The sequence below is a fragment of the Sphingomonas sp. PL-96 genome (genome assembly GCF_020707215.1).
Classification (GTDB): Bacteria; Pseudomonadota; Alphaproteobacteria; order Sphingomonadales; family Sphingomonadaceae; genus Sphingomonas.
Map to the genome: position 1 here is coordinate 1 of NZ_JAJFET010000015.1, position 41,756 is coordinate 41,756.

A 41,756-nucleotide genomic window follows, 5' to 3' on the forward strand; every position below is an offset into this window, starting at 1 on the left:
CCGGCAGCAACGCCGGGCCGAAGCTCTGCTCCATGATCGCGCGCACCATCGCATGGCTGGGATCGTTGCCGTCGAACTTGGAGCAGATCAGCCGGACGAAGCTGTAGTCGACGTCGATCCCCGCTTCGTCGAGCTGCGCCAGCACCTGATCCATCATCGACAGGAACTGGACCGTGGAGCAGAAATCCGGTGTGGTGGCGGCAAGCGGGACCAGCAGCGCATTCGCCGCCTGCATCACAGCCAGGCTGATCGTCCCCAGCGCCGGCGGGGGATCGAGGATCACTACGTCATAGTCGCGTGCCAGGTCCGCCAGACCCTTCTTGAGTTTGCGGAACCGGGCGGCGAGCACCGAACCGCCATCGCTGCCGGCCGCCGCCAACTCATATTCCACGTCGAACAGTTCCAGGTTCGACGGGATCAGGTCGACGTTCGGCCAAGGGGTGGGCTTTACCGCATAGCCGAGATCCGCCTGGGTCGGGTCGATCGAGAGATAGGGATAGAGCGTCTCCGCGCGCGTGATGTTGAAGTGCGGATTAAAGCCGAACAGCGTGGTGGTGGTTGCCTGGCTGTCGCAGTCGACCACCAGCACGCGATATCCCTGCACTGCGAAGTAGTGCGCCAGATGCGTTGTGACGGTCGACTTGCCCACCCCACCCTTGAAGTTCTGCACCGCGATCACCGCAGGCACGTCGAGCGGGGCACGGCGGGGCGAGGCGCCCAGCACCTCGCGCATGTGCAGCAGCGCCTCGACCGTGTAGCCTAGCCGACGGCCGTTCTCGGCAGCGGGCGGAGGCGGCAGGCGACCGTCTTCCTCGGCCATGCGGATGCGGTTGGTGGAGCAGCCGAGCAGTTGCGCCGCTTCCGCGATGCCGAAGCGGACGCTCAGACCCTTGCGGCTTTCGGGCAGAAACGCCTTGCGCCGCAACCGCTCGATCATCCGCTCGCCGGCATCGGCCAGATCTCCGATCTGGCTCACCACTGCATTCATCCGACGCCCCGCCTTCACCGTTGAAGCTTGTTCCACGTCGGGATGCCACGAAGGGTTCAAACCGGCAACTCCATCGACCAAATTCATGCAACAGCTGCAAGGGCGGGCTCGCTTGCATGGCATGCCCGCGAAAGTTATCTGAGTAATTCCTCTCAGGTGATCTTCCATGCAGACTATCGCTTCCGCGCTTCAGGTGGACCCGCGCGACGATGTTGCCACGGCGCTTCGCGACCTAGCCGCGGGCGAGACTGTCCTGCTCGGCACGGGCGCGGTCCCGCTGTGCGAAGCGGTGGCCAAAGGGCACAAGCTCGCCGTTCGGCCGATCAAGGCGGGGGCGGAGGTGGTGAAGTTCGGATGGCCGATTGGTCGGGCGACCACCGACATCGCTGCCGGGGCGCACGTCCATACGCACAACGTGCGGACCCTGCTCGAGGAGGCGCAGCACTACGCCTATGCGCCAGCGAAGTCGCCCGCGCAGGTGCATGCGGCACCGTACAGCTTTGCCGGCTATCGCCGCGCCAACGGCTCGGTCGGGACGCGCAACGAGATTTGGGTCCTGTGCACGGTCGGCTGCGTTGGCGCGACGGCCCGGCGCCTGGCTGAGCGCGCGGCACAGCGTTTCGCCGGCCGCGTCGACGGCATCCACGCCTTTCCGCATCCCTATGGTTGCTCGCAACTGGGAGACGACCTCGACCATACGCGCACGATGCTCGCCAGCCTGGCCCAGCATCCCAATGCCGGAGGCGTCCTGCTGATCGGGCTGGGGTGCGAGAACAACCAGATGGACGCGCTGCTCGCCTCCGCACCGGGCATCGACCGCAATCGCCTGCGTGCTTTCACCACCCAGATGGTCAGTGACGAGGTTGAGACGGGCCTTGCGATGATCGAGGAACTGGTCGCGATCGCCGAACAGGACGTGCGCGAGCCGGTGCCATTGTCGGAACTGGTGCTGGGGCTCAAGTGCGGCGGGTCGGACGGGTTTTCGGGCGTGTCGGCCAATCCACTCGTCGGGCGGGTCGCCGATGCCGTGGCGAACGCTGGCGGTACCCCGGTTCTGACCGAGATTCCCGAGATCTTTGGCGCAGAACGCATCCTGATGGCACGCGCGAAGGACGCGGCGGTGTTCGGCGAGATCTGCCAGCTGGTGGAGGACTTCAAGGGCTATTTTATCGCCCATGGGCAGCCGGTCTATGAGAATCCGTCGCCTGGCAACAAGGCCGGCGGGATCACCACGCTGGATGAAAAGTCGCTGGGCGCGGTGCAGAAGGCAGGACGTGCGCCAGTGGTGGACGTGCTGCGCTATGGCGAGCGCGTCCGGCAGAAGGGGCTGGTGCTGCTGGAGGCGCCGGGCAACGATGCGGTGTCCTCGACGGCGCTGACGGCAGCCGGGGCGACCGTGATCCTGTTCACGACAGGGCGGGGCACGCCGATGGGGTTCCCCGCGCCCACGCTCAAGATCGCGTCCAACACCGAGCTTGCCGAGCGCAAGCCCGGGTGGATCGACTTCGACGCCGGGCCGCTGCTGCAAGGGGAGGCGCCGGACGTGGTGACCGAGCGGCTGCTCGAGCTGGTGATCGCGACCGCTTCGGGAGCCGAGACCCGCGCCGAGCGCAATGGCGAGCGCGAGATTGCCTTGTGGAAGCAGGGGGTCACAGTGTGAGCGACGACGGCCGCCAGGCGCCTGGCGCGCCGCGTACCGGCGGGCGCAAGCTGTACCAGGCGATCATCGACGCGCTTCAGGCGGACATCGCCGGGGGCCGCTTCACCGCCGGAGGCCGCTTGCCAACAGAGCGCGAGCTGGTTGAACGGTTCGCCGTCAGCCGGCTGACCGTGCGCGAGGCGGTGATCGGCATGGAGATCCTGGGCCTCGTCGAGGCGCGGCGCGGCTCCGGCGTCTATGTCATGGCCAATGCCGCCGAGCGGCTCCAGCCCTCCGATCTCGACATCGGCGCGTTCGAGCTGATCGAGGCCCGGCGTCTGGTAGAGGGCGAATGCGCGGCACTGGCGGCGATCACCCGCAATGACGAGGATGTGGCGGCGCTGCGCGACATTCTGGAGCGGATGATTGCCGAAAATGCGATCGACAGCCCGGACGAGTTCGCCGACCGCGACTTCCACCGCCAGATCGCACGGGCGACCGCCAACGACGCAATGGTGCTGACGGTCGAGACGCTGTGGGACGTGCGGCATCGCTCGCCGCTGTGCGTGGCGGTGCTCGACCGGGCGCGGCGGGCAGGGGAGAAGCCGCGGATCGAGGACCACCGCGCGATCCTGGAGGCGATTGCGGCGGGCGATCCGGAGGCGGCGCGCGCGGCGATGCGCCGACACCTGGGGCGGGTGATCGAGCATCTGCTGGAGGCAACGCAAGACGATGCGCTGGAGCGGATGCGGGCGGAAGCGGCGCAGCTGCGCGATCGCGCGAACCGCTTCCCGGCGGCCAGCTGAAAGCGGCGCCTCCTACAACCGCGCCAGCGTAGCGCGCGCGCCTTCCGCCTCGAGGCGGTGGAGCCAGGCCGCGAGCATCTGCGCAAGCCCGGTGTCCTGCGCGAGCGCGGGCGGAAAGATCGCGTCGATCGCGAGCAGCGCTGCGACCTTGTGCTCGGCGGTGTCGGCGTTCTGCACGGCGGCCGCGGTGCGGGCGGCGAGCGGGTCGTCGACCGCAAAGACATCGCCGTGGTCGTTCATGCCCGCCTGCCAGCGCATCCAGGCGGCGACCGCGAGCTTGAGCGCGGGGCAACGCGCGCCGATCGCGCGCCGGGCGGCGATGGTTGCGAGCAGCCGCTGCGGGAGCTTCTGCGACCCATCCATCGCGATCTGCCGGGTGCGGTGCTGGAGCGCCGGGTTCGCGAAGCGGATCATCAGCTGGGCGCGATAAGCGGCAACGTCCAGGCCGGGAGGCGGGGACAGCGTCGCCTGCGCCTCGTCCCACAGCCGCTCGACGAAGCGGCGGCCTTCGGGCAGCGCCACCACCTCGTGCACGAAGTCGATGCCGGCCAGCCCCCCCAGATAGGCGATACCGGAGTGGGCGCCGTTGAGCAGCCGCAGCTTGGCCTCTTCCCAGGGCGCGACATCGTCGGTCAGCTGCACGCCGAGCGCGGCGAAGTCGGGGCGGGGGCCGGCGAAGCGGTCCTCGATCACCCATTGGGTAAAGGGCTCGGTCTTGACCATCGCCTGGTCCTCGACGCCCAGGGTCGCAGCGAGATCGGCAACGTCGGCATCGGTGGTGGCAGGGACGATGCGATCGACCATGGTCTGGGGAAAGGCGCCCTCTGCCTCGATCCAGGCGGCGAGGTCGGGGTCGTGCGCGGCCGCCATGCGCTGCACCGCCTGGGCGAGCCGCGCGCCATTGTGGGGCAGGTTGTCGCAGCTGATCGCGGTGAAGGGGGCAAGGCCGGCGGCACGGCGACGGGCGAGGGCGGCGACCAGGAAGCCCGGGGCGGTGCGCGGCGCGTCGAGGCTGGCGAGATCGGCGGCGACGTCGGCATCCGCCTCGATCAGCTGGCCGGTGGCGGGATCGAGCTTATAGCCTTTTTCGGTGATGGTGAGCGTGACGAGATGGGTGTCGGGGCTGGCGAGCGCAGCAACGACCGCGCCCGGATTCTCGGGCGCGACCAGCACGGTCTGCACCGCGCCCATCACCTGCAGGCGACGGCGGTCGCCCTCGCGCTCGACCAGCGTATAGAGCCCGTCCTGCGGCACCAGCTGGTTGCGGACGCTTGCCGAGCGCAGCGACACGCCGATGATGCCCCAGCGCAGGTCGCCGGCGGCCAGCGCCGCCTCGAACACCGCCGCCTGGTGCGCGCGGTGGAAGGCGCCGATGCCGAGATGGACGACCCCCGGCTTGACCGCGCTGCGATCATAGGCCGGGCGCGCAACCTTGGACGGCAGCGCGGCGAGCGTTGCGTTCGACAGGCGTGCGCTCACAGCTTGTATGCCTGTTTCACCAGGTCATAGGTCAGCGCCTTCGCGACCTCGTGCGCCTCCTCCTCGGGCAGCTGGTGCTCGGCGACGAGGCGGGCGAGGAAGGCGCAGTCCATCCGCCGTGCGACGTCGTGGCGGGCGGGGATCGACAGAAAGGCCCGAGTGTCGTCATTGAAGCCGACGGTGTTGTAGAAGCCGGCGGTCTCGGTCACGCGCTCGCGGAAGCGGCGCATGCCTTCGGGACTGTCGTTGAACCACCAGGGCGGGCCGAGCCGCAGCGCCGGATAATGGCCCGCGAGCGGGGCCAGTTCGCGCGCATAGCTGTCCTCGTCCAGGGTGAAGAGGATGATGGTGAGGCGCGGGTCGGAGCCATAGCGGCTGAGCAGGGGATGGAGCGCACCGACGAAGTCGGTCGCCATCGGAATGTCGGCGCCCTTGTCGCGGCCGAACTGGCGCATGACGGTGGCGTTGTGATTGCGGTGAACGCCGGGGTGGATCTGCAGCGTCATGCCATCCTCGATGCTCATCCGCGCCATTTCGGTGAGCATCTGGGCGCGGAACAGCTCGGCCTCCGCCGGCGTGCAGCTGCCGGAGCGGACGCGCGCGTAGAGGCGTTCGGCCTCCGCCTCCGACAGGTCGGCGGTAGCGGCGCTGGGATGGCCATGGTCAGTCGCGGTGGCGCCGCCGACCTCGCGGAAATAGGCGCGGCGGTTTGCGTGCGCGCGCAGATAGCCCTTCCAGGTCGACACGTCCTCGCGCGCCAACTCGCCCAGGCGCTCGACATTGTGCTGGAAGCCTTCGAACTCGGGATCGAGCGCAGCGTCGGGACGGTAGGTGGTGAGGACCTTGCCCCGCCACCCGCTCGCGCGGATCGCGCGATGGTGGTCGAGCGGGTCGAGCGGCCCTTCGGTGGTGGCGATCGCCTCGATGTTGAAGCGCTCGAACAGGGCGCGCGGGCGAAAGCTTTCCTGCTTCAGCGCGGCATCGATGGTGTCGTAATAGCTGTCGGCGTTGTCGGCCGACAGCAATTCGTCGAGCCCGAAGATCTCGGCAAACACCCAGTCGAGCCACATGCGCGACGGCGTGCCGCGGAACAGGTGGTAGTGGGCGGCGAAGCGGCGCCAGATGGTGCGCGGGTCCGCCTCCGTCGGGCCGCCATCGATCCGCGGCACGCCCAGTTCCTCCAGCGCCACGCCCTGGCTGTAGAGCATGCGAAAGACGTAGTGGTCGGGAACGATCAGCAGGCTGGCGGGATCGCCGAACGCTTCGTTGCGGTCGAACCAGGCCGGGTCGGTATGGCCGTGCGGCGACAGGATCGGCAGGCCGGCGATCCGCTCATGGAGGCGCCGTGCGATTGCCCGGATCGTCGGATCGGCGGGGAAGAGGCGATCGGGGTGCAGCGAAAGCTTCGTCATCAAGGCGCCTCGGCAAGAGCAAGCGTGTCGAGGCGAGGATGGCAAATGGTTCGAGCGGCTGTCCACCGAATTTATCAGATAGCTTTCAGCTCGACGGCGCGGCGACCGAGGCGCGGCGGATCAGGGTGGAGAGGAACAGCGCATGCTCGTCGCCATGGTCGCCCGGGCCGGTGCCGATCAGCTTGAGCGCTGCGGCGCGCGCCATGGTCACGATCGGCCAGCGCACGGTGGTGAGCGGGGGCCAGATATGGGAGGCGATGGTGGTGTCGTCGAAGCCGATGACGGACAGGTCGGCCGGGATCTCCAGCCCGCGCTGCCGCGCGACATGGATGGCGCCGGCGGCCATCTCGTCGTTGCAGGAAAAGATCGCGGTCGGGCGCGGCGACAGATCGAGCAGCCGCTCGGTCGCGCGGATGCCGGAGTCGAACGTATAGTCGCCGGGTGCGATCCAGGTGCGGTCGAACGGCAGGCCCGCAGCCGTCATCGCCTCCTCATAGCCCGACTGACGTTCCAGCGCGGAGCGGAAGCCGCGCGGCCCCGCGATGACGCAGATCTGGCGGTGGCCCGCCTCGATCAGGTGCGCGATCGCGTGGCGCACCGTCTCGCGGTCGTTGGATGCGACCATGTGCTGCGGCACGTCGAACGGTGCGGAGCCCATGCGAACATAGCGGCAGCCGATTTCCGCACACAGGCCGGCGAGCTGGTCGTTCTCTGAGATCGGCGGCAGCAGCATGACGCCATAGGGGCGTTGGCGCTCCAGGAAGCGGCGGACCTCCCCCAGCATCTCCGGGTCGCCGCGATCGACCGGGTGGACCAGCAGTTCGAACTCGGTGTCGCGCAGCACTTCCAACAGGCCGTGCTGGACGCCCAGCACCATCTGCGCATTGGGATTGTCGTGGATCAGCGCGATCACGAAGTTACGCCGCAGCGCCAGCGCGCGTGCCTGCGGGTTGGGCGTATAACCGAGCTCGGCGATCACCTGCTCGACGCGTTTGCGCGTATCGCCGTTCAGCAGCTCGCTGTTGTTGATGACCCGGCTGACCGTCTTCTTGGAGACACCGGCCAAGCGCGCGACATCGTTGATGGTGGGCTGGGAAGCCTTGTTCATGCGCCCTGCATAGCGGCCGGAGGGATTGTCGCCAGCGACATTTGCCCGCGAAAACTTACGCAACGCTTAGCCGGCAACACTTTGAACAACTGCTGCGGCGTGGGGAATACGGCGGCGTGGGGAATGGCGGCGCGCGAAAACCGGGCTTGCTCCTGACACCGGTTTCCAATAGCCATGCGAAACGAAACAAACGAGTGGGCGTAAGGGTGGTTTGTCGATGAGCGGGGAAGCAGCAGTCGCGCAGGCCTTTGTGGAGGCACGACGCGCGGGCACACCGCTCAGCAGCTATCCGGGAACGCCGCCGACCTCCCTTGCCGGCGCCTATGCGGTGCAGGATCATGCGATCGGGCTGCGCGGGGGCGTCGTCGCCGGATGGAAGGTGGGCCGGGTCCCCGCGCCTTTTCTGGAGCAACTGGGTGTGCCGCGGCTCGCGGGGCCGATCTTTTCCGACCAGATCCAGATCGCGGGCGACAGCCCGGCAGCACTGCCGGTGATCGATGGCGGCTTCGCGGCTGTCGAGGCGGAGTATCTGTTGCGGATCGGCCGGGCCCCGGTCTCGGGCACAACGCGGCTGTCGTTGGAGGAAGCGCTCGAACTGGTCGATGCGGTGCATGTCGGCTTCGAGATCGCGAGCTCGCCCTATGCCGGGATCAACACCGACGGGCCGCTGGTCACGATCAGCGACTTCGGCAATCACAATGCGCTGGTGATCGGCGCACCGGTTCCCGACTGGTGCAGCCGCGCCTTTGAGGACTGGACGGTCTCGACCGAGGTGGATGGCGATTGCGTCGGCACGGCAAGCGCGCGCACGATGCTGGACGGTCCGTTCGGTGCGGTCGCGTTCCTCGTCGAGAGCCTGGGCGCCCGCGGACGGACGCTGGAGCCGGGACAATGGATCTCGTCCGGCGCGGTGACCGGCGTCCACCAGGTGGCAGTCGGCGCGCGCGTCGCGGCGCGGTTTGGAGAATTGCGGGTGAGTGGCACGATAGAAGCCGCCGCCCGACAGGAGAGCATGTCGGAGACGAAGCATGGAGAACGGACGGGCTGATCCGGTTGGCGGCGCGGTTGCGCGCGCGGGTCGCTATCGTTGGGGGATCGTCGCGCTCCTCTTCACGGCGACGGTGATCAACTACATCGATCGGCAGATGATCGGTGTGCTCAAGCCGACGCTGTCGGCCGACCTCGGTTGGAGCGAAACCGACTTCGCCGACGTCATCTTCTTTTTCCAGCTGGCCTATGCCATCGGCTATCTGGGCTTCGGCCGGATCATGGACGTGATCGGCGCGCGCTTCGGCTATGCCATCGCTTTCGTCATCTGGCAGGTCGCCCACATCGCCCATGGCGGCGCCTATTCGGTGACGCAGTTCGCGCTCGCGCGGTTCGGCCTGGGCCTGGGCGAGTCCGGCAACTTCCCCGCCAGCATCAAGGCGGTGACCGAGTGGTTCCCGGCACGCGAGCGGGCGCTGGCGATCGGTGTCTTCAACGCCGGCGCCAATGTTGGGGCGATCATCACGCCGCTGGTGGTGCCGGTGATCACCGTTGCCTATGGCTGGCGCGCGGCCTTTGTCGTCACGGGCCTGGTGAGCCTGGTGTGGCTGGTCGCGTGGCTGGCCATGTACCGCCGCCCGAGCGAGCATCCCAAGGTCACGCGCGAGGAGCGGGCCTGGATCGAGCAGGATCCGGCCGACCCGGTCGAGCCGATCGCATGGAAGCGGCTGATCCGCGTGCGCGAGACCTGGGCCTATGCGCTGGGTAAGTTCTTCATCGACCCGATCTGGTGGTTCTTCCTGTTCTGGCTGCCGGGCTATCTGGGCCAGCGCTATGACCTGGACCTGTTGAGCTTCGGGCCGCCGCTGGTCGCCGTCTACCTGCTGTCGGACCTGGGCAGCGTGGCGGGGGGCTGGCTGTCGAGCCGGCTGATGAACGCGGGCAAGAGCGTCAACTATGCGCGCAAGATGACGATGTTCATTTGCGCCTGCGCGGTGACGCCGGTGTTCTTTGCCCAGTCGATCGACAATCTGTGGGTGGCGGTGCTCGTGATCGGTCTCGCGACCGCGGCACACCAGGCGTTCTCGGCCAACCTCTATACGCTCCCGTCCGACCTGTTCCCGCGCGCGGCGGTCGGATCGGTGGTCGGAATCGGCGGCACGGTGGGGGCGATCGGCGGCATGCTGATGGCGAAGTATGCGGGCTACGTCCTCGACAGCATCGGCAGCTATGTGCCGCTGTTCGCGGTGGCGGGCTCCGCCTATTTCCTGGCGCTGCTGTGCGTCCACCTGCTGTCGCCCAAGCTCGCGCGCGCCGAGCGGATCTGAACCCTACGCGCGGGCGAGACTGTGCGCCCACCGACAAAGACCGGGGAGAAGGCGATGGGGTTGAGCAGGCGCGACGCGCTGGGGACGGCGTTTGCCGGCGGCGCAGCGGCGATGCTGGGCGGCACGCCCGCGCAGGCTCAAGCGGCGTCCGGCGGCTGTGCGGGGACCCCGCCGACGCAGTGGAAGCGCGGGCTGGACAACCAGCGCATCGGCGACCTGGGCGATGGGCGGTTCCTGAACCCGGTGCTGGCGGGCGACCGTTCGGATCCGGCGATCCTGAAGGACGGCCGCGATTACTACATGACGTTTTCCAGCTTCGACAGCTATCCTGGGCTGACGATCTGGCACAGCCGCGACCTGGTAAACTGGCAGCCGCGCAAGGCGGCGTTGACCCGCAACATCGGCGCCGTCTGGGCGGTGAGCCTGGAAAAGCACCAGGGCCGCTATTTCCTCTACATCCCGGTGAAGGCCGAGCCGAACGACATCCATGTCATCTGGGCCGACCATATCGACGGGCCCTGGTCCGATCCGGTGTCGCTGGGGCTGCACGACCATATCGACCCCTGCCATGCCGTGGCCGAGGACGGATCGCGCTGGCTGTTCCTATCGGGGGGCGACCGCATCCGCCTGGCCGATGACGGCCTGTCGACCGTGGGCGAGGTCGAGCACGTCTATGATCCCTGGCACTATCCGGACGAGTGGGACGTCGAGGGCTTCTCGCCCGAGGGACCCAAGATCGTGCGGCACGGGGGCTGGTATTACCAGATCACTGCCGTCGGCGGCACGGCGGGGCCGCCGACCGGACATATGGTGATCGTAGCACGATCGCGATCGCTGCACGGGCCGTGGGAGAATGATCCCGCCAACCCGGTGGTGCGCACAACCGACGTCGCCGAGCGCTGGTGGTCGCGCGGGCATGCGAGCCTGGTGGAGGCGCCGGACGGGAGCTGGTGGTCGATCTATCACGGCTATGAGAACGGCTTTTGGACGTTGGGCCGCCAGGCGCTGCTCGACCCGATCGAGTGGACCGCCGATGGCTGGTTCCGGATGAAGGGCGGCGACCTGTCGCAGCCGATCGCCAAGCCCGGGGGCGGTACCGCGCTGCCGCACGGACAGGCGCTCTCCGACGACTTCCGCACGCTGCAGATCGGCTCAAAGTGGAACTTCTTCCGCCCGGGGCCAACCGAACCGGCGCGGGCGCGGGTGGAGAATGGCGCGCTGGTGCTGAAGGCGAGCGGCAAGGCGCCGAGTGATTCTTCTCCGCTGATGTTGATCGCGGGCGACCGGGCGTACCAGTTCGAATGCTCGATCGAGATTGCGCCGGGCGGGACGGCGGGGTTGGTGCTGTTTTACGACGACCGACTCTATTGCGGGCTGGGCTTCGACGAGACGCGGTTCGTGACCCACCAATATGGCATCGAGCGCGGGCGGCCGGCGAACCCCTATGGCCGGCGGCTGCGGATGAGGGTCGCGAACAAGGAGCATATCGTCGCCATCCACCTGAGCGGCGACGACGGGCGGACGTGGAAGCGCTTCGACCGCGGCATGGAGGTGTCAGGCTACCATCATAATGTGCGGGGCGGGTTCCTGATGCTGCGACCGGGATTGTATTCGGCCGGCACGGGCGAGGCGCGGTTCCGGGACTTCCGGTATCGGGCGCTGTAGGCGGTCCCCCGCCGGCGGCGGCTCTACGGATGGGCGTGTGGTACCCTGGGCTCCCGCCTGCGCGGGAGCACGGTGGGGGGGCAGGTGAGGTGGCGCCAGTCTCCATAGGCTTCGGTGCGCATGCGGCCGTGGCGGAGCATTGCCTGGTGGAAGCGCACGCGCTCGGCGGGGGCCACGCGGGCGGCGGTGTCGGCAAGGTCCAGCCAGGCCATGGCCTCTGCCGCGCGGGTGGCGGGTTCCCGGGCGATGCGGGGGAGATCGACCTTGAACGGCGCGAAATAGCCGGGCTCGCCCTGCCAGGCGGAGAGCTGGGCGCGCGCCTGGTCGACGCTCCATCCGTCGAGGTGGATGCCGAGGTCGGCGAGGCCGCGGGTGACACGGAACAGCAGCCAGTGGATGTGGCCTAGCTCGCCGAGCGGGTCGTTGCGGTAGACGCCGTCCGCCGCTGCGAGCTGTTCGGCATACATCCCCCAGGCCTCGCCGAAGGAGGGGGCGTACCGCAGGCGCAACGGATGGGGAGGGGCAAGCACCTCCATCGGCATCTGCGCCATATGGCCGGGAAGCAGCTCGTGGTGAACGACGCTGGTCAGGCTCCAGCTGGGGCGGCGGGCGACGTCCTTCAGGTCGACGACATAGGCGCCAGGCTTCCCCGGGGTCGGCAGCTCGCGATAGCCGCCACGGCCGGCGGCGAGCTCGGCGGGCGAGAGGCGGCGGGCGGTGACGTCGAGGCAGAAGGGCGGGACGGACCCCAACAGCACGGGAATGCGCGCGCGGGCGGCGGCGAGCACGCGGTTCATGTCGGCGACGGCCCGGTCTCGGCCGGCGTCGCTGTCGGGATAGTTCCACTGCGGGTCGGCGAAGAGGGCGCGGTAGCGGTTGCCGACCGACCCCTGGGTACGGCCGAGGCTGCGGAACAAGCGGTCGGCGCGGGCGGCGAGGTGGTCGAGTTCGCGCATCAGCCGCTGGCGGGTGTGCGCGGGCGTGACGTTGGTGCCGCTGCGCTGCTGAAGGAGGAGGGCGAAGCGTTGTGCGCCGGTGGCGGCCGTGAGGCGTGCGTCGATTGCGAGGCCGGCGCGGGCGGTCAGCAGGTCGAGGCGCTGGCCCGGGGGAAGCGCCCCGGCGTCGAAGCCGGCGAGGTGCGCGAGGTCGCCGTCCTTCTCGGCCGCGTCCAGCGCCACGCCGAGGTCGTCCTGGCCCCCGAGCGCGCGCGCCGGGGTGGCAAGGACGCCGAGCCCGGCGAGCACGGCGCGCCGCGTCGCCTTCATCGCCGGGCGAGCCCGGCGAGCGGGACCTGGTTGTTCTGGCGCGTCACCTCCGGGGCGTCCGCGGGAAGGGCGAGCCGGACTGAGAGGCTGGCGGGATCGACGCCACCGGGGATGGTGAGCCGCACGGCGGCGGTCTTCGGCGCGAGGTCGGTGGGCGCGGCGAGGGCCGGCACCGCCGCGCGGGCGACTTCGCGGCCGGTGCTGTCGACCAGCGCCACCGTGCCGCCCGCCACCGGTTGCGAGCCGAGGCTGTGGACCGTCACCGACACGCGGCGGCCCTGCATGGTCACGTCATCGCTGCCGATGCCAAGGTCCGGGCGCTGCTCGACCGGGCTGCTCGCCTGGTCGAGGGTGAAGTCGAGCACGGTGGTGGTGCCGGGCGCGAAGGTCACTTCCGTGGAGGCGCTGCGTTCGAGGGTGAGCTGGCGGGTTTCGGCGGGGGTGAGGGTGGTGCCGCCGTCTTGGCTGGTGGCGGCCTTCATCGTCCAGGCCCCGGCGGTCACCATCCACCCCGTCATGGTCGCGCGCTGGGGCTGGCTGGTGGTGTTGTAGGCGATGACGCGGAAGCTGTCCGGCTTTGGGTTCGGGACCAGGATCGCGACCTCAGTCGCGGCCTCGGGCTGGTCGAAGCGCCAGCTGACCGTGTTGCCGGGCCAGGTCTGGTTGCGGCGCAGGGCAATGCCGCCCAGGCGCTCGCGCTGGAGGATCTCGTTGGGTTGGTCGACGCGGTCCGACCACCAATGGCCTTGCGTGTACATATACATGTGCTGCGCCTTGTCGGCGATCGCGTCCGCATGGAGGCGTTCGAGCCAGTTGCGGTCGCCGGTCGCGGCCCAGGCGCCGTAGAGTGCGAAGGGATCGGATGAAGCCTCGGCCCTGGCCGGGGCGGTTTCGAGGAGCTGGCCGCCCATCGGCAGCGCCTGAAAGGCGTTTTCGTTGAACTCGGCGAGCGCGGCGAAGCCTGCCTTTGCGAGACGGGCTTCGATCGGGCGGAGATATTTGGCGTCGCCGGTGAAGCGCCACGCGGCCCAGGCGGATTGGAGCGGCGTGGTGGCGCCGCCGCCGTCCCCGACGCGGGTGGCATCGGTGCGCCAATTGACCTCGTTGGGATAGCTCCAGCTGCCGTCCGGCCCCTGGGTGCCGTGCGCCATCAAGCCGTCTACCACGCCGGTAACGAGGCCGCGGGCGGCCGGGTTGGCATTGAAGAGGCCGAGCAGGATGGGGCCGTGGAGGACGGTGAAGCTGTAGGGCTTCTGCCACTCGAACGCCCCCTCGCGGTAGACCTTACGGGCCCCGTACCAGTTGGACGAAAAGTGGAGGTGCCCCGCTGGGTTGCGGGTGATGATGCCGCCGAGCGCCTTGGTGGTCGCCATGATCCGCTCGACCGTCCGCGGCTCGCCCCAGTTGAGGTAGAGGCGTTCGGCGTCGGCGTTCAGGCCTTCCTCATAGGCGTGGAGCTCGTCGGTGGTGAGGACGCCCAGGCCGTTCTCGATCATGCCGTTCTTGTAGACAGCCTCGTCCAGCGCGCGCAGCGACGCGTTGATCTTGTCGGGGTCTACGCCCATCAGCGCGAGGCCCGGCCATTGCTGGGTCAGGTCCGTGTCGTCGGAGATGCCGCCGCCGAAGTCGCCATAGGGCACCTGGCGCTCGTCGATCCACCAGTTCACGAACTGGCGGGCGAGCTTCAGGTCCTGAAGCTGGCGGAACGCCCAGAGCGGCACGCCGGCGGGCGGCTGTGGCTGAGTGAAGGCCGGCATGTTTTCGGGGCGGTAGTTGATGTCCGCCCAATAGCGGCGCGCCTCCGCATGATCGGGATCGACGCGCAACAGGTCGGAAATGTCGGCGAACAGGCGGCGATAGAGGCCGGCGTTCTTGGAGGCGGTGTGCTCCTCGACCAGGAAGCCCCAATTGTCCTTCACTTGGTTGAAGCGGTCGGCGACATGCTCCTTTGCCGCTTCTGCCCGGTCCTTGAAGACGAGGCGGAGCCTGGCGCCGTTGAGCGCGTCGGCGGTGAAATCGGGGGCTGCGGACGCGATCGTCAGATAGAGGCTGTCGTTGGTGAGGACGCGGTCGCGCAGGTCCAGCCACAGCGTGCGTGCCTCGCCGGGACGGACCGAGACCTGGACGTCGATCATCTGGCGTTCGGGCCAGATCGGATCGTGGACGACGATGCTGAGCGGGATCAGGCCCTTTGCGTCCCCCTTCAGCTTCATCGCCGGCAGGTCGATGGCGATGCCGTCGAGCCCGGCATGGAGGTTCTGCCAGCCATAGTCCCAGGCGCGCGCGAGCGGCTTGTCGGGAAAGGCGTCGCCGAAGTTGGAGGGCACCAGCAGGTGGACGATCGGACGGGCGTCCGGACGGCGGACGGCGGCACCGCTCTCGGCCGAGCTGCCGGCGCCGACTGCGGTCTTGATGCCGCTTGCCGGCATGGCGACAGCGGTGGCCTGCTCGTCGGGCGCATAGCGGCCGGTTACATAGGCGTTGAGCGCGGCGAGGGCGGGAAGCTGCGACGACGCCTTGGCATCGACGACATAATCGAGGCTGAACAGGCCCTTGGGCGCTGCTCCTGCGGCGACATTATAGGCCCAGATCTCCTGGATCGGCTGTTCCTGCATCACATTGGTGAAGCGCAGGCGCCCCCCCGCCTTGGTGGCGAAGCTGTCGCTGGTGCGGACGGCACCGTGGGGGCGTTTGGCGAGGGTCGCATAGTCGCCGCCCTCGGGCGCATAGGCGAGCGTGCCATAGGCGGCGCCGCGGATGGCGACGCGGTTGAAGCGCTCTCCGGCAGGGACGGCCAGGTCATAGCTCTTGCCGCCCTCGACATAGACGTTCCAGTCGGGCAGCTCGAAATAATCGTCGCGGCCGGGGAGCTTCGAACGGTTGTAGACGCCGGGCCAGGTTGTCTCGGGGATGCCGTCGACGCCTTTCCACATCCATTGCTTCAGGTCCTTTGCGTCGGCGAACTCGACCTTGCGGATGGTGGTTGCAGCGTCGGCGAGGACGGGCGGTGTCTCGCGGTCCCAGCCATAGCGATGGAGCCACGCCGTGCGGCGGGCAGCGGCATCGTCGGCCGGGGGGACCGCGGGCTCCTGCTTCGCGGCGAGCGCGCTCACGCCGGTGGCACCGAGCATGCGATCATAGACGCGCAGGTCGTCGACGTCGGACCCGCGCATGAAATTATAGCGGCTCTGCACCTGGTGGGGCGAGATCACGCGGCCGGCGAGACCGAACTGGTCGAGGCCGGAATCGAGGTCGGCGACCTGACGCTTGGCGGCAACCTCGCGCCCGTCGACATAGAGGCGCACGCCCACGGTCTCGTCCCAGGCAAAGGCGAGGTGGTGCCAGGCGTTGGGATCGGGGATCTGCGGGATGGTGTAGGACACGCGGATCCGCGCGAGGTTGGCGTCGGTGACAAAGGCGTCGAAGCCGTGGCCATTCCAGTCGATGCGCAGGAACGCCATGTCCCAGCTGGTGTGGTCGGCAAAGCCGGTCCGGAAAATCACGAAGGGCACGTCGTTCAAGGGATCGCGGGCGCGCCACCAGAAGGCGAGGGTGCCGCGTTCGGCGCGCATGTTGGCGGGGGCCTTCCAGGCGACATAGCCCGCGTCCGACCAGCGGGCAGCGCCGCCGATCGCGCCATCGCCGACGGTGCTCATGCCGCTGCGGAAATTGGGGACGGGGTCGCCCGCCGCGCGTTCGGCGGTGAAGCCGGTGTCGAGCGTGGCGTGGAAGATCAGGCTCTGGTCTGCGGGCGCGGCCGGGGCTGCGGGCGTCTGGGTCTGGGCGGCGGCCGGACTCGCGAGGAGGGCGACGGCGAGCGCCAGCACGGACACTGGGGGGATGGTCATTCTCTCTCCTCGAGCCGCCGGAACTGCGGGGCATTCCCCGTCTGGGTTGCCGGTGGCGGTCGTCTTACAGTGGCAGGTCAGGGCAGAGGCCGGAAACCTTCAGGCAGATTGTACCCCGGCGGGGACCGCGGTCCAGGTGCGGCCCAGGTCCGTCACCAGGCGACGATGGTGCAGGCGGCGGTCAGACGGTTGTCGAAGCGGACGTCCACGCGGGCGCCGACCGAGACCTGGTGAACGCCGGTGACCGCCCCTGACGAGATCCAGTCGCCCGGCTGCAGCGCAATGCCGCGGGCCGCGAGCAGTTCGAACAGGAAGCGGGCGGCACCGAACGGGCCGTCGAGCATGGAAGCGGCGGTGGCGGCGCCGATGGGCGCGCCGTCGATGGTGAGCTCGACCGGCCAGTCGGCGATGCCGGCGGTGCGCCAGTTCTCGATCGCAGGGCCGATCACCAGGCCGTTGTTGTTGCCAAAGTCGGAGATGGTGACGGTGGCGCCATGGTCGTTGATGCCCGGAAAGGGCGAGCTGGCGATCTCGATGCCGACATGGACGGCGTCGCGCAGGTCGATCGCCTCCTCCATCGAATAGGTGCGCTTGGCGGGATCGGGCGCGGTGCCGATCCGCAGCAGGAACTCGGCCTCGGCCGCCGCAAAGCCGCGGGCGAAGACGGGCATCGCCACCGGTGCTTCGGTCGCGACTACGATCTGGTCGGCAAAGATCGGGCCGGCGAGGCGGTTCTCCCCTTCGGTCGGCGGGTGGATCTTGCCGACCTTCCACCCGGAGACGCGTCGGCCGTCGAGTGCCAGCGCGTGATCCTGGACGGCATAGGCTTCGGCAAGCGCGTCCGGAATGGTGCCCGGAAAGTCGAGGACGGCCGTGCCGGCGCGGCGGGCCTGCACAAAGGTTTCGGCGATGCGTTCGACGTTCTGCTGCATCGGGGTGGCCACCAGGGAGTCTCCAATCAGGAATTCGGGGGAAAGCGATGTCCGTTGCCGGAACTGCAACGCCGGGAAGCGGCGTGTCAGCCGAAGCCATGCCTCTGCGCCCAGCGCGCGAACAGCTCGGGCCAGACAGCGGCCGGCTTGCCGGCGGCGCCGCGCAGGCCGAAGCCGTGCCCACCTTCGGCAAACAGATGCGTCTCGACGGACACGCCGGCCTGCTTGAGCGCGGCGCGCATCAACAGGCTGTTGTCGACGGGAACGACGTCGTCGTCCTCGGCATGGACCAGGAAACAGGGCGGGGTGGTCGCGCGCACGTTGCTGGCGACGGTGTGCGCAGCCTCGAGCGAAGGTGTCGGGGCGCCGCCCAGCAGCTGGGTGCGCGAGCCGGCATGGGCAACCGGCAGGCGCATCGATTGAACCGCATAGATGGGCGCCGCAAGGTCGGGACGGGCGCTCAACCGGTCGGCCGCGTCGACCGGTGCATAGACCTGCGCATCATAGCGCGTGGCGAGATCGCCGCAGACATGGCCGCCGGCGGAGAAACCCATTGCAGCGATGCGGTCCGCGCGGATGCCATAGGCCGTGGCGCGCGAGCGGATCAGCCGCATCGCCCGCTGGCTGTCCTGCAACGCAGTGTCGGGTCCTGCGGCCCAGCCATCGCCCGGCAGGCGGTAGAAGAGCACGAACACCGTCCAGCCTCGCTCTGCCAGCCAGCGGCCGATTTCGAAGCCCTCCTTGTCGAGTACGACGCGGACATAGCCACCGCCGGGCGCGACCAGCAGTGCCGATCCGTTCGGCTTTCTGGGGCGGAACACGACCAGGCGGGGGCGGGAAGTGCCCGTGACGGCTCGGTCCGAGCGGCCGGGATCCTTGCTGCGCTCCTCGATCCGCTCGACAGGAAGGGTTGCCGGTGCACCGGGGGCGCCGGCGGGCCAGAGCTCAAGCACTTCGGTCGGGTCGGGCGCGGTCCCGCGTGGCGGAGGCGCGCGGTCCTGGGCTCGTGCAGCACCTGCGGCAGCCGTAGCCACCACCGATCCCAGCGCCGCAAGCGTGTGTCGGCGATCGATCATCGTGCATCCCTCAGGGGAAAAGGGCGCCCCGCATTCGGCGGGGGCGAGGCGCCCGTTCGGCCTACATCTTGAAGCGACCGCCCAGCATGAAGGTCCGCCCGAAGTGGTTGGACTCATAGTTGCGCTGTGCGTCGATGTCGGTCCAGCGGTCGCGATACTCGTCGGTGAGGTTGGTCCCCTCCAGCGAGAGTTCGAAGCTTGGCGTGATCTTGTAGCGGATCGAGGCGTCGACATTGACGGTCTCGTCATAGCCCTCGAACAGATTGCCGGTGGCAGACGCACCGTCGATGTACGGGCTGCGGTAGCTGACCGAGGCGCGTGCCGAGAACTTCTTGTCCTCATAATAGAGCGTGCCGTTGTAGGCGCGCTTCGACAGGCCATAGAGGGTGGCGTCGCGCGTGGTATTCGGCAGCGCGCCCAGCGTGCCGCCAGGCAGCACGATCGTCGTTGCTGGTCCGCCCTGCGAATAACTCGCGCTCGAATCGACAAAGGTGGCGTTGGCAAGGAAGCCGACGTTCTTGAGGAAGCCCGGCAGGAAGGTGAAGCTCGCCTGCAGCGCGATCTCCATGCCTTTCAGCGACGCGCCCTCGCCGTTCACCGGGCCGCTGATCTGCCACAGCTGCCCTTCCGGGTTCTGCGCGGCCGGCGAGCTAGCCGGAATGACGCCCAGCGGCAGGCCGGTCGAGGCATAGGTGCCGCTGCGGGTGCCGGAAACCGGGAAGCTGGCGATGTTCTTCTTGAACAGCGCGACCGAGAACAGCGACTGCGGTGCGAAATACCATTCGGCCGAGACGTCGAACGAGGTCGCGCGGAACGGATCGAGCTGCGGATTGCCGAAGTTGACGCGATAGTTGAACCCGTCGACCGAGCCGCCGGGGGTCAGGCTTCCGAGCGACGGACGCGTGATCACCTTGGAAATGGCGCCGCGCAGGACGATGTCCTCTGTCGGGAACAGCGCGACGTTCACCGCGGGCAGCCAGTCGTCATAGCTGCGCTCGACGGTCACCTCGGTGTTGGTGGTGACACCCCCGGCCGATGCCGAGGTCAGACCGGTCGATTTCTGCGCAGTGTGTGCATAGCGCATGCCGGCGTTGGCGGCGTAGCGCAGGCCGAGCAGGTCGCCCTCCACGTCGAACTCGACATAGCCGCCGGTCACCTCCTCGGTCACGCTGCGGGTGTCGCCGACCAGGACGCTGGCGGTACGGCCGTAGAGGCCGGTGAAGTCCGCCGCCGCGTCGATGTTCGGGATCAGGAACTCGGTGGTGGTGCCGCCGGGCTGGCCCGCGCTACCCAGCGTGAAGATCTCCCCCAGATTGCCGGCGGGGAAGCCATAGACGCCCGTCGGGCCGATGTTGCTGCTGGCGGTGCAGGTGATGGTGCCGAGCACCGCGTCCGTGCCGCCCGCGGTGGGACAGACCACCGCGTCGCGCGAGAACCCCTGAGTGTCGAACGAGAAGCGGCGGTACATGGCGCCCGACTTGATCTTCAGCCCCTCAGTCACGTCCCATTCGGTGCGCAGTTGGGCGGTGCGGAAATCGTTGACGGTCTTGGACGGGCGGTCGCGGATCTCGGCCAGCTGGAAGTTCGCCGGATCGGTGACGCTGGTGCCGAAGCTGATCACCGGGCGCTTCATGTCGCTATAGTCGTAGCTGAAGCCCTGCGCATCGCGATCGTCGAACACGAAGGTGGTCTCGACCGGGATGGTCGCGTTCGACCTGGAATAGCCGCCCAGCACGGTGAAGCGGAAGTTCTCGGAAACGTCCTGATCCCAGCTGCCGCCGATCTGGTAGAATTCGGTCTGGGATTGGCGCAGATAATGTTCGGTGCGCACCCAGGCGTCGTCGATGGTGGCGGAAATCAGGTTGTTGTTGTCGTCGATCGTATAATCACTGACGTTCATCTGCCGCTCGTTGGAGCGCAGCAGCACCTCGCCCCACTTCTCCTCGCGCGTTTCCTTGAAGCGCGAGTAGAGCGCGTCGAGCGAGACCTTGGTGGACTCGGTCGGCGCCCACTGCACGCTGCCGGTGATGCCCAGGCGCTCGCGGTCGTGGCGCACCGAGCCATAGCGCGGGATACGCGGGTGGAAGGCGAGCCCGACCTGATCGCAGACGCCGCCGGCCGTGCCCACATAGGTGCCGCCGCGGTTCGGCTGCGTGAAGCAGGGAGTGCCGTCGACCGAGTCGAACACGCCCTGCGCCCAGCGCACGGTGTTGTTGCCGAGCTCGAAGTTGTTGGTGTTCTGGTACGCCGCCGACAGCGCGACACCAAAGGTGCCATCCGGGTTCTTGTACGACAGCAGGCCGGCGAGGCGTGGACCCCAGTTCTCCGACAGGTCGTTGTACGAGGCCTGGCCCGAAGCGACAAAGGTGAGGCCGTATTTGCCGGCCAGCGGATTGCCGGTGTTGAGGTCGACCACGGCGCCCAGCGAGCCTTCGTCAAGCGACGCCTCGGCAGTCTTGTGCACCACGATCGAGTTGAACAGTTCGGACGCGAACACGTTGAAGTCGAACGCGCGGTCGCGGTTGGAGCTGGCGCCGTCGGTCGAAGTGGCGACCGTCTCGAGCCCGTTCACGCGCACGCGGGTGAACTGCGCGCCAAGCCCGCGCACGGTGATCGCGCGGCCCTCGCCGGCGTCGCGCTGGATCGAAATGCCGGGGATGCGCTGCAGCGATTCGGCGAGGTTCTGGTCGGGGAACTTGGCGATGTCCTCCGCGACGATCGCGTCGACCGAGGACACGGTGTTGCGCTTCAGCGCGATCGCAGCGCCCAGCGACTGGCGAAAGCCCGTGACGACGATGTCGCCGGCAGCAGTTTCCTCCTGCGGCACGACCTGTGCGGAAGGATCGGCAGCGGCGTTGTTCTCGGCCGGCACGATCGCGGTCTGCGCGGGCGACGGGTCCTGCTGCGTGGGATCGCCGGGCGTGACGGCTTCCGGAACCTCGGCCGCCTGCGCCAGGGCGGCGGCCGGCATCAGCAGCGCAACGGCCATCGCGCCGAACGAGGCGCCAGCGAGCCGCAGTGATCCGCGGCACGGATGACGGGACATGGTCATGCGAAATCTCTCCCCTCATGGCCGGCGCATGCGCACGGCGACGATTTCTGACGCGCTGCACGGCGCACGGGGATCGGGAGGGCGAGCAGCAGCGCTCGCGGGTCCGACATCCTCTCGATCCGACGCGCCTTGCGGGCTTCGTCAGCCGGCTCTGTTTTGTTTTAAGTAACCGGTGTCAGAAACATGCGGCCGATCGCGAACGCTGTCAACAACCGGTTCGATCAACAAGAAATCAGGTGCCGGGCTGAATATAGGGGACGCGTGCGAACAACTCGCGCTGCCAGCGGCGGGGGTCGTCCTCGACGCGACTGCGCACGTCGAAGATCATGGTGGTGCGCCCGGCCAGTTCGTAGCGCGGCCAGTTCGGCAGGCCATGGTGATTCGGATCGCCGGTCTTGGTGAAGGCGACGAAGCTCTCCTGCATCGCGGCCGAGGCAGCCCGTGCATCCGCGGCAGTGCCGGTCTGCGATCCGGCCGCGTCCAGCGTGCCGAACACCAGCGGAATGTCCATGGTGTGGAAGGCGCCCCGACGCGGATCGGTGCGCGAGCCGAAGTCGACCTGATAGACCCAGCCCGGCGCTCCCGCCTTGGCGCGCTCCTCCGCCTCGATCACCTGCCCGCGCCAGCTGCGCCCGCAGGTGGTGGCGTCGTAGAAGACCTGGGTGGGCGTCCAGTCGGGAAAGCGTTGGCGATATTGCGCGACCACCCATTCAGGGAGGATGTCGATGCGCAGCTCAGGCGCGATGCGATCCGCGACATTGTCCCAGGTTAGGCCCTGAACCCTTGGGCTGTCGGGGCTGAGAAAGGCGCGCGTCTCGTCGTGGGTGTTGCCGAGCAACATGGGAATGGCGAGGCCCTGGGGATGCGCGTCGGGCCAGAAGGGGTGGCGGGTGAGCCACTTCATGTCGAGCACGGGGCCGAAATAGACCCCGCCGCCCAGGATCGGATCGGTCGCGTCGAGCGCGTCGACGAGCCGTTCGGTGGGCATCGTCAGCAGCGGTTCGAGGTTGCTGTCGGTGACACCCAGGCGCTGGAGATAGGCGCGCGCGCGCGCGGTGGCGTTGAGCGGGCCCGATGCCGTGACCTGCTGGCCGCTCATGGTCGCCGCACGGTGGAACAGGCCCTTGGCCGCGGGCATCGCCATCATGGTAGCGATCTTGGCGCCGCCGCCCGACTGGCCGAACACCATCACGCAGTTCGGATCGCCCCCGAACGCAGCGATGTTGTCACGCACCCACTGCAGAGCAAGGATCAGGTCGAGCTGCCCCAGATTGCCGCTGTCGGCAAAGCGCGGGTCGAGCCGCGCGAGATAGAGATAGCCGAACGCGTTCAGCCGGTGGTTGACGGTCACCACCACCACGTCCCCGCGCGCGGCCAGGCGCTGGCCGTCGTTCATGGGATCGGTGACGCTGCCGTTCGAATAGGCGCCACCATGGATGTAGAGCATCACCGGCTTTCTGGCGGCGGCGCGCGGCTCTGCGGTCCAGATGTTGAGGAACAGGCAATCCTCGGATCGGGGCTCGTCCCCTTCAGCCTTTTGCGGGCAGATCGGGCCGAAGCGCTGCGCGGGAACGCGGGTGCCGGGCTGGGTGACGGGCACGGCCGCGCGAAACCGCTCGGCGCGGCCGTAGCGGATGCCGCGAAAGGCGTGGACGCCGCCCTCACGCGTGCCGACGAAGTCGCCGGCAGGCGCGCGCACGGTGCCGGCCGGGGCGGCGGCAAAGGCCGGCGCACTGGCGGCGAGCGCAAGCCCGCCGGCAACCACCGACCGCCGGCTAACGCCGGACGTCGAACCCGCCTTCGAAGAAGCCATCGATATCTCCCTGAGCAAACAGGCTGGCGTCGCCCGGCAGCGAATGCTTGAGCGTGGTCAGCGCGAGGCCGGTGCGTGCGACCGTCTCCAGATCCAGGCCGCGGCGCAGCCCGTGCAGGATGCCGCTGGCAAAGGCATCGCCCGCGCCAATGCGGTCGATGATGCCGGTGATCACCGCCTCCTCGGTCTGATGCCCGCGCTCACGCGTGTCGATGCGCGCCGACACGCGGTTGCGGTCGGCATCATCGGCATGGCGCGCAGTCGAGGCGATGACCTGAAGCCGCGGAAAGTGCGCGAACGCCGCCTCCGCCGCCTCGCGCCGCCGGTTGGGGCCTCCGCCGCCAAAGGTTTCGCCGAGCAGCAGTGACACGTCGCGATGGTTGCCGAACAGCACGTCGGCATGGGAGATCAACGTCGTCAGCGTGGCGCGCGGATCGCTGTCCCACGCCTCCCACAGCCGCGCGCGATAATTTCCGTCGAACGAGACCGGCACGCCAAGCCGGCTCGCCGCCTCGACCGCGGCGATCGCTGCGGCGGTGCCGTTCGGCCCAAGCGCCGGGGTAATGCCCGACAGGTGGAAGCGATCGGCACCGGCGAGCAACGTGTCCCAGTCCCAGGCATCGGCGGGTGCGTCGGCAAAGGCGGAATGGGCGCGGTCATACAGCACGTCGGTCGGGCGGAAGCCGGCGCCGGTAGTCGCGAAGTAGAAACCCATGCGGCCCGGCAGTCGGCGGATGCTCCGGGTGTCCACGCCGTGGCCGCGCAGCGCAGTCACCGCCGCGTCGCCCAGGCCGTTCGCCGGCACCGCGCTGACGATCGCGGTGTCGTGATCGAGCCGGGCGAGCTGGGTGACGACGTTCGCCTCGGCACCCGCCACCCACACGTCGAGCCGCGGCGTCTGCAACAGCAGCTCGCGCCCCGGCGGCGACATCCGCAGCATGATCTCGCCGAACGCTACGAAACGACCCATTCCCCTGTCTCCGTTTTGTTTCGAGTGGGGATCGAGCGAAGTCGAGAGCCCGTATCGAGAAAGCCGTTATCGCGTATCCCTCGATACGCCGCCTCGACAAGCTCGACGGCTATTCGAGACGAACGGTGTGGCAGTACGCCGTCAGCGCGCCAGCCACCCGCCGTCAACCGCCAGGATATGGCCCTGGACATAATCCGCCGCCCGGCTCGCGAGGAACACGGCCGCGCCGCCGAGGTCCGACGGGTCGCCCCAGCGGCCCGCGGGGATGCGGTCGACGATCGACTTGTTGCGAACTTCGTCGGCCTGCAGTGCCGCGGTGTTGTTGGTGGCGATATAGCCGGGGGCGATCGCGTTCACGTTGACGCCTTTGGTCGCCCATTCATTGGCGAGCAGCTTGGTGAGGCCGCCGATGCCAGACTTGGACGCGGTGTAGCTCGGTACGCGGATGCCACCCTGGAAGGTCAGCATCGAAGCGATGTTGATGATCTTGCCGCCGCCATTTGCGATCATGTGGCGACCGGCGGCCTGGCAGAGGAAGAATACCGACTTGAGGTTGGTATCGACCACCGCGTCCCAATCCGCTTCGGTGAAGTCGACCGCGTCGGCGCGGCGGATGATGCCGGCGTTGTTGACCAGAATGTCGAGGCCGCCGAGCTTTGCCACCGTCTCCTCGACCACGCGGCCGACCGGCTCGATGGTGGAGAGATCGGCGGAAACGATCTCCGCCCGACGGCCGAGCGCGCGCGCCTTGGCGACGGTGTCCTCGGCCGGCGTGCGGCCGACCGCGGCGATGTCGGCGCCGGCGGCGGCAAGGGCGAGGGCGATCGCCTGGCCGATGCCGGTGTTGGCACCGGTGACGACGGCCACGCGGCCCGTGAGATCGAAGGGGTTGGTCATGATCGACTCCTCCCCTCCCTGGAAGGGCGGGGCTGGGGGTGGGTTGCGACGCGAGGCGGCGCTCTTCGGCCGATGGGAGCAGCCCGAGCCTGCGGCTCGGTACCCACCCCCGACCCCTCCCGTGCAGGGAGGGGCGTGGCGTCGGTTACGCCAGCTGGCAGATGTCCAGCACGTTCATGTCGGTATAGTCCTGGTTCTCGCCGGCCATCGCCCAGATGAAGGCATAGGCCTTGGTGCCGGCACCCATGTGGATCGACCAGGGCGGCGAGATCACGACTTCCTCGTTCGCCATGACGATGTGGCGCATCGCCTCGCCCTCGCCCATGAAGTGCATCACGCGGTCGGTGTCGGGGTTGTCGAGTTCGAAATAGCAATAGATCTCGCTGCGCCGCTCGTGGATGTGCGGGGGCATGGTGTTCCACACGCTGCCGGGCTTGAGCACCGTCAGGCCCATCACCAGCTGCGCGCTGTCGCAGACGCCGGGGATGACGAGCTGGTAAATGGTGCGCTCGTTGGATTCCTCCAGGCTGCCACGGTCGAGCGCCTTCGCGTCGGAGATGCCGAGCTTGCGGGTCTGGAACGCCTTGTGGGCTGGGCAGGAGGCCAGATAATAGCGCGCGCCCTCACCAGCGAACACGACTTCCTTCGCCCCCATGGTGACATAGAGGCAGTCCTTGTTGGCGAGCGTGAAGCTCTCGCCGTCGACCGTGACGGTGCCCTCGGACTTGCCGATGTTGACGATCGCGAGCTCGCGGCGCTCCAGGAACGGGTGGCCGGCGGCGGACGCAGGCTCAATCTGGTCGGGAAGCTTCACCGGCTCGGCCCCCGGGGCCACGCCGCCGATCACAAAGCGGTCGGCGTGAGTGTAGTTGAGCACGCACTCGCCTTCCCGGAACAGCCCCTGGATCAGGTAGCGGTCGCGCAATTCCTCGTTGGAGACGCACTCCATCATGTCGGGATGGGTGGCGTAATAAGTGCGTTCGAACATGGTGGCTCCTCTTGGGATCTCAGGCCGTGCGGTGCGCAGCACAAGCGTAGGGGGCGGGGACGGGAGCTGCAACGAAGACCCGACTGCGGGATGACCCGGCAGTCGGGACGCAGGTTTCGCAAGCTGGCGCGGTCGGCTCCGGCACGCATCCTCCTCTTCGCCTCTTTGCGGGCGTGGCGCTTTGGTAAGCGGTGTCAGGAGCTGGTGCAAGGCACGTCTTTGCCGCATTTGCTACCGGCTGCTGGGACCGCCTTGTCGCATAAGCGGGTGACGTGTAGCGTTATTCCGCTATTCGCGAGGTTACAGAGCGGAATAACGCATGGACGATACCATCTTCACGACGCTGGGAGAGCAGCTGCGGGGCTTTCGCATCCGGCGTGGCCTGAGCCAGCCTGCAATCGCGCAGCGCCTGGGTCGGGATCGTGCGCGCATTTCGGAACTCGAGCGCGACCTGCTGGGAAGCCGCTGGGGACGTGATCGCCTGACGCTGCTGGCGGAGATGTGCGATGCGCTGGACGTGGTACCGGTATTGGTGCCCCGCGCTCAGGCCGCAGCCGTTCGCGCCGGGATCGACGGCGAAGCGCCGGAAGCGCGGCAGCCCGCCGGCTCGGCGTTCGACGAATTGTTCGTCGATCTGGAGGATGAGGGCTGATGGCCACGCCGGCAATCCTGGGTGTCCATCTGCTCGACAGGGTGCGTGGTGCGGTGCGCGTCGGCACGCTGGTGCGCGACGGCGACGGTGCGGTCAGCTTCACCGTCGCCGAGGCCTATCTGCGCGACCCGGCGCGACCGCTGCTGAGCCTGGGCTGGTATGACCCGACTGCGGATGCGGGCACGCGCGATCGCCTCGCATCGCGAGCCGACAAGATCGGGTTGCACGGCACGCTGCCGCCGTGGTTCGCAGGGCTGCTGCCCGAGGGCGCGCTGCGCACGCTGGTGCTGAGCGAAATGGGGCCGGGCGATCACGACCAGTTCGACGTGCTGACGCGGTTGGGCGCGGACCTGCCGGGAGCGGTGCTGGTGGTGCCGGAGACGCAGGCGCCTGCCTCAGCCGGACCGCTCGACCTGGGATCGGTGGTGGGCTTTCGCGCGGTGCGGCCTGACGGCGTCGTCAAATTCTCGCTTGCCGGAATCCAGCTGAAGTTCAGCGCCAATCCGGATGGAGAGCGGCTGACCGTACCAGGGCGGGATGCGACCGGGCGCTGCATCCTCAAAGTAGGAAGCGAGCGCTTTCCCGCGCTTCCCGAGGCGGAACATGGCGCGCTGCAGCTCGCACGAATGATCGGGGTCGATACTGCGCCCTGCCGCCTGGTTGCGCGCGAGGCGGTGGAGGGCGTGCCGGACGCGCTGCTGGCGGATGGCGAGCAGGTGCTGGTGGTGGACCGCTTCGATCGCACCGCCGAGGGAGAGCGCGTGCACATCGAGGACGCCGCACAGATCCTGGGCGCGATCGGCGACCGCAAGTACACCATGGCGACCACCGAGACGGTGCTCAACATGGTGAGCCGCTTCAGCACCGATCGCCGCGCCGACATTGCAGAAGCGGTGCGGCGGGTCGTGGCCGACGTCCTGCTGGGCAACGGCGACAATCACCTGAAGAACTGGTCCTTCCGCTTTCCCGCACCGGGCCAGGTGCGACTGTCGCCGGCCTATGACATCGTGCCGACGATCTTCTTCGTGCCCGGCGATACGCTGGCGCTGCGCTTCGTGCAGACGCACCAGTTCGAGGCGGTAAACCTGCGCCGGTTCGAGCGGGTTGCGCGTTTCCTGCAACTCGACCCGCGCTGGATCGCGCGCGAGGTGAAGACGGCGGTCACTCGCGCACTCGACCTTTGGCCAGGTGCGGCACCGGCGCTGCTGGGGGAGGCACGGGCGGCGGTGCTGGTGAAGCGGCTCGATCGCTTGGAACTGGTGCGTGAGGTGCGGGGCTGAAGACCTCAGCCAGCCTGCGTGGAGAACGTGACCATGGTAGCTTCGATTGCCGTTACTCTGACACGCGACAGCGTCTGCATGGCCGATGATGTCGACGCGCCGCATCAGGAAGTATTTGCGTTCGATCCAGACCTGGATCTTATGGGTATGGCTCGCCGCATCGCCCGGAGCAGCTATCTGCCCATGCCGAGCGATGCTTGGGGATGGACGATCGAGCATGGCTATGCCGTGGTGGCCGTCCGGCCGCGACTGCTGACACGCTACGCCATTTGCCTGCGCGGCGACCCCGCCACGGTCCGGGCCGCCGATATCGCAACGCTGTCAGCAACCTATGTACGGCCGAACTCGCCTTGGCGTTTTGCGAGACACGGGCCGTAACAGAGCGGCAGCGTCAGATCGATAGCCTAGATTATGTAAAAAAACGCCGAGCTTTTTACGGATCAGCGATCAACTGGCCCCGGGTGCGCGCTCGCGATATCCGGGTAGCGCTCTAGGACCGCGCTTGCCACGCCATTGGTCCAGCCAAAGCCGTCCTGGGTCGGATATTCGCCGCCGCCGCCGGGCTTGCGTTCCTCGACATCATATTTCTCGAGCATCTTGCCGGTCTCGGCATAGGCGGTCGCAACGGTGTCGATCCAGCGCCGCGCGATCTCTCGCGCAAGGTCGGGTTGGCCCGTGCGCTCCAGGCCCGCGATCGCGATCCATTGCAACGGCGCCCAGCCATTGGGCGAATCCCATTGCTGGCCGGTGCGCAGCGGCGTCGTGCGCAGTCCCCCGGTCGCGAGCAGCGTCCGGCGCACGGTCGCGGCAACCGCCGCGGCCTGCTTTGGCGAGGCGGCGCCGGCGAACAGCGGATAGAGCATTGCCGCCGACACGCGCGGCGTGGGGGTGCGGGAAACGCGATCCCAGTCAGCGTAGCGGCCCTCCCTGGCCACCCAGAAATAGCGATCGAGCGCTGCCCGGCGCTGGGTGGCGAGCTTCGTGAACTGCGTCGCGCAGCCCTGGTCGCCGGCAGCAGTGCAGCGCCGCGCGATCGACTCCTCCAGGATCAGCATCAGGCTGTTGAGGTCGACCGGCACGATGTCGGTGGTGCGAACGGAGGCGAGCTTGCGGGGATCGGCAAGCCACCGGCTGCTATAGTCCCATCCACTCTCCGCCCCGGCCCTCAGGTGGCGGTACAGGGTTTCGGCCGGGCGAGCGGGATCCTCCTTCGCGGTCGCCACGTCCTCGGCATAGGATTCGTCGCGCGGCAGCGGACGATCATCCCAATAGCGATTGAGCAGCGTGCCGTCGGGCATGCGCACCACCCGCGCACAGGCGCCGCTCGCGTCGAGGCAGGTTGCGCCCTGCATCCAGTAGCCATGCTCGCGCCTGAGCGCGGCGAGCCGGCGCGCGGCAAGGGCCGGGTCGCTGTCCTTTGACAGGTCCAGCATCAGCGCGAAGAAGGGCGGCTGCGAGCGGCCGAGATAATAGGTCCGCATGCCGTTGGGGATGTGGCCGTAACGCTCGATCGTGTCAGTGAAGTCGGCGAGCATGGATTCGACCAGCGGCTGCTGCCCGTCGACCGTCAGGCCCAGCATCGTGAAATAGCTGTCCCAGTAGTAGATCTCGCGGAAGCGCCCGCCCGGCACCACATAGGGCGCCTGCATCGGCAGTGCGGAGCTGCCTGCGGCGACCGGCTCGGGCTGGCGCACCAGGGTCGGCCAGAGAGTGCGGATGTGGCGGCGCAGATCCGCGACGCCACGGTCGTTGACGCCCGGCACGGTGAAGTTCGCCAGCACGAACGCCCGCAGCGCCTCCGGCGTCGCGGGTGCTACGCGGCGATAGTCGGCCAGGATCGCCTCGGGCGCGCGCTTGGGCACGGCATCGACAAAGGTCTTGCCGTCGGGGAAGATGCGACCGGTCTGCACCGCGCTGAACAATGCACCATAAAGATCGGCGGGCGACCGGTGCTGTGCGGCCAGCGGGCTGGCGACCAGCGCCGATACCGCAAGCAGGCTGCCGATCAGCGAACGCGCAAGCTTCATTTCCGGTCCCTTCTTCCGCGCATCGTCCGTACGACGTGCCTTGTGCGTCCAGATGCCGGGGGAAGCGTGCTGCGACAAGCGGCACGCGCTCCTCCTGCTGCCGCGGCAGCGCACCCCCCTGCCCTCCCCGTCTGTGGCAAAAAAGCAGCAGTGGATCGCCGTCGTAACTTGCACCTATCGCGGGTCTTCTCGCAATCCATTATAGCGCTTCTCGGGCCTTCGGAGCCCGATCTTCGAGCCGAGCCACAAGAGCCGGCCGAACCATGGTGAGGGGAGAGAAGATGCTTTCCACGTCTACCCGTCAACTGCTGCGCGGTGTTGCCGCAGGCGCGCTGCTGGCCAGCCATCCCGCTTTTGCCCAGACCGAAACCGATGCGGCCCAGGCCGCCGACAGCGCGCAACGCGCCGAGCCGGACGAAGGCCTGGTCGACACCAGCCAACCGCGTGGCGAGGAAATCATCGTGGTCGGCACCGCGGGCGGCGGCACCAGGCGCCAGGACGCGGCCTTTGCCGTAACGGCGCTCTCCAATGACGCGATTGAGCGCGCGGCGCCCAACAGCACCGCCGACGTGCTGCGCGCGGTGCCCGGCGTGATGTCGGAAAGCTCGGGCGGCCAGAACGGCGCCAACATCTTTGTGCGCGGCTACCCGTCGGGTGGTGACGCGCAGTTCGTCACCTTCCAATATGCCGGCGCGCCGATCTTTGCGCCCCCTACCCTGTCGTTCCTGGAAAACTCGCAGCTGATCCGGCTCGACGAGACGGTGCAGCGGATCGAGGCGGTGCGCGGCGGCACGGGCTCGCTGTTCTCGCTCGGCCAGCCCGGCCTGACGGTCAACGTGGTGCCGCGGATCGGCGGCAGCGAGTTTCACGGGCTCGCGAAGCTGTCCTACACCGATTATGACGAGGTCCGGGGCGATGCCTGGGTCTCGGGTCCGCTGGCCGAGGACACCGGCTTCATGATCGGCGGCTATTATGCGCGTGGCAACGGCCTGCGCGATCCCGGCTTCCGCGCTGAAAAGGGTGGGCAGATCACTGCCAACATCCACCACGACTTCGCGGGCAAAGGTTCGGTGGAGGTCTATGCCCGCTATCTGAACGATCATGGCGCCTGGCTGCTTCCGATCCCGATCGTATCGGACAGCGACGGCGACATTCAAGCCTATCCGGGGTTCGACGCCGGCACCGGCACGCTGATGGGGCCGGACACGCGGGTCACCACCAATGTCGTCGGCCGCACGCTCGACCTCGCTCAGGGGCGCGGGGCAAAGGTCATCAACACCGGCATCAACTTCGACTATGAACTGGCCGAGGGACTGCGCGTCCGCGAGCGGACCAGCTATCTGGGCGGCAATGCCGATACGCTGGGGCTGGTACCGGTAGAAGCGCCGGTGGCGGCATCCGCCATGGCGGTGACGCTGGGCGGCGCAGGGTCGACGGTGAGCTCGCTCAGCTATGCGACCGCCGGCGGCGCGGTCGAGGGCGGTGCCGATGCGCGTGTGCTGCGCGCCGGCATCTGGGAAGTGCGCAAGAAGATCTCGTCCTTCGTATCCGACACGGCGTTCGAATGGTCGGCCGGCACGAACAAGCTGACCGGCGGCTTCTTCTACACCAGCTATAGCTCGCGCGACGTCTGGGCCCTCGGCAATGAGGTGCTGCTCTCGGCCGAACCCAATGCCCGCCGCCTGGACATGGTCCTGGACGGTGGTCGGGCGGCGACGCTCGACGGGTTCACCAGCGGCCCGGGCTTCCAGGTCCAGGCGAACTACGAAGGGCAGGACTATGCCTTTTACGCGGTCGACGAGCTGCAGCTGACCTCGCAGCTGCGGATCGACGGCGGCATTCGCTGGCAGCGCCACCTGGTGGACGCGGTGATCCGCACGCCCGCGGCCGGTGGAAATATCGACCTGGATGGCAATCCGCTGACCCTCTACGACGATTCGGTCACGGTGCTCGGCGACCCGCGCCCGATCCGCTATCGCGACGACGCCTGGTCGTGGACGGCGGGCGCCAATTACGACTTCACCGACCAGATCGGCGTGTTCGCCCGCTACAGCCGCGGCAACAGCTTTCCGCAATTCGACAATCTGCGGGAGGCATCGGACGCGGACATCGACAGCGGCAGCGGCCTGGCCGCGACGGCGGAGGTCGACACGTACGAGGGCGGCGTGAAGATCTCGACCGGGATCGCCAACCTCTATGCGACGGTCTTCCACAACAAGTTCGAGGGGCTGGCCACCACCACCCTGATCGACAATGTGCCGCTCGCCTCGAACGGCGGGGCCAAGGCGACCGGCGTGGAGCTGGAAGGTGCGCTGCGGCCAGCACCATGGTTCAGCATTACCGCAGCCGGCACCTATCTCGACGCGACCTATCGCGACTTCTTCACCAGCAACGGCACGATCGACAACACCGGCAACCGCGTGCAGCGCCAGCCCAAGTGGATGTGGCGGGTGACGCCGGCAATCGACGTCGATGTCGGCAGTCTGCGCCCGTCTGTTTTCGCGACGCTGCAGTACACCGGCGACCGCTTCTCCGATCCGGAGAACCAGCAGGTGCTGCCGCACTTCTACCAGCTCGACGCCGGCGTGTCGGTCGAAGTGGCACAGCGCATCCGGCTGCAAGTGACGGGCAACAACCTGACCGACGAGATCGGTCTGACTGAGGGCAACCCGCGCATCATCGGCGGCCAGGGCACCGGTGCTATCCTGGCACGGCCGATCCTGGGCCGCTCGTTCCGGTTCAGCGCCGCGTTCGAGTTCTAACCCGCGAATAACCGGCGCTGCCCCAACGGGGCGGCGCTTCCCCTTGCGAGCCGTTCGCGATAGTAGAACGGCGTGTCAGGGGCGCGGAACAGAGACGGCCGCAAGGGGCGCAGCAACGGCAACGCCGCGGCCGGTCGTGGCTGAGCCCGATCCCGCGGCGCGGGCTGCCCTGCTGCGGCAGGGCCGCACCGCGCGGCTCGCCTGGCTGGGTCTGGGGCTGGTGCTGGTCGCGATCGGCTTTGTCGGCGTCTTCGTGCCCTTGCTGCCGACCACCGATTTCCTGATCCTCGCCCTACCCTGCTTTGCGCGGTCCTCGCCGCGACTGGAGCTATGGTTGCTGCGTCACCCGCGCTTTGGCCCTGCGCTGGTGGCGTGGCGCGAACGCGGGGCGGTGCCGCGGCATGCCAAGCTTGCCTCGTGCGCGGGCATGGCGATCGGCTTCGCGCTGTTCTGCTGGGCGGTGCGGCCACAGCCGCTGGTCGCGCTTGGCGTGGCAGCGGTGCTCGCAGGCTGTGCCGCCTGGATCCTGCGCCGCCCGTCCTGAGCTTCAGCGCGCTGCCTGGCTTTCGCGCCGCACCGCCTGGAACTCGGAACCCGCATTCCAGCGCGGCCAGCGTGCGGAAATCGCGAGGCCGCGACCGACCTGGTAGGCAAGCGTCACGTCGGCGGCCGCGCCCCGCAGATCCCAATCCGCCCGCCATGCGTCGCATGCCTGATGGTAACAGACCATATAGCTTTTCAGCCATGCGTCGCCGGCGGGTCGGCCCCCCTGCACCAGGTCGGGCGCGCCGCTGATCGCCATGAACAGCAAGGTCGGTACACCGCGCTTGGCCAGCGAGAAATGGTCGGCGCGATAGAAAAGGCCGCGCTCCGGCAGCGCCTCGGGCGTGACCGTGCGACCCTGCACGCGGGCAGCGGCGGCAAGATCCTGCTCGAGCTCGTTCTGCCCCTGCCCCACCAGCATCACATCGCGTGCCGGTCCTGCCGTTTGAAGAATGTCTAGGGTGATGTTGGCGACGGTCTTTGCGGCCGGATAGACGGGCCTCGCAGCATAGGCCTCGGAGCCAAGCAGGCCGCGCTCCTCGGCGGTCCACACGCCGAACACGACCGAGCGCCGGGGCGCGGGCGCAGCCTTGAACGCACGGGCGATCTCCAGCAGGCCGGCGACGCCGAGTGCGTCGTCGTTGGCGCCGGGCCTGATCGTGCCGTCCGCCGCACGGCCATAGGCGTCCCAATGCGCGCCATACATCACCACTTCGTCCGGCCGCTCGGAGCCGGGAAGACGCGCGAGGAAATTCCGGCTCTCGATCCTGCTGGTCCGGACCGGAAGGTCGGTCGAGAAACGAGCGTCACCCAGTGCCACGGGGCGGAAATCGGCGCGACGGGCCTGGCGCCGCAGCGCCGGCAGATCCTGGCCGGCGCGCGCAAACAGCGTAGCCGCAGCCTCGCCGCTCAGCCAGCCCTGCAGGGGCACGCGTCCGGTGCTCCCGGCGATGTCGAAATTCTCGCCACGCGGGGCCGTCACCGTTTCCCAGCCATAGCCGGCACCTGCGGTGTCGTGCACGATCAGCGCGGCGACCGCGCCTCTGCGCGCCGCCTCCTCGAACTTGTAGGTCCAGCGGCCATAATAGGTCATGCGGCGGCCGCCGAACCTGCCCGCGACCGGCTCGCCTGCCGCAGCCTCGAAGTCCGGATCGTTGACCAGAAAGACGGCAACCTTGCCCTTCAGGTCCACGCCCTTGAAGTCGTCCCACCCGCGTTCCGGTGCGGAGACGCCATAGCCGACGAACACCATCGGTGCGTCGGGGATCCGCACCTGCGCCACCGGCTGCACGGTGCTGACATAGAGGTCGCGGCCCTGCACCAGCGGCATCGCGGTCCCGCTGCCAAAGGCCACGGCTGCCCTGCCCTCCCCCAGTTCGGTCCGGACCAGCGGCACCGGTTGCGTCCAGCTGCCGTTCGGGCCGCCGGGCTCCAGCCCCAGCGCCTTGAATCGGGCAATCAGCCAATCAATCGTCTGCGCCTCACCCGCGGATCCGGGCGCTCTTCCCTCGAACGCATCGGAGGCAAGTACCCGCACTGAGTCCGACAGGCGATCGGGCGAGATCGGCGCGTCGGAAGCGGTGGGGGCGACGGCAGCGGCTGCGGCCGCAAGCAGGATCAGTTTCACGCAGGGCAGCTCCTTGGAACCCAGAGGCTATGCGGCCGCACGCCTGCGTGCAACCAAGGGAAGCGCCCTCCGCTCACCCCGCCGGCCGGGACAGCTGCCGCGCAGCGACGATCATCAGCAGCGCGACCACCGCAGAGGCGATCGTTACCGCCATCGCAATGCCGGTCGCGCCATAGATCGGGGCCACCAGAATCGCCGTTGCCACCATTGCCGCCACGCCGGCGAGACGGATCGCAAACACCCGCCCCGCGCGCCGCATTGCGGTGAGCACCGTGTCCACGCCCGTTGCCGTCAGATCAAGGCAGCCGGCAAGGGCGAGCCACAGCAGCATCGTCCAGGCGTGGCGGAACTCTCGCCCGCCGACCAGGCTGAGCACGGGCTTTCCAGCCACCATCACCAGCAGCATGATCGCGCCCGCGGCGACAAGGCTGCCCAGGAACAGCCGCCGGATCAGCCGTGCCAATGCTTCGGGCGGGGCATCGCGCAGCGTCCGCACCACTTCAGGAAAGGCAGCGCGGGAGATGAGCTGGGAGAGCTTGCCCAGGCCTTGCGCGATCTGCGAGGCCAGGCGGAACACGCCTGCGGCCGCTGGCCCTGCCGTGGCGCCGACCAGCAGCAGCGGCAACTGCTTGCTCGACAGCCCCAGGGTCGCGCTGGCGTTGGTGCTCACGGCGAAGCGGACGATGCCAGGGTGCTCGTCCGGCAGGCCGCGGGAACCGCGCGCGCGCCACATCAGGCGCAGATCGCCCTGTCGGGCGACCAGGATCCAATAGACGGCGGCCGTGAGCACTTCGGCCACCCCCCAGGCGACCAGGAAGCCCTGCACCGTGGGATGGATCAGCCAGACCGCGATCGCACCCACGAACCGCGCCGCCGGGGTGACGCTGTCGGCCAGCGCCGACAGTGCGAACCTGTCGCGCAAACGCAGGATGCCGAGCGGAGTGGACCGTACGGTCAGGAGCTGCACGATCGAGAAGATCAGCGTCGCCCGCTCCAGGGTCGGGGCGATCCCCAGCGCCTCTGCCCAGATCGACAGGATCGCCCAGGCGAGCAAGGCGCCGACTAGCGCCCCTGCAAGGTCGAGCAGCGCGCAGCCGCGGAACAGGCGTCCGAGCGCGCCCCGGTCGCCCGCCGCATGGGGCGCGACGCCGTATTGGATGATGATCTGCCAGGTCTGGAACGCCACCAGCGTCGCAAGCGTCTGCGCCGCGCCGGTGATCAGCGCGAAGCGGCCGAACCCCTCCACCCCGAGCGCCCGCGTCGCGATGCCGAGATAGAACAGCGACAGCACCGCGAGCACGCCGCGACTGGCCAGCAACCATCCCAGGTTGCGCGCCGCCGCACGAAACAACCCGGCGGGTCGGGGAGAGGATGAAGAAGCGGCATCCATGGACGCCGGTGACCTAACGGCGAGGGCGCCGTCCGGCAATCGCCTTGTTGCCCCGAAGACCTACCCCTATGAACGCACAGCAGAAAAACACGCACGGGGGGACGTTCACCATTTGCGGAATTGCAGGACTTTGGAAACCCGGCGGCGCAGTCCCGGCGGAACTGGTGCGCGCGCAATGCGCCACCATCGTTCATCGCGGGCCGGATGACGAGGGCGTGTTTGCCGACGGCGACTTTGCGTTCGGCATGCGGCGCCTTGCGATCATCGACCTGGCCGGCGGTCAGCAGCCGGTGTTCTCCGCGGATGATCGATACGCCCTGATCTTCAACGGGGAGATCTACAATTACCGCCGCCTGCGCGACACGTTGCGGGCGGCGGGGCGGGTTTTTCAAAGCCACTCCGACACCGAAGTCATTCTCGCCGGATATGAGGCCTGGGGGGATGCGGTATGGGCGCGCCTGGACGGCATGTTCGCGGTCGCGCTGTGGGACCGGGCCGAGCGCACGCTGACGCTGGTACGCGATCCGACCGGCATCAAGCCGCTCTATTACTCGACTCAAACCGCAGGTTTTGCCTTTGGCTCCGAACTGCGGACGCTGACCGGCGTGCCCGACTTCCAGTTCACCACCGATCCCGCCGCGCTGCTCGACTATTTCCGGTTCGGCCATGTGCGCGGGCCTCATTCGATCCACTCGGAAGTGGCGACGGTGCCGCCGGGCCACCGCATGACCATCCGACGCGGCGTTGCCGAGGCACCCGAGCCCTTCTGGACGCCGCGGTATCGACCGGCCGCCACCCGCGACGAGGCGGACTGGGTCTCGAGCTTCCGCGACACCTGGCTTGCGACCGTGCAGGACCAGATGGTCGCGGACGTCGAGGTCGGCGCCTTCCTGTCGGGGGGCGTCGACTCCTCGGCGGTCGTGGCTGCGATGATGCGCGTCTCCGACCGGCCGGTGCGCACCTTTACCATCGGCTTCTCAGGCGCCCGCTATGATGAAAGCGGCCCGGCCGAGGCGATCGCCAAGGCGCTGGGCACACGCCACCAGACCCGCATGCTGGAACTGGCGCATGCGCGCGAGATCCTGCCCCAGGTCGCCGCCGCCTATGACGAGCCCTTCGCCGACCCGTCGATGGTCCCGACCTGGTACGTCAGCCAGGTCGCGGCCGAACAGGTAAAGGTCGTATTGTCCGGCGACGGCGGCGACGAGCTGTTCTTCGGCTACAAGCGGCATGCGACCGAGCGCACGATCGGCAATCTGCCGGCGCTGCTTCGCCATGGCGCGCGCGCGATTGGCGCGGTCCCTCCCCTGCCCTCGCGGCGGCTCAACGAAGTGCTGCAGCGCTGGACCAAGACTGCGGCGAGCGCCGGCCTCCCCAGCGGTATCGCGCGCTTCTTCGCCAAGACGCAGATTACCTCGCAGCCCTTGCGCAACCGCGTGTTCACGCCCGAGTTTCTGGCGCAGGCAAACGGCGGGCGGAACGAGATCGCGCAGCTGGTCGAGCGCTATTTCCCGGATCCGCGGGCCATTTCGACCGATACGCTGGAGCAGTTCGGCCTGGCCGACCTGGTGCTCAATCTGCCGGGTGCGATGCTGACCAAGGTCGACCGGGCGAGCATGGCGCATTCGCTGGAAGTGCGGGTACCGATGCTGGGGCAGCGCATGGTCGACCTCGCGCTGTCGATGCCCGCCGCGATGAAGCTTCGCGGCCGGACCGGCAAGCATGTGGTGCGCGAAGCGGTCGCGCCCTGGCTCCCGGCGGGCGTGTTCGACCGGCGCAAGCAGGGGTTCCAGATGCCGTTGCCCATGTGGTTTGCCGGGGACTTTGGACGCGATGCGGAGGGGCTGTGGCGGGACAGCGGCGCAAACCGTGACGGCTTGTGGAACACGGCCGAGGTGGAGCGTGTCTTCGCCGAGCATCGTGCAGGGCGCGCCGACCACAGCCGCTTCCTCTATGCGCTGGCGGTCTATTGCTTGTGGAAGAGCCGGCAGGCGCGATGATGGAGACAACTGCTGCCCCTTCCCTTCTCCTGACTCTCAAAGGAGAAAACTCTCCTGCGGGGTTAGAGGGGTTAAACCCTAGGTTAGACGGTTAGCCGCCCCGGAACTGTCGAAAGCCCATGGCTTTTCAGGCAGATGGGCGGTCGCCGCGTTCCTGAAGTGTCGGAGCATCGTTCCTGACGTGTCGAAGGTCCCGTTCCCGATGTGTCGGGGATGAGTTCCCGAAGGTCCGGGAAGCGTTCCCGATGTGCCGACGGTCTACTTTGACGGGCGATTGCGCGATGAAGTTTGAATCATTTCCAACACGCGCATCTCCAACAAGCTTCAAATCGGACGCGTCCCGTCGAGCGGCGGAACGATGGGGCGCGAGGGACCCGACACTTCGGGAACACAAAGCGCGAGAAGACGGGTCAGTGCCGGGTCCGCGAGAGAACGGCGTGGGGTGCCTGGCGCAGCAGGCCGACCCCCGCGAGATCAGCGGCCGAGTTCGTGGCGGTTCTTGGCGTCGTAGCGGCGGACGAAACCGATAAAGGCATTCTGGTAGCTGACCGGGGTCCGTGCGGGATCGGCATCGATCCAGGCGCGGAACTCGGCGTACAGCGTCTGATAATCCCAACCCGGACATTCGGCGCGCAGGGTCGCAAGCGTTGCGTCGGTGATCTCGCCGGCCGTGGCACGGGTAGCGAGGCTGGTGATCGAACGGCGGATCACCGCGGCGGCGTCCATCAGCTCTTCCGTCCGTGCCGCCGAGATTGGCAGGGAGGGCGGCGGCGCAGCAGCGGGGGCAGGGGAGGACGCTGCCGGTGCCTTGACGGCTTGGGGAAGTGGCGGCTTGTCGGCGCGCGCGTCGGGCCGACGGCACATGCGCAGCAGCGGCTCGCGCTTGTCGGCGGGCTGTTCCCACTGAAGGCTGTAGCCGGGCAGGGCATCGCGCTCGGCAATCTTGGCGAGCTCGAACTTGAAGCGGCGATACTGCCCTTCCGCCCCCGACTTCTCGAACAGGGTGGGAAGTGAAATCGCAAAGCCCTGATCGCCCGCCCCGCCTGCATGTTTGCGCGCGACTCGGTAGAGCCACCGCTCGCGCCCGCCGGTCAGGTCGAAATAGGCGCGGTCGATCGACAGCACGCCGCCGGTCATCATCACGCCTTCCCAGAACCAGTTCGACAGTTCGATCGTCATGCCGCGCGAGCGCTCGGTCTTTTCATCGACCAGCTGGGTCCAGCCATCGAGCCAGCTGAACGTCGCCTCCCGCCGGTTCTCGGCGCGGATATTGGTCTTGATGGTGGTGGCGACGAGCCGGTCGAGCGCCTGGCCGAGCAGCTCATAGGCGCGGCCGGTTGTAGGACGGCCGATTGCGCGCAACAGGTCGTAGGGCATCAGGTGCAGCTTGCGCGGCACATCGTTGACGCCGCGCCGGGCCATATCGGCAAGGACGCTTGCACAATAGATCAGGATGTCGGCGTCCCAGATCGTCGCCATGCCGTAGTCCGGGTTGGCCGAGACATGGACCCACAGCTTGCCGTCCGGCGAGCGGTAATCGATCGGCTTCGCGCGCTTGGATTTCGCCAGGCTGAAGAACGGCCGCTCCATCATCTCGCGCTGATCGCGCAGCGGCAGGTCGGCGACATAGGGCAGGAACAGGTCGAACTGTTCCGAGACGGCTTCGCGGGCAGCGCGGCTCATCGGCGCGGCCCGGTGTTTCCCCGGGGAAACAGATCGGAGCGGAGGGGAGAGGACGGTGAGGTGTTTCCCCGGGGAAACACGCCAGGCCCTCGTGGCCGCATCATCGCTGCAGCCCCCGACCTTCGCGTTCCAGCTGCGCCAGGGCTTCGCGCAGCGCTTCGACCAGCTGCTCGGTGTCGGCGCCCGACCCGGCGTGGAGGCGGATGGTCACGCCCTGCCGGTTGGCCGACTGGACGCTGAGGCCCGGGCGACCGTGCGGAGTGGTCCACACGAAAGGCTGGGCTGTCTCACGCAGTGCCTTGGGCGCGTCGAGCAGCCTGCGGGTTACCTCGGCAGCGGGGAAGGGGAGGTCGCCCGCCGCACGCCGAGCAGCCTGTTGCTTGGCGAGCTGTCCGGCCACAGCGACGATCGCCTTTGCCTGCGTCCTGTCGTCGAGTGCCTGGGCGAGCGCATAGCCCGGCTTCAGCGCGACATCCGCCGGAGAGGCAAAGGCGGCAATCACCGCGTCCGGCAGCGCCGCGACCCGCAGCATCTTCGACAGCCAGCCCTTCGACACTTTCAGCCGCTCGGCCATGCGGGTCAGGTGATTGCCATAATGGGTCTTGAGCGCCTCGGCATAGTTGCGCGCGCGCTCCAGGTCCGACACGTCCTTGCGCGCGCGGTTCTCCAGGTCGGCGAGGCGGAAGGCGGCCTCGTCGTCCAGGTTCGCGACCTGGGCCACGAACTGCAGCTCCGGATAGGAGTGGGCGCGCAACCACGAGATCGACCAGTGCCGGCGGGTGCCGGCGATCACCTCATAGTCGTGATCCGGATCGCCCTCGATCCGGCGGACCACCGCCGGCACCTTCTGCCCACCCTCGGCAATCAGCGAGTCGATCAGCTCGCGGCAATTCTCTTCCGACAGATGCGCATAGGCGCGCGCATTGCCCGGCCAGATGCGTACACGTGCGGGGTCGAGCAGCAGCTGGGTGACCTGGCGCACCTCGCCGCTGGCCACGCGGGCAAGGGCGGATTCGCGGCCGAGCAGCGTCGTGCCACGGGCGCGCTCGCTACGCGGACGCTCCTCCGCCGCTGGCGGGGTGGCAGGCGCCTCGGCCGGCTCGTCCGCCAGCAACGATGCCAGATACTCCGACTGCTTACGCGCCACGACTCACCTCCCGGTGTGAACGTAAGCAGAACAAGTCCAACATATCCAGTCCCTCATGCCGCGGCATGGATCACATCCTCTTCCGCCGCCGGCGCGACGCGCCCCCACCCTTGGCGCACCAGCTGCTCGATCTGGGCAAGCGCCTCATCGAGATTGGCCTTGCAGCGCTTGTGCGTCTTGGGGGTGCCAATCGGCTTGTCGAGTTCGAAGACCGTCATCATCCGCATCGCGGCATGGCTGATCTCGGCCGAATCGAGGATGGGCACCGGCAGCAACGCCGGGCCGAAGCTCTGCTCCATGATCGCGCGCACCATCGCATGGCTGGGATCGTTGCCGTCGAACTTGGAGCAGATCAGCCGGACGAAGCTGTAGTCGACGTCGATCCCCGCTTC

At 68.3% G+C, this 41,756-nt stretch carries 29 protein-coding genes and 1 pseudogene; 11 read left to right on the plus strand and 19 right to left on the minus strand.

Translation table 11 applies throughout. The features are described from left to right. A partial coding sequence (locus LK533_RS17270; RefSeq protein ID WP_229364317.1) for an AAA family ATPase occupies nucleotides 1–988 on the minus strand: 988 nt, incomplete at its 3' end. A gap of 166 nt (nucleotides 989–1,154) precedes the next feature. Between LK533_RS17270 and LK533_RS17275 the strand changes: the two genes are divergently transcribed. Beyond that, nucleotides 1,155–2,648 carry a UxaA family hydrolase gene (locus LK533_RS17275; protein ID WP_229364318.1) on the plus strand — a complete coding sequence of 498 codons (1,494 nt, stop codon included), beginning with the start codon at nucleotides 1,155–1,157 and terminating at the stop codon, nucleotides 2,646–2,648. Beyond that, the gene (locus tag LK533_RS17280; RefSeq protein ID WP_229364319.1) at nucleotides 2,645–3,433 is read left to right on the plus strand and encodes a FadR/GntR family transcriptional regulator; all 789 of its coding nucleotides are present in this window, start codon (nucleotides 2,645–2,647) and stop codon (nucleotides 3,431–3,433) included. The genes LK533_RS17275 and LK533_RS17280 overlap by 4 nt, the downstream gene beginning before the upstream one ends. Nucleotides 3,434–3,445: 12 nt before the next feature. On the opposite strand, the gene LK533_RS17285 is transcribed toward LK533_RS17280, so the two are convergent. From LK533_RS17285 to LK533_RS17295, 3 genes are all read right to left on the minus strand, one after another. Continuing rightward, complete coding sequence (locus LK533_RS17285) at nucleotides 3,446–4,912, minus strand: mannitol dehydrogenase family protein (RefSeq protein ID WP_229364320.1); 1,467 nt, start codon at nucleotides 4,910–4,912, stop codon at nucleotides 3,446–3,448. Next, nucleotides 4,909–6,324: a glucuronate isomerase gene (gene uxaC, locus LK533_RS17290; RefSeq protein ID WP_229364321.1), complete on the minus strand. Its 1,416-nt coding sequence runs from the start codon at nucleotides 6,322–6,324 to the stop codon at nucleotides 4,909–4,911. The genes LK533_RS17285 and uxaC overlap by 4 nt, the downstream gene beginning before the upstream one ends. Before the next feature lie 85 nt (nucleotides 6,325–6,409). Beyond that, nucleotides 6,410–7,432: a LacI family DNA-binding transcriptional regulator gene (locus LK533_RS17295; RefSeq protein ID WP_229364322.1), complete on the minus strand. Its 1,023-nt coding sequence runs from the start codon at nucleotides 7,430–7,432 to the stop codon at nucleotides 6,410–6,412. A gap of 217 nt (nucleotides 7,433–7,649) precedes the next feature. On the opposite strand from LK533_RS17295, the gene LK533_RS17300 reads away from it, so the two are divergent. From LK533_RS17300 to LK533_RS17310, 3 genes are read left to right on the plus strand one after another with little or no spacing between them, the layout of a single operon-like run. Next, nucleotides 7,650–8,480 carry a 2-keto-4-pentenoate hydratase gene (locus tag LK533_RS17300; protein WP_229364323.1) on the plus strand — a complete coding sequence of 277 codons (831 nt, stop codon included), beginning with the start codon at nucleotides 7,650–7,652 and terminating at the stop codon, nucleotides 8,478–8,480. Further along, nucleotides 8,461–9,747: an MFS transporter gene (locus tag LK533_RS17305; RefSeq protein WP_229364324.1), complete on the plus strand. Its 1,287-nt coding sequence runs from the start codon at nucleotides 8,461–8,463 to the stop codon at nucleotides 9,745–9,747. Before LK533_RS17300 ends, LK533_RS17305 begins: the two co-directional genes overlap by 20 nt. Before the next feature lie 54 nt (nucleotides 9,748–9,801). Next, nucleotides 9,802–11,412, plus strand: coding sequence for a family 43 glycosylhydrolase (locus LK533_RS17310; RefSeq protein ID WP_229364325.1), 1,611 nt, complete (start codon nucleotides 9,802–9,804; stop codon nucleotides 11,410–11,412). A 23-nt stretch (nucleotides 11,413–11,435) separates the two neighbouring features. Here LK533_RS17310 and LK533_RS17315 read toward each other — a convergent pair whose 3' ends face one another. From LK533_RS17315 to kduI, 9 genes are all read right to left on the minus strand, one after another. Beyond that, nucleotides 11,436–12,677, minus strand: coding sequence for a DUF885 family protein (locus tag LK533_RS17315; RefSeq protein ID WP_229364326.1), 1,242 nt, complete (start codon nucleotides 12,675–12,677; stop codon nucleotides 11,436–11,438). Further along, the gene (locus LK533_RS17320; protein ID WP_229364328.1) at nucleotides 12,674–16,525 is read right to left on the minus strand and encodes a LamG domain-containing protein; all 3,852 of its coding nucleotides are present in this window, start codon (nucleotides 16,523–16,525) and stop codon (nucleotides 12,674–12,676) included. Before LK533_RS17320 ends, LK533_RS17315 begins: the two co-directional genes overlap by 4 nt. Before the next feature lie 152 nt (nucleotides 16,526–16,677). Next, nucleotides 16,678–17,457, minus strand: a complete 780-nt coding sequence (locus tag LK533_RS17325) for a 2-keto-4-pentenoate hydratase (protein WP_229364345.1) — start codon at nucleotides 17,455–17,457, stop codon at nucleotides 16,678–16,680. A gap of 86 nt (nucleotides 17,458–17,543) precedes the next feature. Then, entirely contained in the window at nucleotides 17,544–18,533 is a 990-nt protein-coding gene (locus LK533_RS17330; RefSeq protein WP_229364329.1) for an alpha/beta hydrolase, read from the minus strand. Between the two features lie 61 nt (nucleotides 18,534–18,594). Continuing rightward, the gene (locus LK533_RS17335; protein ID WP_420705884.1) at nucleotides 18,595–21,579 is read right to left on the minus strand and encodes a TonB-dependent receptor; all 2,985 of its coding nucleotides are present in this window, start codon (nucleotides 21,577–21,579) and stop codon (nucleotides 18,595–18,597) included. A gap of 238 nt (nucleotides 21,580–21,817) precedes the next feature. Further along, entirely contained in the window at nucleotides 21,818–23,398 is a 1,581-nt protein-coding gene (locus tag LK533_RS17340; protein WP_229364331.1) for a carboxylesterase/lipase family protein, read from the minus strand. Next, on the minus strand, nucleotides 23,361–24,368 hold the full coding sequence (locus LK533_RS17345; RefSeq protein WP_229364332.1) for a sugar kinase: 1,008 nt from the start codon (nucleotides 24,366–24,368) through the stop codon (nucleotides 23,361–23,363). Before LK533_RS17345 ends, LK533_RS17340 begins: the two co-directional genes overlap by 38 nt. Before the next feature lie 141 nt (nucleotides 24,369–24,509). Beyond that, nucleotides 24,510–25,265, minus strand: a complete 756-nt coding sequence (kduD, locus tag LK533_RS17350) for a 2-dehydro-3-deoxy-D-gluconate 5-dehydrogenase KduD (protein ID WP_229364333.1) — start codon at nucleotides 25,263–25,265, stop codon at nucleotides 24,510–24,512. Nucleotides 25,266–25,410: 145 nt separating this feature from the next. After that, nucleotides 25,411–26,253 (minus strand): 5-dehydro-4-deoxy-D-glucuronate isomerase, encoded by an 843-nt coding sequence (kduI, locus tag LK533_RS17355; protein ID WP_229364334.1) that lies wholly within the window; start codon nucleotides 26,251–26,253, stop codon nucleotides 25,411–25,413. Between the two features lie 319 nt (nucleotides 26,254–26,572). Between kduI and LK533_RS17360 the strand changes: the two genes are divergently transcribed. From LK533_RS17360 to LK533_RS17370, 3 genes are read left to right on the plus strand one after another with little or no spacing between them, the layout of a single operon-like run. Beyond that, nucleotides 26,573–26,905 carry a helix-turn-helix domain-containing protein gene (locus tag LK533_RS17360; RefSeq protein WP_229364335.1) on the plus strand — a complete coding sequence of 111 codons (333 nt, stop codon included), beginning with the start codon at nucleotides 26,573–26,575 and terminating at the stop codon, nucleotides 26,903–26,905. Next, complete coding sequence (locus tag LK533_RS17365) at nucleotides 26,905–28,185, plus strand: type II toxin-antitoxin system HipA family toxin (protein WP_229364336.1); 1,281 nt, start codon at nucleotides 26,905–26,907, stop codon at nucleotides 28,183–28,185. Before LK533_RS17360 ends, LK533_RS17365 begins: the two co-directional genes overlap by 1 nt. Nucleotides 28,186–28,203: 18 nt before the next feature. Continuing rightward, a complete protein-coding gene (locus tag LK533_RS17370; protein WP_229364337.1) occupies nucleotides 28,204–28,563 on the plus strand; it encodes a hypothetical protein in 360 nt (119 codons plus the stop codon). A gap of 62 nt (nucleotides 28,564–28,625) precedes the next feature. Here LK533_RS17370 and treA read toward each other — a convergent pair whose 3' ends face one another. After that, nucleotides 28,626–30,212 carry an alpha,alpha-trehalase TreA gene (gene treA / locus LK533_RS17375; RefSeq protein WP_229364338.1) on the minus strand — a complete coding sequence of 529 codons (1,587 nt, stop codon included), beginning with the start codon at nucleotides 30,210–30,212 and terminating at the stop codon, nucleotides 28,626–28,628. Between the two features lie 281 nt (nucleotides 30,213–30,493). On the opposite strand from treA, the gene LK533_RS17380 reads away from it, so the two are divergent. Then, nucleotides 30,494–32,974 carry a TonB-dependent receptor gene (locus LK533_RS17380; RefSeq protein WP_229364339.1) on the plus strand — a complete coding sequence of 827 codons (2,481 nt, stop codon included), beginning with the start codon at nucleotides 30,494–30,496 and terminating at the stop codon, nucleotides 32,972–32,974. A 136-nt stretch (nucleotides 32,975–33,110) separates the two neighbouring features. Then, nucleotides 33,111–33,518 (plus strand): YbaN family protein, encoded by a 408-nt coding sequence (locus LK533_RS17385; RefSeq protein WP_229364340.1) that lies wholly within the window; start codon nucleotides 33,111–33,113, stop codon nucleotides 33,516–33,518. Nucleotides 33,519–33,521: 3 nt separating this feature from the next. Here the strand turns inward: LK533_RS17385 and LK533_RS17390 are convergent, their stop codons facing one another. Then, nucleotides 33,522–35,138 (minus strand): M28 family peptidase, encoded by a 1,617-nt coding sequence (locus LK533_RS17390; protein ID WP_420705885.1) that lies wholly within the window; start codon nucleotides 35,136–35,138, stop codon nucleotides 33,522–33,524. A gap of 79 nt (nucleotides 35,139–35,217) precedes the next feature. After that, the gene (locus LK533_RS17395; protein WP_267495511.1) at nucleotides 35,218–36,534 is read right to left on the minus strand and encodes a lipopolysaccharide biosynthesis protein; all 1,317 of its coding nucleotides are present in this window, start codon (nucleotides 36,532–36,534) and stop codon (nucleotides 35,218–35,220) included. Between the two features lie 68 nt (nucleotides 36,535–36,602). Between LK533_RS17395 and asnB the strand changes: the two genes are divergently transcribed. Beyond that, nucleotides 36,603–38,534: an asparagine synthase (glutamine-hydrolyzing) gene (asnB, locus tag LK533_RS17400; protein WP_267495512.1), complete on the plus strand. Its 1,932-nt coding sequence runs from the start codon at nucleotides 36,603–36,605 to the stop codon at nucleotides 38,532–38,534. Between the two features lie 474 nt (nucleotides 38,535–39,008). On the opposite strand, the gene LK533_RS17405 is transcribed toward asnB, so the two are convergent. The 3 genes and pseudogenes from LK533_RS17405 to LK533_RS17415 form a co-directional block, all read right to left on the minus strand. Further along, nucleotides 39,009–40,217 carry a replication initiator protein A gene (locus tag LK533_RS17405; RefSeq protein ID WP_229364343.1) on the minus strand — a complete coding sequence of 403 codons (1,209 nt, stop codon included), beginning with the start codon at nucleotides 40,215–40,217 and terminating at the stop codon, nucleotides 39,009–39,011. 100 nt (nucleotides 40,218–40,317) lie between these two features. After that, on the minus strand, nucleotides 40,318–41,364 hold the full coding sequence (locus LK533_RS17410) for a ParB/RepB/Spo0J family partition protein (protein WP_229364344.1): 1,047 nt from the start codon (nucleotides 41,362–41,364) through the stop codon (nucleotides 40,318–40,320). A 53-nt stretch (nucleotides 41,365–41,417) separates the two neighbouring features. Next, nucleotides 41,418–41,756 (minus strand): annotated as a pseudogene (locus LK533_RS17415) (chromosome partitioning protein); the annotation flags it as partial.

Excerpts from the sequence above, each read along its gene's own strand:
- LK533_RS17275 (WP_229364318.1), top strand. The coding sequence starts at position 1,155 with ATGCAGACTATCGCTTCCGCGCTTCAGGTGGACCCGCGCGACGATGTT.
- uxaC (WP_229364321.1), bottom strand. The coding sequence starts at position 6,324 with ATGACGAAGCTTTCGCTGCACCCCGATCGCCTCTTCCCCGCCGATCCG.
- LK533_RS17295 (WP_229364322.1), bottom strand. The coding sequence starts at position 7,432 with ATGAACAAGGCTTCCCAGCCCACCATCAACGATGTCGCGCGCTTGGCC.
- LK533_RS17300 (WP_229364323.1), top strand. The coding sequence starts at position 7,650 with ATGAGCGGGGAAGCAGCAGTCGCGCAGGCCTTTGTGGAGGCACGACGC.
- LK533_RS17305 (WP_229364324.1), top strand. The coding sequence starts at position 8,461 with ATGGAGAACGGACGGGCTGATCCGGTTGGCGGCGCGGTTGCGCGCGCG.
- LK533_RS17310 (WP_229364325.1), top strand. The coding sequence starts at position 9,802 with ATGGGGTTGAGCAGGCGCGACGCGCTGGGGACGGCGTTTGCCGGCGGC.
- LK533_RS17315 (WP_229364326.1), bottom strand. The coding sequence starts at position 12,677 with ATGAAGGCGACGCGGCGCGCCGTGCTCGCCGGGCTCGGCGTCCTTGCC.
- LK533_RS17320 (WP_229364328.1), bottom strand. The coding sequence starts at position 16,525 with ATGACCATCCCCCCAGTGTCCGTGCTGGCGCTCGCCGTCGCCCTCCTC.
- LK533_RS17325 (WP_229364345.1), bottom strand. The coding sequence starts at position 17,457 with ATGCAGCAGAACGTCGAACGCATCGCCGAAACCTTTGTGCAGGCCCGC.
- LK533_RS17330 (WP_229364329.1), bottom strand. The coding sequence starts at position 18,533 with ATGATCGATCGCCGACACACGCTTGCGGCGCTGGGATCGGTGGTGGCT.
- LK533_RS17335 (WP_420705884.1), bottom strand. The coding sequence starts at position 21,579 with ATGTCCCGTCATCCGTGCCGCGGATCACTGCGGCTCGCTGGCGCCTCG.
- LK533_RS17340 (WP_229364331.1), bottom strand. The coding sequence starts at position 23,398 with ATGGCTTCTTCGAAGGCGGGTTCGACGTCCGGCGTTAGCCGGCGGTCG.
- LK533_RS17345 (WP_229364332.1), bottom strand. The coding sequence starts at position 24,368 with ATGGGTCGTTTCGTAGCGTTCGGCGAGATCATGCTGCGGATGTCGCCG.
- kduD (WP_229364333.1), bottom strand. The coding sequence starts at position 25,265 with ATGACCAACCCCTTCGATCTCACGGGCCGCGTGGCCGTCGTCACCGGT.
- kduI (WP_229364334.1), bottom strand. The coding sequence starts at position 26,253 with ATGTTCGAACGCACTTATTACGCCACCCATCCCGACATGATGGAGTGC.
- LK533_RS17360 (WP_229364335.1), top strand. The coding sequence starts at position 26,573 with ATGGACGATACCATCTTCACGACGCTGGGAGAGCAGCTGCGGGGCTTT.
- LK533_RS17365 (WP_229364336.1), top strand. The coding sequence starts at position 26,905 with ATGGCCACGCCGGCAATCCTGGGTGTCCATCTGCTCGACAGGGTGCGT.
- treA (WP_229364338.1), bottom strand. The coding sequence starts at position 30,212 with ATGAAGCTTGCGCGTTCGCTGATCGGCAGCCTGCTTGCGGTATCGGCG.
- LK533_RS17380 (WP_229364339.1), top strand. The coding sequence starts at position 30,494 with ATGCTTTCCACGTCTACCCGTCAACTGCTGCGCGGTGTTGCCGCAGGC.
- LK533_RS17395 (WP_267495511.1), bottom strand. The coding sequence starts at position 36,534 with ATGGATGCCGCTTCTTCATCCTCTCCCCGACCCGCCGGGTTGTTTCGT.
- asnB (WP_267495512.1), top strand. The coding sequence starts at position 36,603 with ATGAACGCACAGCAGAAAAACACGCACGGGGGGACGTTCACCATTTGC.
- LK533_RS17405 (WP_229364343.1), bottom strand. The coding sequence starts at position 40,217 with ATGAGCCGCGCTGCCCGCGAAGCCGTCTCGGAACAGTTCGACCTGTTC.